Source organism: Achromobacter insolitus (genome assembly GCF_002209555.1).
Taxonomy (GTDB): domain Bacteria; phylum Pseudomonadota; class Gammaproteobacteria; order Burkholderiales; family Burkholderiaceae_B; genus Achromobacter; species Achromobacter insolitus.
In genome coordinates this window covers 1-57,671 of record NZ_NJIF01000012.1, presented here as the reverse complement: position 1 = coordinate 57,671, position 57,671 = coordinate 1, and the positions used below count along the sequence as shown (strand labels likewise).

Sequence of the window (57,671 nt, the reverse complement as noted above, 5' to 3'; positions counted from 1 at the left end):
CTCTTCCAGCACCAGGTCGAAACGATAGGAAGGCGGCGTGACGATGAAGTCATCGCCTTCGGTCTGGAAATCCAGGCCCAGGCTGCCGAAGATTTTGGCGACTTCGGCTTGCGTGACAGGCACGCCCAGCACGCGATGGCAGCGCGCGAGGCGCATGCGCACGGGTTCGCGCTTGGGCAGGTTGATGATCTGGTCGTCCAGCGGACCGGCTTGTCCGCCGCAGATGTCGATGATCAGGCGCGTGATGAATTCGATGTGCTCGGGGATGGTCGCGTAATCCACGCCCCGCTCGCCCCGGTGGCTGGCTTCCGAGCTGAATTTGTAGCGGCGCGCGCGGCCGGCGAGCGACTGCGGCCACCAGAACGCGGCTTCCAGATAGATGTTGCGGGTGTCCAGCGTGACGGCGGTCGCTTCGCCGCCCATGATGCCGGCCAGGCTTTCCACCTGATCGCCGGCCACGACCACGCCGACCTTCGAGTCCAGCGCAACGGTCTGGCCGTTCAGCAGTTCGAGCGTTTCGCCTTCGCGGGCCCAGCGCACGCTGAGGTCGCCGCGGATCTTGTCCAGATCGAACACGTGCGACGGGCGGCCGAGTTCCAGCATGACGTAGTTGGAGATGTCCACCAACGCAGATACCGAACGTTGGCCCGCGCGCTCCAGCCGCGTCTTCATCCATTCGGGCGTGGCGGCACGGGCATTGACGCCACGAATCACGCGGCCGCCAAAACGGCCACACAGATCAGGCGCTTCGACCTTCACCGGCAGGCGTTCGTCCAGCGTAACGGGCACGGCGACGGCGGTGGGCACCGAAAGCGGCGCGCCCGTCAGGGCAGCCACTTCGCGCGCCACGCCCAGAATGGACAGGCAGTCGGCGCGGTTGGGCGTCATCTTCAGGGTGAAGAGCGTGTCGTCCAGGTCCAGCGCTTCACGGATCGATTGCCCGGGCTTCATGTCAGCCGGCAGTTCCAGGAGGCCGGCATGGTCTTGCGACAGGCCCAGTTCGCGAGCCGAGCACAGCATGCCCGACGACTGCACGCCGCGCATCTTGGCCACGCCGATCTTCATGCCGCCAGGCAGCTCGGCGCCGACGCGCGCGAGCGGCACTTTCAGGCCAGCCGCGGCATTGGGCGCGCCGCACACGATCTGCAGCAGTTCGCCAGAACCGTCGTCCACTTTGCAGACGCGCAGCTTGTCGGCGTCGGGATGCGACGCGATGTCGACGATGTGACCCACGACCACGCCGCTAAAAGCAGGCGCGGCGGGCACGGTGTCTTCGACTTCCAGGCCGGCCATGGTAAGCCGGTGTGCAAGTTCATCGGTGGCGATCGCGGGATTGACCAGCGTACGCAGCCAGGATTCGGGAAATTGCATGATCAGCCGTCTGTTATTCGTTGAACTGGCGCAGGAAGCGCAAATCGCCTTCGTAGAACTGGCGCAGATCGTTGACGCCGTAGCGCAACATGGTCAGGCGCTCAAGTCCGGAACCGAAGGCAAAGCCGATGTAGCGCTCGGGATCAAGGCCGAAGTTGCGCACCACCTGCGGGTGCACCTGGCCCGAGCCGGAAATCTCCAGCCAGCGACCGCGGTTCGGACCCGAGGTGAACATCATGTCGATTTCGGCGGAAGGTTCCGTGAACGGGAAAAACGACGGGCGGAAACGCACGGCCAGGTCGTCGGTCTCGAAGAAGCAGCGCAGGAAATCGGTGTACACGCCCTTCAGGTCAGCAAACGAGATGTCCTCGGCGATCCAGAGCCCCTCCACCTGGTGGAACATGGGCGAGTGCGTGGCGTCGCTGTCGACGCGGTAGGTGCGCCCGGGCGCGATGACCTTGATGGGCGGCTTGTGCATGCGCGCATAGCGCACCTGCATGGGGCTGGTGTGCGTGCGCAGCAGCAAAGGCAGGCCGTCCGCGTCGTTCATGTCGACGTAGAAGGTGTCCTGCATGGAACGCGCCGGATGATCCAGCGGGTTGTTCAAAGCGGTGAAATTGGTCCAGTCGTTTTCCACTTCGGGGCCGTCGGCCACGTCGAAGCCTATGGAACGGAAGATCTCTTCCACACGTTCCCAGGTCCGGGTCACCGGATGGATGCCGCCCGGCGCGCGACCGCGGCCCGGGAGGGTGACGTCAATGGTTTCGGATGCCAGGCGGGCGTCCAGTTCGGCCTGAGCCAGCGCGGCGCGGCGCAGGTTCAGAAGCTCTTCGACCTTTTGCTTGGCCTGATTGATCCGGGCGCCCATCTCGCGCTTCTGCTCGGGTTCGAGCTTGCCCAGGGCTTTCAGCAGCACCGTCAGCGCGCCTTCCTTGCCCAGGAACCGAGCCTTTGCATTTTCCAGCGCGGCGGCGTCGGAGGCCGCGGCGAAGCGTTCTTGCGCCTGGGAGACCAGGTCGTCAACCGTTTGAGTCATGAAATCCAGCCTTCAAAACGCAAACGGGGCCATTACAGCCCCGTTTGCAGCGATGCGCGATGAGTTAAAGCGCGATCAGGCAGCCAAGGCAGCCTTGGCTTGCTGCACGATGGCGGCAAAGCCGGCCTTGTCGCGCACGGCCAGGTCGGCCAGAACCTTACGGTCGAGTTCGATCGAAGCCTTCTTCAGGCCAGCGATGAACACGCTGTAGCTGACGCCGTGTTCGCGGACGGCGGCGTTGATACGCGTGATCCACAGGGCACGGAACGTGCGCTTCTTGTTGCGGCGGTCGCGGTAGGCGTATTGGCCAGCGCGCATGACCGCTTGCTTGGCGATACGGAACACATTACCGCGGCGGCCACGGTAACCCTTGGCGGCGGCAATGACTTTCTTGTGACGTGCGCGGGCGGTTACGCCGCGTTTGACGCGAGGCATAGTAGATCTCCCTTAGATCAAGCGAAAGGCATCATGGCCTTGACGGAGGCCACGTTGGATTCATGGACCGCCGTGGAGCCGCGCAGTTGACGCTTGGCCTTGGTGGTCTTCTTGGTCAGAATGTGGCGCTTGAACGCCTGACCGCGCTTGATGGAGCCGCTGCCGCGAACCTTAAAGCGCTTGGAAGCGCTTTTCTTGGTTTTCATCTTGGGCATGTTGATTCCCTAAACTAAACACTCATTGTTGATTTACATGACGCCAGGTGCTTGACGCATGAAAGGCTGATGAAGCCGTTCAGGCGGCAAAACTTGAGGTACCTGTTGCCACTTCTGGGGGGTACTTCTGGGGTACTTCTGGGGGTGCTTCTACAGCACTTTCCGCCGGCATTGCTGCCACGCGGATTCTTTCCAGGGCGGGCCCAAATGACCCAGATCCGGGAAAGCCTTTGATTATATGGTGATTTCCCGCATTTTGTCGAGTCAAGCGGCGAGCAATGCCTGGCGTGCCACAGGCCGCTCAGGCGCCAGCCATCATACGCCCGACCTGCGGTACTGCACGGCCTGGGCAATATGCCGGGCACCCAGGGAGTCCTCCCCTTCCAGGTCGGCTATCGTGCGCGCCACCCGCAACGCGCGATGCATGGCGCGGGCCGAGCCAGCCAGGCGCCGCATGGCTTGCAGCAGCAACGCCTGCGCCTCGCCGTCCAGGCGGCAATGCTCGTCCAGCTCTGCCCCCGCCAAAGCGGCGTTGGCCTTGCCCTGGCGTGCCTGCTGCCGCTGGCGGCAACGCGCCACGCGCTCCCGGACCGGCTCCGACGGCTCGCCGGGTGGTTTGCCCATCCATTCGGGGTCGGATGGCGGCAACGCCACATGCAGGTCGATGCGGTCCAGCAAGGGACCGGAGATCTTGCCTGCGTAGCGCGCCACCTGATCCGGCGTGCAGGCGCAGGCCCGTCCGGGGTGGCCGCGCCACCCGCAAGGGCATGGGTTCATGGCCGCCACCAGCTGGAAACGGGCGGGAAACTGCGTTGACCTCAGGGCGCGAGCGATGACCACCCTGCCCGTCTCCAGGGGCTCACGCAGCGCTTCGAGCGTGCGCCGGCTGAATTCCGGCAGTTCGTCCAGGAACAGCACACCGTGATGAGCAAGACTGATCTCGCCCGGGCGGGGACGGCTGCCCCCTCCCACCAGCGCCGCCGCCGTGGCGGAATGGTGCGGCGCCCGGAACGGCGGTTGGCCCGGCGGGGCGTCGGAGAGGCCCGCCAGCGCCGCCACCGCCGCCACCTCGAGCGCCTGGCTGCGCGCAAGCGGCGGCAACAACCCTGGCAATCGGGCCGCCAGCATGCTCTTGCCGGCGCCCGGGGGGCCGATCATCAACAGGCTGTGACCGCCAGCCGCGGCCACTTCCAGCGCCCGCCTCGCGCCCGGCTGGCCCCGCACATCCGATAGACACGGCCCCGACGCCGCCACCGGCCAGGGCTCGGGCACGGCGTCCGGCAACAGGCACGCGCCGCTTGCATGCGCGGCGACATCGGCCAGACTGCGCGCGGACAGCACTCGCAGGCCCGGCACCCAGGCCGCCTGCTCGGCGCTACCCGCGGGCAGGATAAGCGTGGCGCCGGGAGCCTCGCGGGCCACGCTCAACGCGATGACCAAGGGCGCGGCAACAGGTACCAGCGCGCCGGTCAAGGACAGTTCTCCGGCCAGGACCAGGTCCGCAAGGGTCGGATCCTGAACGGGCGATTCCGGATCCTGGCCGGCGACCGGCGCCGCCAGCTGGCCGGAGGCAAGCAGCAGACCGAGGGCAATGGGCAGATCGAAACGCCCCGATTCCTTGGGTATGTCCGCGGGGGAAAGATTGACGGTGATCCTGCCTGGCGGGAACTCGAAGCCGCTATTGAGAATGGCCGCGCGCACCCTTTCGCGGCTTTCGCGCACTTCGGCATCCGGCAGGCCAACCACATTGAAGCTAGGCAGACCCGGGCCCAGGTGCGATTCCACCCGCACCGCATGGGCATCAAGGCCGCATAGGGCCCTGCTGGCAAGAACAGCTAGCGTCAAGACGGTCTCCGGGAAAAGGCTGGGTCCGCCAGTATCCGCAAAGACAGCGCCGGCGAGGCGACGACCGGGACAAAAGGGTCACTCGCGCCCCATCGCCTGATTGCCTGCGGCAAATGAAGACGGCCGCTGAACGCGGCCGTTTCCGGAGAGATTCCTGGCCGGCCGCGGCGGGCCGGCAACAGCCTTACTTGTCCAGCGCGGACAGGCGCGCCTCCAACTGCTGCACCTGTGCGGCCAGCTGATCCACCCGGGCGCGGGTGCGCGCCAGCAGATCGGCCTGGACATCGAATTCCTCGCGCGTGACCAGATCCAGCTTGGAGAATGCCTGCGTCATCATCGCGCGCACATTGCGCTCCACATCCGCGGCCGGACTGCGGGCGATCAGGTCCGAGATGTTCTTCTGGATGTCTTCCATCCACTGGGTGCGATTGTTCATGACTGCCTCACTGTGTTCTTGATGCCTCAAGTGTAGTGCGTCGGAGCCGCGGTATCCGGGCCAGCGGCGAAAAAAGGGTCGCCTCGCCACAAAAAAAGAGGGCGGGCCGCATGCGGTGACCGCCCTTCAAAGCACAGGAGAAAACCGGGCTGCCATGGCGGCAACCCCCTACCAACATCGTTACGGGCAACCCATTTGGATTGCCGACTGCGTGAACATGTCCGATGACTGCTTGCATTGCGCGGCCAACTGCGTCTTGTCGCTCACTGACCCCCACTGCGTCTTGGCTGCGTCGAGCTGCTCCTTTATCGCGGCGGCAGCCGGATTGCCACTGCCCAATTTGTCCATGCAGGCATTGACCTTGGCGGCATAGGCCTCGCATTCGGCCGGAACGGACGCCGAGGCGGCCCCGGACGGGGCGGCCGTGGAAGGAGAAGTCGCGGGTGGGACGGGAGTAGCCGGAGTCGGAGCCGGGGCAGCGGGCGCAGGCGCGGTGGCGGCTGGCGCTGCGGCCTTGTCTTCACTCTTGTTGCAGCCGGCCAGCGCGGCAAGCGACGCGGCCAGGGCCAGAATGCAGAAAGCCTTGCGGTGGATATTCATGACTGCCCCTTCCCGTTCTTGCTTTCCTGCGGCAGACCCGTGGTACCGGACTTCCGCCTGTGGCCCAAGCTGTTCAGGGACAGGCTTGAACTGGTATTGATTCTTCTGCACCCGCCTCTCGGCAACAAGCCGATGCGTGTAAACCCCGGTATCACGCGCGCCTTCCGATCAAGCCGACTCCGAGGGCTGCCGGCGCGCTCCGTGGCGCCCGGCCGTTTGCCCCGAAAGCCCGGCCAGCAAGGCTCTGCGGGCAGCCACTAGGCGGCGGCAATGGCCCAATCTCAGCGCACATGCCAACATAAACCGCAATAAATTCCGCATCAATTTGCTACAAATATCGAACGCAAAACATATCTTGTTGCATGCCCCACGGGCTTGCGCGCCGCACCAACTTGATGCCGCCCACCCGTGCATGAAGCACCAAATTGGTGCAAACAGGCACAACTCCAGAGCCCCCTCCCGCCCCGGTGGGCTTTGCACGACATGGCACGGAATTTGCTTGATAGACGAAGCCAACGTGCAACCATGAGAGGAAATGCCATGAAACTCATCATCGCCATAATCAAGCCCTTCAAGCTCGACGAAGTGCGGGTGGCTCTATCCGGGATCGGCGTCCAGGGTCTGACTGTCACCGAAGTCAAGGGATTTGGCCGCCAGAAAGGCCATACCGAGCTCTACCGCGGCGCCGAGTACGCCGTTGATTTCCTGCCCAAGCTGAGGGTCGAGGCCGCCGTGCCCGACCACCTCGTCGATCAGGTCATTGAAGCGATCGAACAGGCAGCCCGCACCGGCAAGATCGGCGACGGCAAGATCTTCGCCGCCCCGCTCGAACAAGTGATCCGTATCAGAACAGGTGAAGCCGGCGAAGCTGCGCTGTAAATAAATAAAGACTCAATGGAGCCTGAAAATGGATAAAGCAGATATCTCCTGGTTGCTCGTCTCTACCCTGCTTGTATTGATGATGGCCGTACCCGGTCTGGCGATGTTCTACGGCGGCCTGGTACGCAGCAAGAACGTGCTGTCCGTGCTGCTGCAAGTGCTGTGCACGTTTGTGCTGGGCCTGGTGCTCTGGTTCATCTACGGTTATTCCCTCGCATTCACCGAGGGCAATGCCTTCTTCGGCGGCCTGTCGCGCGCCTTCTTCTCCGGCATGTTCACGCCGTCCGACGGCAAGTACGCCATGTCGAACTCGCTGACCGAACTGCTGTTCGCCTCGTTCCAGGCAACGTTCGCCGGCATCACGTGCGCGCTGATCGTGGGCAGCTTCGCTGAACGTGCCCGCTTCTCGGCCGTGCTGGTCTTCACCGTGATCTGGTTCACGTTCGCCTACGTGCCGATCGCGCATATGGTGTGGTTCGCGTCCGAAACGGCGCCGGGCCTGCTCAATGCCAAGGGTGCGCTGGACTTCGCGGGCGGCACCGTTGTGCACATCAACGCTGGCGTGGCCGGCCTAGTGGGCGCATACGTCGTCGGCAAGCGCGTGGGTTACGGCCGCGAAGCCATGCAACCGCACAATCTGCCGATGACCTTCGTGGGTGCGGCGCTGCTGTGGGTGGGCTGGTTCGGGTTCAACGCGGGCTCAGCGCTGGCCGCCAATGAAAATGCCACGCTGGCCTTCTTCAACACGATGATCGCGACCGCGGGCGCCGTGCTGTCCTGGTTGTTTACCGAATGGGCCGTCAAGGGCAAGCCCTCGATGCTGGGCGCTGCCTCGGGCGCTGTCGCCGGCCTGGTTGGCATTACGCCGGCCGCCGGCCTGGTTGGGCCCGTGGGCGCGCTGATCATTGGGGTCGTCGCCGGCATCGTCTGCGTCTGGGGCGTGAATGGCCTGAAGCGCCTGCTGCGTGCCGATGACGCGCTGGACGTGTTTGGCGTGCACGGCGTGGGCGGCATTGTCGGCGCCCTGCTGACCGGCGTGTTCAATGCGCAGATCCTCGGCGGCCCCGGCCTGGCCGAGCCCGGCATGATCGGCCACCAGTTGTGGGTCCAGCTGGAAGGCGTGCTGCTGACCATCGTCTGGTCCGGCGTGGTGGCCTGGATCGCCTACAAGATCGCCAATGCCCTGTGCGGCATGCGCGTGCCGGAAGATCAGGAGCGCGAAGGCCTGGACGTCACCAGCCACGGCGAATCGGCATACCACAGCTAAGCCCATCCCCGAGGCGCCGCTGGCGCCTCGGGGATGGCGGCGAGTGGTTGCGATACAGGAAAAAAAGCCCGAGACCTTTGCGGTCTCGGGCTTTTTCATTTCACGGCCCAGGCGTAGCCCAGTTGCGCTTCAGCCAGGACCCAACTCGTCCAGGTCCACCGGCAAGGCGCGATTCAGCGCGCTGGCGACTTTCACGCGCAAAGCGTTGGAGTGCGCGCGCCGGACTTCACGCTTGACGTCCAGCAGTTGTTGCGGATGCATGGAAAACTCGGTCAGGCCCAACCCCAGCAGCAGCCGGGTCATGCGCGAATCTCCGGCCATCTCGCCACAAACGGCGACGGGCTTGCCGGCTCGTTCACCTGCATTGATGGTGTGCGCAACCAGGCGCAGCACTGCCGGATGCAGCGGATCGTACAAGGCGGCCACGTCATGGTCGCCGCGATCGATCGCCAACGTGTACTGGATCAGATCGTTGGTGCCGATGGAAAGAAAATCCAGCGCCTGCGCAAAGGGTTCGATGGCGATGGCAATGGCGGGCACCTCGACCATGGCCCCCACTTCCATGTGGGGCGCATAGGCCTGCCCCCGGGCATCGAGCTCTCGGCGGGCGGATTCGATGGCCGCCTTGGTCGCCACGACCTCATGCATGTGGGCGATCATTGGAATCAGCAGGCGCACCGGCCCGTGCGCCGAAGCCCGCAGGATGGCGCGCAACTGCGTCGCGAACATCTCGGGGCGCGCCAGGCAATAGCGGATGGCGCGCTGTCCAAGCGCGGGATTGGTGGCCACGGTAGCCTCGCCGTCCAGCGTCTTGTCCGAACCGATGTCCAGCGTGCGGATCGTGACGGGCCGCCCCGCCATCACCTTGACCACCGACGAATAGGCCTCGTACTGCTCCTCCTCGCCCGGCAGGTCCGGGCGGCCCATGAAAAGGAATTCGCTGCGGAACAAGCCGATGCCGTGCGCGCCCGAAGCCAGCGCCAGGGCAGCCTCTTCGGGCAATTCGATATTGGCGTGCAGGACGACGTCTATGCCATCCAGGGTGACTGAGGGCTCGTCGCGCAGCAGGCTCAGCTCGGCGCGCTCATCGGCATAAGCCGACTGGCGGCGACGGTATTCGTCGAGGATGCGGCTGGACGGATTCACGATCACGGCGCCGGCCGCGCCGTCGATGATCAGCATGTCGCCGTCGCGGACCAATTCGCGCACATTACCCATGGCCACCACGGCGGGCACGCCCATGCTGCGCGCCACGATGGCGGTATGCGACGTCGGGCCGCCCAGGTCCGTCACGAAGGCGGCGAAGCGGCCGCCCCGCAGGCGCAGCATGTCAGCGGGGGAAATGTCATGAGCCACGACCACCAGCGCTTCGTCGCCGCCCATGTGGCTCATGTCGGGCAAGATCGCGGAAGTCCCGGCCAGCACGTGCAGCACACGCTCGATGACCTGGCGCACGTCGGCTCCGCGTTCGCGCAGGTACTCGTCCTCCATGGCGTCGAACTGCTGGCCGAGGATCTGCCCCTGGGTCGTCAAGGCCCATTCGGCGTTGTAATGGCGTTCGGCAATCAGCGCCAGCGTCTGCTCGGCGAGCAGCGGATCGCCCAACAGCAGGCTGTGCACGTTGAGCATGGCGCCAAGCTCGCGCGGCGCATCGGCCGGCAAAGTATCGGCCAGCTGCAGCAGTTCCTGCTGCGCCGAGGCCAGCGCATCGGTCAGCCGGCTGCTTTCCGCGGCCACGTCCTCGGGCGAGATGCGGTAGTGCGCGACCTCCAGTGCCGCCGCACCCATGACGACCGCCCGGCCGATGGCGTATCCCTTGGCGACGCCTTTGCCGTACAGACACACAACGGGGCTGGCAGAGCCAGCCCCGTTGTGCACGTGATCAAGGGTCGTAGACGAGCCGGCCTGAACAGCGCTCAGGCCGGCGGATTCGGAAGAAATTCTATTCCTGCTCACCGAATTTGCTGTCGAACAGTGATTCAATTTCAGAAAGAGCCTGCTCGGCATCGTTGCCCGAGGCTTCCAGCTTTACCGTCACGCCCAGCCCGGCCGCCAGCATCATGACGCCCATGATGCTCTTGGCGTTCACGCGCTGCGCGCCGCGCGAGATGAAAATCTCGCTGGAAAACTTGCTGGCCAGCTGCGTCAGCTTGGCAGCCGCCCGGGCATGCAGGCCCAGTTTATTGCTGATGACGATGTCTGTATTAGGCATAGGAAATATTGTGGCTGCGGCATGACGCCGCAGTGTTGATTGCAGCAAAACGTCGAACCGTCCATCGGCCAGAATCGATAGCCGACATAATAGGGCAAACTGCCGCCCGTCAGTCTACACGCAAGACGCCCTGAAGCCCCCCGGCCAATGCCTTCTCGCGAGTTTCGGCCAGAGGCAGATTGCGATAAGTCAGGGCCCGCAGCAGCATCGGGGTATTCAAACCGGCCAGCACACAGCACTGGACGCCCTGCGCCTGGGCATCGGCGACGGCTCGCTTGGAAATATTGGCGGGGGTGGCGCCGATCAGGTCGGTCAGCACCAGCACGCCCGCGCCATGATCCTGCTCCAGGATGTCCTTCAGGACGCGCGGCGCCAAGTCGTCCGGCCGGTCTTCAGGCAGGATGTCGTGGATGGCCAGCATGCCGTCCAGATTGCCCATGACGTGGCTGGCGCAATCGCGTATCGCCGCGCCCAGGGGCGCGTGCACGACGATGACAATACCCGTGGTCATGACAGGAATCCTGGGTGGGTCAGGCAGCAACGGCGGGAGTCGCCACGGCTTTTTCCAATGCCTGGACGAACATGCCCGCGACATCGAACCCGGTTTGCTCTGCGATTTCCACGAAACAGGTGGGGCTGGTCACGTTGACTTCGGTGACGTAATCACCGATGACATCCAGGCCGACCAGCAGCAAGCCACGGGCTGCGAGTTTGGGAGCCACGGCCTCGGCGATCTCGCGGTCGCGCGCGGAGAGTTCCTGCGCCACCCCGCGGCCGCCCGCCGCCAGGTTGCCACGCGTCTCGCCAGCCAGCGGGATGCGGGCCAGGGAATACGGCACCGGCTCGCCACCGATCAGCAGGATGCGCTTGTCTCCCTTGACGATATCGGGAATGTAGCGCTGCGCCATGATGGTGCGCGCGCCATTGTCCGTCAGCGTTTCCAGGATGGCGTTCAGGTTGGGATCCTTGGGCTGCAGGCGGAACACGCCCGTGCCGCCCATGCCGTCCAGCGGTTTCACGATGACATCGTGGTAGGCATCATGGAACGCCTTCAGGCGAGCCATGCTGCGGGTCACCAGCGTGGGCGCGGTGAACTCGCTGATTTCGGTAATAGCCAGCTTTTCCGGATGATTCCGGATCGCGGCGCCGCTGTTGAAGACGCGGGCGCCTTGGGCTTCGGCGTATTCGAGCAGATGCGTGGAATACACGTATTCCATGTCGAACGGCGGATCCTTGCGCATGACCACCGCGCCGAATTCCGCCAGCGGCAGATCCTGGGCAGCGGACTCGCGCCACCAGTCGTGGCCGTGCAGATCGGCGTCCGCGACCAGTTCGATGGGCGTGGCCGCGGCCTTGACCGTGCCTTCCTCGATATAGAGATCGCCCTGCATGGCCACACTGAGCGTATGGCCGCGCGCCACGAGGGCGCGCATCATGGCGACAGAGCTGTCCTTGTACGCCTTGAGCAGCGGCAAGGGATCCAAAACGAACAAAACGTGCATCGCGACACCCTGAACGGACGCCGCCTTCCCTCGCGGGAAGGCGGCTTGATGACATCGTAGCGCAGAGCCGCCCAATTAGCGAACCCGCCAGCGCAATCGCGGGCGGGTAGCAAGAGCGGCGCAGCCTCCCTGGGGAGGCTACGGCAGGAACTCAGGCAGCCGATTCAGGCTTGCCCGCAGGCACAGCCTTCTTCTTCGGCGCCAGCACCATGACCATCTGACGGCCTTCGAGCTTCGGCATGGCTTCGACCTGGGCAAGTTCCAGCAGATCGTCGCGCACACGTTCAAGCACCCGCATACCGAGTTCCTGGTGAGCCATTTCGCGGCCACGGAAACGCAGCGTCACCTTGGCCTTGTCGCCTTCCTCGAGGAAGCGGCGCAGGTTGCGCAGCTTGACCTGGTAGTCGCCCTCGTCGGTGGCCGGTCGGAATTTGACTTCCTTGACCTGGATGACCTTCTGCTTGGAACGAGCTTCCGCTTGGCGCTTCTGCTCTTGGTACTTGAATTTGCCGTAGTCCATCAAACGGCAGACCGGCGGTTCGGCGTTCGGCGCGATTTCCACCAGATCCACGTCGTTTTGCTCGGAAAGACGGAAGGCGTCGGCGATCTTGACGATACCAAGCTGTTCTCCGTCCAGACCTATCAGGCGCACCTCGGGGACGCGGATTTCACCGTTGATGCGATTGGCTTTTTCAGTGGCGATGTTGAAAGCTCCTAGAAATGTTAAGCAGCGCTGCCATCAGGTTGATTGACGTCGCGACGGGTGGAAACGTCCTCGGACAAGCGCGCGACGAATTCGTCGTATGCGATGGCTCCGAGGTCCAATCCGCCCAGTCCACGTACGGCTACGGTGCCATTTTGCTTTTCCTTGTCGCCGACGACGAGGATGTACGGCACCTTTTGCAGGCTGTGCTCCCGAATTTTACGAGTGATTTTTTCACCACGCAAATCGGACTCTACTCTAAAGCCTTGTTTTTTCAGGCTTTGCGTGATTTCAGCCGCATAATCGGCCGAAGGTTCGGAAATGCAGCATACGACAGCCTGCACCGGAGCCAGCCAGGGAGGCATGGCGCCGGCGTGGTTTTCGATCAGCATGCCGATAAAACGCTCCAGCGAACCGAGGATCGCGCGGTGCAGCATGACTGGCGGACGACGCTGGTCATTCTGGTCCACATACTCGGCGCCCAGACGCACGGGCATGGAGAAGTCGACCTGGATCGTACCGCATTGCCAGTGGCGTCCGATGGCGTCCTTCAGGGTGTATTCCACTTTGGGACCGTAGAACGCGCCCTCGCCCGGCGAAATCTCGAATTCGCAGCCCGTGCGGCGCAGGCTTTCCATGAGGGCGGCTTCGGCCGTATCCCAGACCTCGTCCGTGCCGATGCGCTTTTCAGGGCGCGTGGCAACCTTGTACAGCACCTCGGTGAAGCCGAAGTCGCGGTAAACCTTCTGCAGCAACGCCGTGAAGTCGGCGCATTCGTCCTGCAGCTGTTCTTCGGTACAGAAAATGTGGCCGTCATCCTGCGTAAAGCCGCGCACGCGCATCATGCCGTGCAGCGAACCCGAGGGTTCGTTGCGATGGCACTGGCCGAATTCGCCGTAGCGCAGGGGCAGTTCGCGATAGGAATGCAGGCCCGCATTGAAAATCTGCACGTGGCCCGGGCAGTTCATGGGCTTCAGGCCGTAGACGCGGTTTTCGGACTCGGTCGTGAACATGTTTTCACGGTAGTTGTCCCAGTGGCCGGTCTTTTTCCAGAGCGAAATGTCGAGGATCTGCGGCGCCTTCACTTCCTGGTAGCCGTTGTCGCGGTAGACGGAGCGCATGTACTGCTCCACCTGCTGCCACAGCGCCCAACCCTTGGGGTGCCAGAAAATCAGCCCGGGGGCTTCGTCCTGGAAGTGGAACAGGTCCAGCTCGCGGCCGATCTTGCGATGGTCGCGGCGTTCGGCCTCTTCCAGCATGTGCAGGTACGCTTCCTGCTCGTCCTTGGTCGCCCAGGCCGTGCCGTAGATGCGCTGGAGCATCTCGTTCTTGCTGTCGCCGCGCCAGTAGGCGCCGGCCACCTTCATGAGCTTGAAGACCTTCAGCTTGCCCGTGGACGGCACGTGGGGGCCGCGGCACAGATCGATGAAGTCGCCTTCGCGGTAGAGGCTGAGCGGTTCGTTCGACGGAATCGAGGCGATGATCTCGGCCTTGTACTTTTCACCGATGCTCTTGAAGAACTCGACGGCGTCGTCGCGGGACCATTCCTCGCGCGTGACGACTTCGTCCTTCTTGGCCAGTTCGGCCATCTTCTTTTCGATGGCGGCCAGATCTTCGGGCGTGAAAGGACGCTTGTACGAGAAATCGTAGTAGAAGCCGTTGTCGATCACGGGGCCGATGGTGACCTGGGCGTCCGGAAACAGCTCCTTGACGGCATAGGCCAGCAAGTGCGCCGTGGAGTGCCGGATCAGGTCCAGGCCGTCGGCGTCCTTGGCGGTCACGATGGCCAGGCGAGCGTCGCCCTCGATGCGGAAGCTGGTGTCGACCAGCTTGGACTCCGAGCCCTCAAATGTCACGCGGCCGCCCAAGGCGGCTTTCGCCAGGCCCGTGCCGATCGATTGCGCCACTTCGGCAACCGTTACCGGCCCCGGATATTGGCGCTGCGAACCATCGGGCAATGTGATCTGTACCATCGGGAGTGCTTCCTGGGGGGTTCTGGGAACGAAAAACAAAAATACGGAAACGAAAAACGCGGCCTGAGAGCCGCGTTTCCTGGATTGTCTTGCTGAGTCCTACCGCTGACCTGACACGGTGAAACCCGACGCACGAAAAATTAACGCGACATAGGGCGAAAGTTCCGGGTCGTAGTTCGTGCCAACGGGAAAAACATGATATCTGGACCTGAGGTGCTTGCCGTAGCGGCAAGGATCAACAAACAGCAAAGCGTCAACGGACAGCAAACTGCGCAACAGAAGCTGCGCTTATCTTTCACGATTGTAGCACTATTTGCGCCTTTTCCGTGGCAAAAGCGCCACAGCCTGCTCCGCCACCGCGTCTGGCGGCGGAGTCCGCCGGGTCGGCGGTGCAACGGTCTGATTTTGAGGCAATTCATCCCCCTCAAGACAGATGAAAACGTAATCTGCACTCACAAATCTAGGACTACACGTAGCCTGCGCAAACGGTCGCGGGCGTTTTCCCTTTTCTGTTTGCGGAGTATCGATGAAAACCTATTCAATGCCCCTGACCCAGGCGCACCTGCTGTCGCCACGCGAAGCCCACACCCCGACAGAACGCACGAACACGCGCCGCCATCTGCTGCTGTCGCGACCGCCCCGCGTGATCAAGGTAGCCATCCTGGACGACCACCCCGTGGTTGCCCTCGGAGTAGGCGCCTATTTGGACAGCCGCCCAGGTTTCCAGGTGGTGCACAGGGAAACCTCGGCGCGTTCCCTGCTGGAAAAACTGTCCCACGCGCCCTGCGAAGTCGCCCTGGTCGATTTTTACCTTCCCCAGGAACCTTGGGATGGCGTGAACTATCTGCGGCGGCTTCGCCGCTACCACCCCTCGATGGCGCTCATCACGTTTTCAGCGGGCAACCGCCAGGAAACCCAGTATGCCGCCTTCCGCGGCGGAGCAAATGGCTACTTCGCCAAGGAATGCGGCATGGTCCTGCTGCCGGAAATGATCCGCGGCGTCGTGAATGGCAACGAGGGCTTCCTGATGGTCCAGGACGGCAAGATACTTCCCCAGCAGCCGACCCACCCGCATTCGACGCTCACGGCCTCTGAAATGGAAATCCTGCGCCACATCAGCCTTGGGCTGTCCGTCACGCAGATTTCGGCGCGACTGATGCGCAGCAAGAAAACCATCAGCACTCACAAGCGCCGGGCGATGCAAAAGCTGCATTTGTCCGACGACCTGTCTCTTGCGCTTTATCTGCGCGAGAAGTTCGCCCAATGAAGGCCGTGCCGGGCCCGGCCGGCGCCCGCCGGTTCAGATGATCCGGGAATAACTGGCCGCGGTACCCGGCGCCTGCAGGTAACCATCAAACACCATGGCGACGGCCCGCACGAAGTACCAGCCCAGGCCAGTTACCTGCAGCTCGCCCGAGCGCAGATTGACCAGACCCAGTTCGGCCAGGTTGGCCATCTGCAGCAGCTCTCGACCGAAGCTGTCCGCGAACCGCAAGCCGTGGCGCGCTTCGATCCGGGCAAAGTCCACGCGCCCCTGGCACATGATGTCCATGATGATCTCGCGCCGCACAAGATCGTCGGCGCTCAGCGCGAGCCCTCGTTCGACGGCAAAGCGCCCCGCTTCGATCGCCGCATAGTACTCATCCAGGACCTTGGCGTTCTGACTGTAGGTATTACCGATGCGGCCAATCGCCGACACGCCCAGGGCGATCAGGTCGCGGTCGGGCTGCGTGCTGTATCCCTGGAAATTGCGATGCAATTCCCCTTTCTGCTTGGCGATCGCCAGCGCATCGGTCTCCAGCGCAAAATGGTCCATGCCGATGTAGGCGTAGCCCTGCTTGAGGAATCCGTCGATGGCCGCGCTGAGCAAGCCGACACGCGTTTCCCTGTCCGGCAGATCCGCCTCATTGATGCGGCGTTGCGGCTTGAAGCGCGCGGGCAGATGAGCGTAGGCATACAGTGCGATACGGTCAGGCCGCAACGCGATAACCTGGGAAATCGTGCGGGCAAAGGACTCCGTGGTCTGCAGGGGCAGGCCATAGATGAGATCCATGTTGACAGAGGCATAGCCCAGCGCCCGGGCGCTCTCCATCAGCGCGCGCACATCCTCGAACGACTGCTGCCGGTGCACCGCCGCCTGCACCCGGGGGTCGAAATCCTGCACTCCAAAACTCAGGCGGTTAAAACCCAATTCCCGCATATGGGCAAGACGCGCGGGAGTCGCCGTGCGCGGATCCACCTCAATCGAAATTTCCGCATCCGGTTCGAAGCGGAAAGCGCGACGCAGGTTCGCCATCAGGCGGGACAATTCCTCGTCTGACAGGAAGGTCGGCGTGCCGCCGCCAAAGTGCAGTTGCGACACGGGCACACCCTCGCCCAGTTCCGCCACATGAAGTTCGATCTCGGCCCCCAGCGCATCCAGATAGCGCGCCGCGCGATCGTGGTGACGGGTCACCACCTTGTTACAGGCACAGTAGTAACAGACGGATTCGCAGAACGGGATATGCACGTAGAGCGACATGGGCTCCGCCTGCGACGCAGCCCGGCGCTGCTGCAGCGCCAGCCGGTAGTCCTGCTGGCCAAAGCCGCCGTGATATCGGTCCGCCGTGGGATACGAGGTATAGCGGGGTCCATTCTTGTCGAGTCGCGCCAGCAACTGGGGCGGAAACAAGGGGCCGGCAGCGGAAGGCGCGCGGAATTCTGTCTGTGATGGGCGTAGGGCGGCTTGCATACCTGGAATTATTCGCCTGTGCCGGCGACCGGGGCTTGATCTTGCGCAAACGATGCGCTCTTGCTGCCTGGGGCGGGACCGCCGTTCCCGCCGTTCCCGCCGTTCCCGCCGAAAGCGCCGGACGGCGCGGGCGCCCCGCCCCCGTAAAATGCGCCCATCAACGTTGCACAACAAAGGAAACCATCATGGGCACTGAACTGGACGGCCGCCTGCTTGCCATGCGCCAGGCGCTGGCGATCGCCATCGCCCTATCGACCCGTAGCAGTCCCCAGGCCACCGAGATGGCGCTGGAGCTGCTCAATGATCTGAAGGCGGGGATGGACAACGCGCCCTCGGACAGTCCGTTCGAGAAGCCGGAATGGGTGTTGGGTGCGCATGACGAACTGGATGGCATCGCGCGGCTGGTACGGGCCTTCACGCAGCTGCCCGAACCAGGCGGCGAGGCACAATAATGGCGCACTCTAGGGCCCCGACGTCGCGAAAGACTCGTCACAGCGGGCTGTAGGTGGCGTCGCGCGCCAATGCAGACCTGGAAACTCCCTGCCGAGCGCGGCGAATCCCGGGGCGCGCCCATTCAGCTGCAGCTCCAGTACGCCACACGCCTTGACCAGGCCAGCTGGCACCCAGGGGCTGAAGCGCAGCTGCCCGTCTATCAGCACCAATGGTTGCTCCGGCAGACGTAGCGCCAACGCGCCGGCCTCGGCAGGAGGCCCCGATATCAGTCTGACCGGCCCGCCCAGCGAGGCCTTGGCACGTTCGTGCAAGACCTCGGCCAACGCCTGCGAATCGAAGTAGCGCCAGTCCGCCGCCTTGCGCGCAAGGCCTGCCCCGCCTGGCGACATCAGCCAAACCCGTGCCATCAGCAAGCCCTGCAGCAGCAGGAAGGCCAGCACGGCATCGCGCGGCCGCACGCGCTCCCAGGCTCCGGCGCGCGCCAGTTCCATCATCGCCGGCACGACGAACAAGAGATAAGGCGTGCCCCAATGCAGTTGGATATGCGAACCACTGACCAGCGTCATGGCGCTGACGAACGCCAACGGCGTGAAGCCGAACGACAGCAGGATCGCACGGCCCGCGGCGCACGGACGAGGCTCGGCCGCCACGGTGGGAGCACCATCGCGACGGCGCATCTGCCACCACAAGATCCCCAGCAGCACCCACGCCGGCAACGCGCGATTCAGCAATTGGTCTGCCCACCACCGCCCCACTTCAGCGCCCCTTCCGCCCAGGGGCAGGCCGGCGGCCAGCGATGACGACATGGCGTAGTGCAGCGGCTCGAAATCGTTGTAGGCCAGCCAGCAGAGGTGGGGAGCGAACACCGCCAGCGCGGTCAGCGCGGCGATTTGCAGGCCGAACCGGTGCGTGGGGTCGCGCCAGCCGCGCTGGCTGACCCAGAAGACCAGTACGGCGGCGCCCGCCACCGCGCTCTGATACTTGGACAAGGCGCCCAGCCCCAGGCATGCGCCCACCAGAATCCACCACCCCATGCGGCGCGTGGTCCAGGCCTTCCAGCACGCCGCGGCACAACCCACCGCCAGCGGAATCAACACGATCTCGTGGTTGTAGAAATGCAGGCGCCCGTTATAGAAAGTGATGCACAAGCCTGCCAATAGGGCCACCCGCGCATAGCCGCTGCCGCGCATGGCTCGCAGCCACCGCCAGAGCAGCGCGAAGGCCCCCAGCGTGCACAACGCGCCAAGCAGGTAGCTCGTCCAGGCCGACCATCCCAGCAGCCGCACGGCGGGCCATAACAGCCAGGTCGGCAACGGCGGATGCTTGTAATAGCCCCATTCCAGGCTGCGCACCCAGGTCAGTTGCTCGATGTTGTCCGTTGGCGGCGCCAAGGCCGTCCGGTCCAATAGCAATAACCAGGCCAAAGCGAACACCGCCATGCCCATGCCAATCCGTGTGGCCTCGGACCAACATCCCCGCATCCCTACCTTCAACTCTTGTCTCCTTGCCCGTCGTCGAGCGGGAGCGAGTATGGGATGGACCATACGGGCAACAGCGGGGATTCTGTGCGGGAATTGTCTGGAAACTGTAAAGCCGGCGGCGCCTGCCTAGCTGGCCTGACCACCTTAAAGAAAGAGGTGAAATCCCTGTGATCGTTTTCCCTCGAAATGTGAAATTCTCCTTCTAATTCAACGGCGGCATGCCTATATTTGTGGCCTGACCACTTGGCCCAGAGTTCCTGCCTCACCCGCCGATGAACACCCTCCAAGCCACCGCCGTCACACGCCTGTACCGCGTCATTGCCGACCGGATTTCCGGCCGTATCCGGGCCGGCGAATTCCCCCGCGGCGCACGCCTTCCGTCCGAACGGGAGTTGGCCGAGCAACTGCAGGTCAGCCGCGCCTCGATACGCGAGGCCCTGATCGCGCTGGAAATCGAAGGCTATGTCGATGTACGCGTGGGCACCGGCGTGTTCGTCACGGCGGCCCGGGAAGCGGCCGCCGCCGGCTACCCTGCGGCCGGACAAGACGGCATCGGCCCGTTCGACCTGCTGGAAGCGCGCATGCTCATCGAACCCGAATGCGCCGGCATGGCCGCGCAGCATGGATCGCCCGCCCAGATTGCCGCCATCCGCGATGCCCATGAAGGCATGTCCCTGGGCAACTCGCCCGGGCGCCACGACCGCGACTTCCATAACGCCATCGCCGCGGCTTGCGGCAATGCGGCGGTAGCAGCCTCGGTGGCGCACCTGTGGGAATTGACGCAGGCCAGCCCGGTATACAGCCGCATGGAGGATTACTTCGTCGACACCGAGGTCTGGGCGGTCGCCCATGCCGAGCACCAACGCATCCTGACGGCCATCCAGGCGCGCGATCCCATCCGCGCGCGGCACGCCATGCATGCACACCTGCTGGGCATCCTGGCGCGTTTGCGCGAGGACTTTGGCGACGACAACGGCGCGCCGCAATGGTGCGCGGCGCGCTGAAGAGCACCTGTACGAAGCATTGTTGTAGCGGCTCCACCCGTAGTACCCCTGAAAACACAGGTGGCATGAGGTTTGCTTGCCAGTCCACGGCATCCGCGACGCGGACACCTGTCAGACTCTTTCCAGCCCGGAGGCTCGCAGTGAAATCGAAGAAATGGTTCTCCCTAAGCATCGGCGCACTGGTCCTCGCGGCCGCGCTGCCCGCCACGCAGGCCCTCGCCCAGACCAAGGGCGGAACGCTGAACATGATCGTCCAGCCCGAACCGCCGGTGATCGTCACGGCCATCAACCAGCAAGGCCCCACGCAGTTCGTCGCCGGCAAGATCTACGAGAGCCTGCTGACCTACTCGACCGACCTGAAGCCCCAGCCCGGGCTGGCCAAGTCCTGGGATGCCTCCGCCGACGGACTGACCTACACCTTCCATCTGCAGGACAACGTCAAGTGGCACGACGGCAAGCCATTCACCTCCGAAGACGTGGTGTTCTCGCTGGCCGACATGTTGCCCAAGACCCACGCGCGGGCCCGCGTGATCCTGAATAAGTTCGTGGAATCGGTGCAGGCGCCCGACGCGAAGACCGTCGTGGTCAAGCTGAAGACCCCCTTCCCCGCATTCATGCTGATGTTCGAGCCGGGCTTTGCTCCCATGATGCCCAAGCATCTGTATGCGGGCACCGACTACATGACCAATCCGGCCAACCAGAAGCCCGTGGGCACCGGCCCCTTCATGTTCAAGGAATGGAAGCGGGGCGAGTACATCAAGTTGACCCGCAACCCCGACTACTGGAAGCCAGGCAAACCGTATCTGGACGAATTGGTGTTCAACATCATTCCCGATTCGGCCTCGCGCGCAGTCGCCTTCGAGCGCGGCAGCGTGGACGTGCTGCGCGGCGGCGACGTGGACAACGTCGACATCAAGCGCCTGCGGTCCCTGCCCAAGGTCGAATACACCACGGCGGGCTGGGAGATGTTCTCGCCCCAGGCCTACCTGATCTTCAACATGCGCAAGCCGCCCTTCGACAACCTGAAGGTGCGCCAGGCAGTCATGGCGGCCATCAACCGCAACATGGTGGTCAACAATATCTTCTTCGGCCTGGGCAAAGTATCCACCAGCCCGTTCGTCACCACCGAGATGTTCTATGACAAGAACATGCCTCCGTTGACGTACGACATGAAGAAGGCACGCGCGCTGATCAAGGAGTCCGGCATCAAGCCCGAGGACTACACCATCCGCCAGTTGAGCTTCCCCTACGGCTCCACTTGGGACCGCCTGGGCGAATACACCAAGCAGGCGTTGGAGCAATTGGGCTTCAAGGTCAACCTGGAAGCCACCGACGCGGGCGGCTGGGCCAGCCGCACGGGCAACTGGGACTTCGACATGACGACCACCTTCACCTACCAGTACGGCGATCCCGCGCTGGGCGTGCAGCGGCTCTATATCTCGTCGAACATCGTCAAGGGCTCGCCTTTCGCCAACGTGCAGGGCTACAGCAACCCCGAGACCGACAAGCAATGGGAAGCCGCGGCATCCGAGGTGGACCCCGCCAAGCGCCAGGCGCTCTACACCAAGCTGCAAACCACGCTGGTCAACGAGATCGCCAACGGCTTTCTGGTCGACATGGAATTTCCCACGCTCTACCGCGGCAATGTGAAGAACCTGGTCAAGACCGCCATCGGCTTGAACGAGACCTTCGACGACGTGTACATCGAGAAGTAAGCGCCGCAGGACGCCGCCGCGGCATGCCTGCCGCGGCGGCGGACGCTGGCCGGGCAACGGCTGCGCCAAGCAGGCCGCGCCTGACCCGAGAGGACCCAGAGCATGAAATTCCTGTCTTTTCTCGCTTCACGCATCGGCAAGGCCCTGGTGGTCGTGCTGGGTGTGGTGATCATCAATTTCTTTCTGATCCGACTGGCCCCCGGCGACCCCGCCGCCGTGCTGGCGGGCCAGGCCGGCGCGGGCGATGCCGCCTACGTCGAACAGCTGCGCGTGGCCTTCGGCCTGGACAAGCCGATCCTGACCCAGCTGATGCTGTACCTGAAGGGCGTCGTCCAGCTGGATCTGGGTTTTTCGTACCGCAACCATGTGCCGGTGCTGGACCTGATCCTCGAACGCCTGCCCGCCACCTTTCTGCTGATGTCCTGCGCCTTCGTGTTTTCCATCGTGCTGGGCGTTTTCCTGGGCGTCGTCGCCGCCAAGGCGCGATACCGCAACAAGCGCCGCTGGATCGACAGCTCGGTCATGACGGGCGCTCTGGTTCTATACGCCACGCCGCTGTTCTGGCTTTCGCTGATGGGCATCCTGCTGTTCTCGGTCGTGCTGGGATGGCTGCCGGCCTTCGGCATGGAGACCGTGGGCGCCAATCTGAGCGGCTGGGCGCGCGCGCTCGATATCGCCCAGCACCTGATCCTGCCCACTGTGACGCTGGGCTGCTTTTTCATGGCGGTGTACGTACGACTGACGCGCGCCTCCATGCTGGAAGTGATAGGCATGGATTTCGTCAAGACGGCGCGCGCCAAGGGCGTCAGTCCCGGCCGCGTGATCCGCGCCCACGTTTTGCGCAATGCCCTGCTGCCGGTCATTACATTCGCCGGCATCCAGTTGGGACAGATGGCGGGCGGCGCCGTGCTGACCGAAACCGTGTTCGCCTGGCCCGGCATCGGCCGGCTGATGTTCGACGCCCTGCTGCAGCGCGACTACCAGTTGCTGCTGGGAATCTTCCTGGTCACCTCCATCATGGTGGTGGTCTTCAACCTGCTGACCGACGTGCTGTATCGACTGATCGATCCGCGCATCGGCGCGGGCGCGCAGCAAGGAGCCGCCGCATGAAGTCATTTGCCCGGCGCTACATGCGCAACTATGGAGCAGTGGCCGGACTGGCGATCATGCTGGTCGTGGTCGTCGTGGCGCTCGCCGCCCCGCTGCTGTATGAAGAGTCCCCCTGGATGATGGTGGCCGACCCGCTGATCCCTCCATTCACCAATGCCGACTACCCGTTCGGCACCGACATGCTGGGCCGCGACATCACGGCCGGGCTGGTCTGGGGCGCTCGGGTCTCGCTGATGGTGGGCCTGCTATCGACAGCCGTGGCGCTGGTCTTCGGTATCGTGGTCGGCTCGGTGGCGGGTTACTGCGGCGGCCGGGTGGACGACGCGCTGATGCGCTTCACCGAGTTCTTCCAGACCATTCCGCAACTAGCCATGGCCGTGGTGCTGGTGGCGATCCTGAGCCCGTCCGTCTATTCCATCATGGGCGCCATCGCAGTCGTGTCGTGGCCGCCGGCTGCGCGCCTGGTCCGCTCTGAATTCATGACGCTCAAGCAGCGCGAGTTCGTGCAGGCCGCCATCGTCATCGGGCAGACGCCGGCGCGCATCGTCAGCACCCAGATCCTGCCCAACGCCATGTCGCCCATCATCGTCTCGGCATCTTTCATGGTCGCCACCGCCATCCTGACGGAGTCGTCGCTGTCCTTCCTGGGCCTGGGCGACCGCAACCTGATGAGCTGGGGCTTCATGATCGGCGCGGCGCGCACCATGATCCGCGAGGCCTGGTGGATGAGCGTCTGGCCCGGCGTGGCCATCCTGCTGACCGTGCTGGCCATCAACCTTATCGGTGAAGGCCTGAACGACGCCCTCAACCCGCAGCTGCGCAAGCGCGGCGAATAGGAGGACGGCATGAGTGCATCCCCCCCTCTGCTATCAATCCAGAACCTGAGCATTGCCCTGCCCAAGGGCGGCGACCGCCCCTATGCCGTCCAGGACGTGTCCTATGACATCCGCGCGGGCGAGATCCTCTGCATCGTGGGTGAATCCGGCTCGGGCAAATCCATGAGCGCCAATGCCATCATGGGGCTCCTGCCGGACTATTTGACGCCGCAACAGGGCCGCATCGTATTCCGCGGCCAGGACTTGCTGCAGGAGGACGAGGCCACCTTGCAGGCCATGCGCGGCAAGGACATGGCGATGATCTTCCAGGAGCCCCTGTCGGCGCTCAATCCGTTGATGACGGTCGGCGAGCAGATCAGCGAAGTCATGCGCGTGCACAACGCTTACCCGGGCGCCCAGCGCATGGCCCGCACGCTGGAGTTGCTGGCCTTCGTGGGCCTGCCCGACCCCGCCACGCTCTACCACGTGTACCCATTCCGCCTGTCCGGCGGACAGCGCCAACGCGTGATGATCGCCATGGCCTTGGCGCTCGAGCCCGCGCTCTTGATTGCCGACGAGCCCACCACCGCGCTGGACGTCACTACCCAGGCGCAGATCCTGGCGTTGATTGCCCGTATCCAGAAAGAGAAAGGCATGGGCGTGATGTTCGTCACCCACGACTTCGGCGTGGTGGCCGAGATCGCCCACCGGGTCGCCGTCATGGAGAAAGGCATCCTGGTCGAACAAGGGCCGGCCGAGGAAGTGCTGAACCGCCCCCGTCACCCGTACACGCAACGCCTGATTGCCGCCGTACCACACCGCCGCAGCGAAGACCGGACGCCCGCCGCCGACGATTCCCCCGTGCTGGAAGTGCGGGACCTGCGGAAGACCTACGTAGTGGGCCGCGGTTGGCTGGGCGGCAGGCGCGAGGTACGCGCCGTGGACGGCGTCAGCTTCAGCGTGCGGCGCGGCGAGACGCTAGGCATCGTGGGTGAGTCGGGCTCGGGCAAGTCCACGATCGGCAAGTGCCTGCTCAAGCTGGTGGGCATCAATGGTGGCCAATTGATCTTCAATGGCCAGGACATCGCGGCCATGCCGGAGTCACGCTTCCGCCCGCTGCGCCACGACATCCAGATGATCTTCCAGGACCCGTTCGCATCGCTCAACCCGCGCCATACCGTGGGCCGCATCATCAGCGACGGCCCCGTCGCCAACGGCGTGCCACGCGCCCAGGCCGAAGCGCGCGTGCGCGAGCTGCTATCGCTGGTCGGACTGGACCCATCTGCCTTCGACCGCTATCCCAACCAGTTCTCGGGCGGGCAACGCCAGCGCATCGGCATTGCCCGCGCGCTGGCGCTGGAACCCAAAGTGCTCGTGGCCGACGAATCCGTGTCGGCGCTGGACGTGTCGGTCCAAGCGCAAGTGCTCAAGCTGTTGCACGATTTGCAGCAACGCTTGAAGATTGCGCTGGTCTTCATTACCCACGATTTGCGCGTGGCAGCCCAGATCTGCAATTCCGTTTTGGTCATGCATCGCGGCAAGGTGGTCGAGTACGGCTCGCCCGCGCAGATCTTCGATAACCCGCAACACGCCTACACGCGGCAACTGATCGCCGCGGTTCCCGGCCAGCATTGGGATCCTACCCAGGCTCAAGCGGCCTGAAGTGTCCAAGAATATTCATACCAACCAAGGAGTACGCCCCATGCAACGCCCTGCCGCCATACCGACCGTGCAGATCGACAATGAGCTGGTCACCGTCACCGAATGGCGCTTTCCGCCCGGCGGCGAAACCGGATGGCACCGCCACGGCATGAATTACGTGGTCGTCCCGCAGACCACCGGCCCGCTCCTGCTGGATACGCCGGACGGCGAGATCACCAGCCAGCTCACCACCGGCGTGGCCTACTACCGCCCGGTCGGCGTTGAGCACAACGTGATCAATCCCAGCGACACCGAATTCGTGTTCGTGGAAATCGAGCTCAAGCGCGCATAACGCCGGCGGGGGGGCAGCAATGAAGGCGTATTTCTCGGAAGAACAGCTGCTGCATTCGCCGCGGCAATTCATGCGGCTGGGCCGGATCAGCGCCCCGACCGACCTGCCCTCGCGCGCGGAAAGCCTGCAAAGCGCCCTTGCGGCGCGCGGCATCAGCGTGGAGGCACCCGCCGATTATGGCCGCAAGCCGCTACAAGGCGTCCACAGCGAGCACTACCTGGACTACCTGGAAACGGCGTATGCCCGCTGGCAGGCCCTGCGTTCACCCACCGCGGATCCAGGTCCGGAAGTGCTGCCCAACCTCTCGCCTTACTACAACGGCCAGGTCGAACAGGCCGGCCGCGGCCCCTGCCCGTCGCCGTCCATCGTGGCGCAAACGGGCTATTACCTCAGCGATCTGTCCTGTCCCATCGGGCCACAGACGTGGCGTTCGGCGTTGCGGTCGACCCATAGCGCAGTGGCGGCCGCCGATCATGTCGCCAGCACCGGGGGCATGGCCTATGCCTTGTGCCGGCCGTCGGGCCACCATGCCCATCGCGATCGCGCGGGTGGCTTCTGCTATCTGAACAGCAGCGCAGCGGCTGCCAGCCGGCTGTTGCAAACCTGGTCCAGGGTCGCAGTGCTGGATGTGGACGCCCACCATGGCGACGGCACGCAAAACATCTTTTATCTACGCGCCGACGTCATGACGGTGTCGCTGCACGCAGACCCCACTGGCTACTACCCTTTCTATACCGGCTATGCGCATGAACGCGGCCACGGCGCGGGCGAAGGCTGCAACCTGAACCTGCCTTTGCCGCACGGTTCCGGCAACGACGTCTTCCTGCGGGCGCTGGACACGGCGCTCGCTGCCTTGGCCGGCTATGCGCCGCAGGCGCTGGTCCTGGCCCTGGGCTTCGACACCTACAAGGACGATCCCATCAGCGTGCTCAAACTGGACATAGACGCCTATCGCGACATCGGCGCGCGCATCGCCGGGCTGGGCTTGCCAACCGTAATCGTGCAGGAAGGCGGCTACATGGTCGAGGCGATCGGTCCCGCGTTGGATGCGTTCCTGCAGGGCGTGGGCAAGGCTGCGGCGTAAAGCCAGGACGCCGACATGAGTTCCGCGCAAATCGCCTTGCCCTCCCCGACCGCCGCGCGCCAGGCCGGCATCCTGCTGTTCTTCGCCGCGCTGGTGGCCTTTGCCACCTTCGACGCGGGTTCCAAGCACATGCTGGCACGCTACCCCGCCCCGTTCCTGAACATCATGCGCTACTCGGCAGTGGCCGTGCTGGCGGTGGTATTGCTGTGGCGACACCGGGGCGGCCCGCGCCTGCGCGATGCGCCCGAAAAACCGCTGCTGGTGCTGCGCGGACTGCTGCTGGCCACCGTGGGCACCTGTTTCATGACGGCACTGATCTGGATGCCTCTGTCGGAAGCCACGGCCATCTACTTCACCTCGCCCCTGATCATGGTGGCGCTGTCGCCCTGGTTGTTGGGGGAGCGAGTGCGGATGGCGCAGTGGACAGCGGTGGCGGCCGGCTTCGGCGGCATGCTGCTGATCGTACGGCCCGGCTCGAACCTGCCCTGGCTGGGCACGCTGCTGATGGCGGTGTCCGCCGTCAGCTATGCCGTGTTCCAGGTCCTGACGCGCAAGCTCTCCGGGCGGGTGCCGGGCCCGGTCCAGTATGCCTATACCGCCTTCATCTGCTTGATCGTCACGGGGCTGCCAGCGCCATTTTTCCTGCCGGACCCATGGCCCGATTGGTCGGACATGCTGTTCATCACGGGCCTGGGCGCCTGTAGCGGACTGGCGCAGATCTTGTTGATTTCGGCTTTTCAGCGCGTATCCGCCGCCACCCTCGCCCCTCTGAACTACTTTCAGCTGTTGCTGGCGGTGGTGTTCAGCACATTCTGGTTCCAGCGGCCGCCGGACGGACTGGCATTGGCGGGCATGGCCCTGATCATTGCGTCGGGCGTGTTCCTGGCACTGCGCCGGGCCTGATAACCACCCCCGACACGGCGCCGCCTAGCTGGTTTCGCGTTGCACCAACGTAAAGCCCAGGTCCACATGGCGTTCGGCGACGGGCTCGCCAGCCAGATGCCGCATCAGCAGGCGCGCAGCCGATACGCCGATCTGGTAGCGCGGCGTGGCGATCGTCGACAGCGGCGGCGTAGTCCAAGCCGTGCCCGCCACGTCGTGAAAACCCACGATGGCCATGCTTGCGGGCACGGGCACGCCCAGTCGTCCGCACTGGAACACCGCCCCCTGGGCCAGGTCGTCGTTGCAAAAGAAAAGTGCATCGCAATCGGGATGGCGCGCCCGCAGCTCTTCAAGAAGCGACGCTCCCAGGCCGATGGATGACTTCTCCGGCGTCATGATCTCCAGCGCTGGGTCATACAGGCCCGCGTCGCGTAAGGCCTGACGGCAGCCTTCGCAGCGGCGCAGCGAACGTGGGTCCAGCTGCGCGCCGACGATGCCGATGCGGCGGTAGCCCCGCTCCACCAGATGGCGGCCGGCGGCATAGCCGGAATCGAACTGCGAAAAACCCACGCTCATGTGCTCGCCGCCATCCAGCGTCTCGATCGTATGCACGGTAGGGATGCCCTGCGTCTGCAGCAATTCCCAGACGCCCGGATTGTGGTCGATGCCGGTCAGGATCAGGCCGTCCGGCGCATGCTGCAGATATTTGCGCAGCAAGGATTCTTCTTCGTCCGGCGAGTAGCCGGTAACGCCGATCAGCATGTGATAGCCGTGGCGGTCCAGCTCTTCCTTGATCCCCGCGATGATGTCCACGAACACCACGTTGCTCAAGGACGGGATCAGCGCCACGATGGTCTGCGAGCGCGCCGATGCCAGCGCGCTGGCGGCATGGTTGGGCACGTAACCGAGTTCCTGGCACACCCGCGCGATGCGCTGGCGCAGTTCTTCCGCCACCTTGTCCGGCGTGCGCAGCGCGCGCGATACCGTGATGGCGCTGACGCCCACGCGGCGCGCGACGTCCTGCATGGTGACACGGCCGGCGCGTGAACTGCGGGGTTTACGGATGGACATTGGCCCTCGGCATCGGTTGGTGAGCGCGTAGTCTGACGCAAAAAACAGGGGGTTGCCAAACGCAAAATGTTAGCGCTAACATTTCTCAAAGCATAAACCTAAAAATTCCGGAAAACGGATAGGAGACAAACATGCATGCTTCCCCACCCGGGCGGCCCGGCGGGTCGTCGCTGGCCCGCGCCGCCGATTGGTGCTTCGCGTTGCAGACCTGGTTGATGGTGGCCTGTCTGGCCGTCATGGTGGTGCTGCTGTTCGGCAACGTCGCCCTGCGCTACCTGTTCAATTCCGGTATCAATGTCTCCGACGAAATCTCGCGGCTGGCCTTCGTCTGGATGATCTTCCTGGGCTCGGTGATCGCGCTGCGCTCACATCAGCATATCGGCGTCTCCATGCTGGTCGAACGCTTCGGCCCCGCCGCCCGCCGCGTCTCGCATGTGTTTTGCCAGCTGCTGACCCTGTGGGTCTTGTGGCTGATGGCCGAAGGCAGCTGGACGCAGACCATCATCGGCCTGGATACCGTGCTGCCCGTCACCGGCATGTCGCTGGCGGTATTCAACGCCGCGGCGCTCTATGCCGCTGCCGCCATGGCCATTCTGACCCTGGTCGACCTGGTGCGCGTCCTTGCGGGCGGGCCCTTGCCGGCGGAATCCAGTCCTGAAGACCCGCTGGTCTGACGGCGCCGCCTCCAATCCCCCTCCCCCCGCCTGGACGTCCTCAATGATCCTGACCGTCTTCCTGCTTGTGCTGCTGGGGCTGATCGCCCTGGGCATGCCTATCGCCTTCGCGTTGTTGCTCAGCGCGATCGCCATGATGTTCCAGCTCGACTTTTTCGATACCCAGATCCTGGCGCAGAACATGCTGTCTGGCGCCAACAGCTTTACCCTCATGGCGGTGCCCCTGTTCATGCTGGCAGGCGAGCTGATGAACGCCGGCGGCATTTCACGCCGAATCGTCGCGCTGGCCAGCACGTTCGTGGGACACATCCAGGGCGGCCTGGGCTATGTGGCCATCTTCGCCAGCGTGCTGCTGGCCGCGCTATCCGGCTCCGCCGTCGCCGACGCCGCCGCGCTGGGCTCCCTGCTCATCCCCATGCTGCGCGAGAAAGGCTATGACGCAGGCCAGGCCTCCGGGCTGATCGCCGCGGGCGGCATCATCGCGCCCATTATCCCGCCATCGATTTCGTTCATTATTTTCGGTGTCGCCACCAACGTGTCGATCACCAAGCTGTTCTTCGCCGGCATCGCGCCCGGGCTGATGATGGGGCTGACACTGGTCGCGGTATGGACGTGGGTGGCGCGCAAGCACGGCAGCATCAAGCCCTCGCCGCGTGAACCCTGGAGCAAGCGCTGGAAGGCGCTGCGCGAGTCACTCTGGGCGCTGATGCTGCCCGTGATCATCATCGGCGGCTTGCGCGGCGGCATCTTCACGCCGACCGAGGCGGCCGTGGTCGCCGCCGTCTACGCCCTCTTGGTCAGTTTGTTCGTCTACCGCGAAATCAGCGTGCGCGACCTGGCGCCGCTCTTCATCAACGCCGCCAGCACCACTGCCATCGTCATGTTCCTGGTGGCGGCCGCCATGGTTTCGTCCTACATGATCACGCTGGCCGACATGCCACAGGACCTGATTGCGCTGCTGGAACCAGTCCTGGACCAACCCAAGCTGCTGATGTTCGCGCTGCTGGTGCTGCTGACGCTGGTGGGCACGGTGATGGACCTGACTCCCACCATCCTGATCCTGGCGCCGGTGCTGATGCCGGTCGTCACCAAGGCGGGCATCGACCCCGTCTACTTCGGCGTGATGTTCGTCATGGTCGGCTGCGTGGGCCTGCTGACACCGCCTGTGGGCACCGTGCTCAATGTGGTCTGCGGCGTTGCCCGCATCAATATGGAAACCATCTGCAGAGGCGTGTGGCGCTATGTCGTCGCCTACACGCTGCTGCTGGTCCTGCTGGTGATCTTCCCCGAGCTGATCACCGTACCCGCACGCTGGATGCATTAAAAAAACCCCAAGGAGGAGCACCATGATCACCCGTTTCAAGACCCGCATACTCATCCTGGCAACGGCGCTGTCCTGCGCCGTTGCTGGCGTCGCGTCCGCCGCCGACGTCAAACCGCGCCTGATCCGTTTCGGCTATGGCCTGAACGAGGAAAGCGTCCAGGGACGCGCCGCGCGCTACCTGGCGCAGGAACTCGAGAAAGTCAGTGGCGGCAAGCTCAAGATGAAGACCTTCGGCTCGGCCAACCTGGGCTCGGACGAACAGATGCAAGGCGCGCTGGTCGGCGGCGTGCAGGAAATGATGGTGGGATCCACCGCGCCGCTGGCCGGCATGGTCAAGGAGTTCGGCGTATTCGACCTGCCTTTCCTGTTCAACAGCGAAAAGGAAGCCGACGCGGTGCTGGATGGCCCGCTTGGCCAGGACATGCTGAAGAAGCTGGAAGCCAAAGGCCTCGTCGGCCTGGTCTATTGGGAAAACGGCTTTCGCAACATGACCAACTCCAAGCGTCCCATTGCGCGCGCGGAAGACCTGCAAGGCATCAAGCTGCGCGTCATGCAGAACCAGATCGCGCTGGGCGTCTTCAACACGCTGGGAGCGAATGCCGTGCCGATGCCGTTCTCCGAGCTGTTCACCGCCCTGGAGACGCGCACGGTGGACGGCCAGGAGAACCCTATCACCACCATCCAGAGCAGCAAGTTCTATGAAGTGCAGCCTTACCTGACCATCACCCGGCACGTGTACACGCCCTGGGTGGTGATGGCGTCCAAGAAATGGTGGGACACCCTGTCTGCGGACGAACAGAAGCTGATCCGCCAGGCGGCCGCCTCGTCACGCGACTTTGAACGCCAGGACAGCCGCGCCGACTCGCAGAAGGCCATGACCACGCTTGAAAAAGCCGGCATGAAGATCAACACCGTCTCGCCCGAAGAAGTGGCTCGCATGCGTCAGAAGGTACAGCCCGTGGTCGACAAGTACACGCAAGAACTCGGGCCCGACCTGGTCAAGCAGCTCAACGACGAGATCCAGAAGGCGCGCAACTAGCCATAGCGGCCCGGACACGCGCCGGGCCGCCACGCAACCGCTGTAAACGAGAATCCCATGTCACAGACTCCCCGCAAGCTGCGCAGCCAGAAATGGTTCGATGACCCGGCTCATGCCGACATGACGGCCATTTATGTAGAGCGCTATCTCAACTACGGCCTGACGCGCCAGGAATTGCAGTCGGGACGGCCGATCATCGGCATCGCCCAGACGGGCAGCGACCTGGCGCCTTGCAACCGGCACCATCTGGCGCTGGCCGAGCGCGTCAAGGCAGGCATCCGCGACGCGGGCGGCATCCCCATGGAGTTTCCCGTGCACCCGCTGGCCGAACAAGGCCGGCGCCCCACTGCCGCGCTGGATCGCAACCTGGCCTATCTCGGGCTAGTGGAGATCCTGCACGGCTATCCGCTGGACGGCGTTGTACTGACGACGGGTTGCGACAAGACCACGCCGGCCTGCCTCATGGCCGCCGCCACGGTCGACATTCCCGCGATCGTGCTGTCCGGCGGGCCCATGCTGGACGGCTGGCATGACGGCCAGCGCGTCGGCTCCGGCACGGTCATCTGGCATGCGCGCAACCTGATGGCCGCGGGCAAGCTGGACTATGAAGGTTTCATGACCCTGGCCACCGCCTCGTCGCCGTCCATCGGTCACTGCAACACCATGGGCACGGCGCTGTCGATGAACTCGTTGGCCGAGGCGCTAGGCATGTCATTGCCCACCTGCGCCAGTATTCCCGCCCCATACCGGGAACGCGGCCAGATGGCCTACGCCACCGGCTTGCGCATCTGCGACATGGTGCGCGAGGACCTGCGCCCGTCGCACATCCTCACGCGGCAGGCTTTCGAGAATGCCATCGTCGTGGCCTCGGCGCTGGGAGCTTCCACCAATTGCCCGCCGCACCTCATCGCCATGGCTCGCCACGCCGGCATCGACTTGAGCCTGGACGACTGGCAACGGCTGGGCGAAGACGTCCCGTTGCTGGTCAATTGCGTGCCGGCGGGCGAACATCTGGGCGAAGGCTTCCACCGCGCGGGCGGCGTCCCCGCGGTGCTGCACGAGCTGGCGACCGCCGGCCGGCTGCATACCGCGTGCGCTACCGTCTCGGGCAAAACCATCGGCGAGATCGCCGCCACGGCCAAAACGAATAACCGGGACGTTATCCGCAGTTGCGACGCGCCGCTCAAGCACCGCGCGGGATTCATCGTGCTGTCGGGCAACTTCTTCGATAGCGCGATCATCAAGATGTCGGTCGTGGGCGAGGCCTTCCGCCGCGCGTACCTGTCGGAACCGGGCTCGGAGAACGCCTTCGAAGCGCGCGCCATCGTCTTCGATGGCCCCGAGGACTACCACGCACGCATCGAGGACCCCGCCCTGAATATCGACGAACATTGCATACTCGTGATCCGCGGTGCCGGCACCGTGGGCTACCCGGGCAGCGCGGAAGTGGTCAACATGGCTCCGCCTTCGCATCTGCTCAAACGGGGCATCGACTCGCTGCCCTGTCTGGGCGACGGCCGCCAAAGCGGCACCTCGGCCAGTCCTTCCATCCTGAACATGTCTCCGGAAGCCGCGGTGGGCGGCGGCCTGGCGCTCTTGCGCACGGGCGACCGCATCCGCATCGACTTGAATCAGCGCACGGTGATAGCCCTGGTGGACGAAACCGAAATGGAACGCCGCAAGCTGGAGCCACCCTACCAGGCGCCGGAATCCCAAACGCCCTGGCAAGAGCTGTACCGGCAACTGGTCGGCCAGCTTTCAACCGGCGGCTGCCTGGAACCCGCCACGTTGTACTTGAAGGTCGTGGAAACGCGGGGCGATCCCCGGCATTCGCACTAGCGCCCGCCTATTGCCGGACCTGCCCGCCGCCTGAATCTGGTTCCTGCGGCGCCGGCCGCGTCACGACGTAGGCGGCGCTTGCCAGGAAAAAAACGGCAACGGCGGCGGCCAGCATCCACGACGGATGCGCGCCCCACCAGAACAACACATACCCCACCGCCATGCCCAGGCAAGCATAAGTTTTGCCCTTGCGCGACACGGCCCTCTGGTCGCGCCACGCGCGCAGCGCGGGGCCGTAGGTCGGGCTGTCCAGCAGCCACTTCTCCAGCCGCGGCGAGGAGCGCGAAAAGCAGGCCACCGCCAGGATCAGGAATATGGTCGTCGGCATGACGGGCAGAAACGCGCCGATCACACCCAACGCCAGCATCAGGCAACCCAGGCAGAGCCAAAGTACTCTCATCATGATGGGCAGCAGGATATCCCAGGAAATCGGCTCGCTTCAAACGGGCCGCGCAATTCCCTTTCTGCCGGGACAACGTTCCACGATGGCCATGGGCCAATGGGCGATCAGGATCCGACCAACCGAGGAAGCGAGAAATATAGAAGAATAATTTGGAATATATATTCACAAATTGGAATTATTGAATAAAAATCGAGCGTGCGCGGAGCCCCGCGCTTCCGTCGCAAGGACAGGCCATGCGCAACGCAAGCGATTTACTGGAAGACTCTTACCGCCGGACCGACCGGGCCATGCTGCCCCTGCTCTGGCTGCTGTTTGTCGTCGGACTATGCATGGCGCCGCAATACGGGCGATGGAGCGCCGCCATCGGCGTCGGCCTGGCCGGCGCGGGCATCCCGTCGCTGTTGATACTCTGGCGGCCCGGCCGGCTCAGCACGCGCCTTGCCGTGGCCTGTGGCCTGATGGTGCTGGCCGCCCTCCACATCCATCTGATGTCCGGCATGGCCGAAATACATTTCGGCATCTTCGTGCTGCTCTCCCTGCTTCTGGCTTATCGGGATTGGCGGACGATCCTGTGCGCGGCCGTAGTCATCGCGCTGCATCACCTGTCCTTCAATTTCCTCCAACAGTGGGGCTACGGGACGATCTGCTTCACGGAACCCAGCCTGCCCATGGTGCTGCTGCATGCGGCTTATGTCGTGGTGCAGGCCGTCGCCCTGGGTTGGCTGGCATGGGAGATGGAACGGGCGGCGGTCGCGGCCGAGGAACTGGCCCGCCTCAGTGCGCACATCGGCCGCGAGGCCGGCGTGTTCGACCTGCGCTTCGGAGGCCTCAGCATGGATAGCAGCCTGGGGCGCAGCTTCAAGGCCACGATGGACGCCGTGCACCGGACCATGAGTGGAGTCCGTAGTACGGCAACCGCTCTGTCGGCCGCATCGCGCGACATCATGCAAGACAACCAGCAACTGGAAGAACGGACACGGACGCAGGCCGGCTCCCTGGAGCGTACCGTGGCATCGATGCGAGACCTGGCGGCAAACGTGCACGACAACGCCACCAATGCGCTGCACGCCCAGGAATTGACCGACGACGCGCGGCGCGTCGCCGATACGGGCAGCTCGGCGGTCGCTGGCGTGGCAGCCGTAATGGGCGAGATCCAGCAGGAAGCCCGAAAGATTTCCGAAATCACCGGTTTGATCGACAGCATCGCGTTCCAGACCAACATCCTGGCCTTGAACGCAGCGGTAGAAGCGGCCCGCGCCGGGGAAAGCGGGCGTGGGTTCGCGGTGGTGGCCACCGAGGTACGCGCGTTGGCCCAGCGTAGCGCAAGCGCTGCGCGCGAGATTCGCGGTCTGATCGAAGGCTCGCTGGAAAAAACCGATAGCGGCTCTCGCCAAGCCGACCACGCGGCCAGCGTGATACGTGAAGTGGTGACCAGCATCGAGCGCGTCGCCGGCATCGTCAGCCAGATCGGCAATGCGGGACGCGCCCAGACTACGGACATCGACGAAGTCAACCAGGCCGTGACCAAGATGGAAGAGCTGACGCGGCAGAATGCGGCCCGCGTCGCGCAGGCCTCCGGCGCATCGGCGGCGCTGCAGACGCAAGCGGCGCAGTTGCTCCAGGCGGTAAACGTGTTTCGCCTGCAGGATGAAAGACAGCCGGGCCTGCCTTCCGCCCCACGCGATATCCCCCCGGGACGCGTCGCGCCGCTGGCGTTGGCAGGTGGCTGATCCAGACCCTTTCCGGCCGGCCGTGAAACGGGGGCAGTGCTAGCGCAACTTTTGCTGGTACAGCTCCTGCGCGCCCTCCAAAGAGGCGCGCATGCCGTAAATGGTGCCGCCGCTGCCGCGGCTGAACCACAGCTCGTACTGCCACATTCCGTCCACGAAGACGCGGGAAATCGTCCAGCCCGATGGGCCCTGCCAGTAATAGTTATCCCGTTGTGTCCATTCCACGTCGGTCATCTTCCGTCCCCTCTCGGCCAGAACCGGGGCCGAATGTGCTTCGCTCGCAATATACTGTATATTTATACAGTATATTGCCTGGGGAGGTGGATTTCAACGCCGCCGTGCTTCACACCTGGCGCCCGGCGTTCGGCACTCGCTACGCCATCTGCATGTCGCGCCGCGCCTGCTTGTCCGCGTACATCAGCTGATCTGCCTCCTTGAGCACAGTGTGCAGCGCGCTCACGGCCGGATCCGCACTCACGATCCCGAAGCTCGCTCCGGGATAATAAAAACTGCAGTCATCCAAGGTGTACGTCCCGCTCAGCAACGGCGCGAGCCGCGCGCGCAAAGCATCAACCGCATCCTTCGGCTCATCGGATGGCGGCGCCGCTCCCAGCCCGATCACAACGAACTCATCGCCGCCCCATCGACCCAAGGTGTCATCTGCGCGCAAGCCATCCGACAGGCGCCGCCCGACTTCGATCAAGAATTTGTCGCCGATGTCGTGGCCATAGGTGTCGTTAATGGCCTTGAAACCGTCCAGATCGATAAACGCCACCAGAACCGAGCGTTGCGATCGCTTCGCCAATGAGAAATATCGCTCCAGTTCGGCCATCACCGCTCGCCGGTTAGGCAGGCCGGTCAACGCGTCGTGGTTGGCGGCATGGCGTTCGTCCCGGCGGCGGCTCACCATTTGTCCGACGACGTGGCCGGAAAGCAGGAGCAGGACCAGGCCGACCATGGCCACCAGTCCCGCCGCCATGAAATGTTGCCTGCGCATCGGCGCCAGGAAATCCAGCGACGCCAGCGTAATCAACTGGTATTGGGTATTGGACAACGGCTGGCGCCGCACCAGGTACGGTCTGCCATCGATAAGCCATTGATCTGCATGGCGAGAACCGGAAATGGCACGCACCTCCATGGGTTCGCCCGGATCTTCATCGCCATCGGAGGGCAACACCGTGCCTGGGGGCAATAGCGCCGCCACATTACGCAACATGAAGGGGGCGGACGACGTCGTGGTAACTCTTCCCTGGCGATTCACGACCAGCGCGACGTGGCGTCCAGCCAGATACAACGCCACATCCGGCGCATCGAATTTAACTGTTACCGAGCCCTGCGGCACGTCGTTTGAATCTTCGATACGGCTGGCGACGAAATATGAGGGGCTCTTGTTAAGCCGGGCAATACCAAAATAACTTCCGGTGCCTCTGCTCAAGGCGTCGGCAAGATAGGCGCGGCCCGAGTAAATCATGCCCACGATACTATCGGGTTCCGCCCAGTTGCTGGCCGTCACCGTGTCGTCGGACATATTGTTCATGTAAATGCGGGCGTATCGCAGATCGTTCGCGAGTTCATTCATGAAGTCGCCCACTCTGCGCACCAAGGGATCGCGTGTAAAAAGGGCCGCGCGTTGCTCCCGGGTCAATTCGCCCGCGCCAGGCGGATCCATGCGGTATCGAATGGCGAGCTGGATCACCTGGCCCTGCCGCGCCACCATGTTCGCCACGCTGACCATTTCGATAAATAGCCGATCCATGACGCGCGCGGTAATCTTGGCTTCGTATTCGGCGCTGGCGGCCAGGCCGTCAAGCCGCGACACCTCTATCCCTTGAGACATCCATCGCGCAACACCGGCCACCAATGCGAACCAGCCCACCACTATCCCGAGCGTCACCCAACGCACGATAGACCGCGTCTGCCATCCACGTCGATCTTGCCGCGGCATTACGTCGCTCACACCGTCCCCTGATCGAAACCAGCCGCCATATTTCCATTTCACGCGGTTTATTTCAACTTAATTCTGGTGATTTGCCGACCCGCAATTGCCTCGCTTACATGGATTCCTTGCCGCGCGCGTGATGCGCGCGTCCATTATCTTTCTCGGCCAGGTAGCTGACTTAAGTATCCGTCCAGTACTTGGCGCCGCAGGACTTCGCGGCGCAAACGACGTGACTGCACCCATAGCGCGACACAAAAAAATGGAAAAGCCATTGCCGCCAATAGGAAGAGCTCATCCAGCTCGTAATGTTCGTACTCGGCCAAGAATCCGCGAACATGCTCGTAAGCATCAACGGCTCTCAATATCTGGTACGCGGCCAACAGGTATGCAAGCGCGATACACGCGGCTGCTCCCCCATTGCGCCAAGCCCCACGCACCCACGCCGTCATGCGCCACCAAAACATTCCGCCCCAAGCCCCTAAAACGAATGCGTTTATAACTGCGGATAAATAATCCAGGCGCAGCCAGACCACGGTCCAACCTTCCAGGCCTTCGATACGCGCGGTGCGGTCGCTTAAAGGTCTGGACGCCGCGTCGTCGCAGCGACGCAAACGAAAAGCAAAAAGCCGCGAAAGTCTAAGACTTACGCGGCTTTTCAGGTAGTGCTTGGCACTACTTTGCAGGAATTTGGTAGGCGGTATTGGAATCGAACCAACGACCTCCACGATGTCAACGTGGCGCTCTAACCAGCTGAGCTAACCGCCTGCAAAGAAGAAGAATTATATAGTGCTTTTTTAAACTATGCAAATCGTCTTAGAAGATTTTTTGCATTTTTTATTTCGCTTCGAAGTTTTCGGTGCTGGGATTCAGGTACCTGGGAGTCTTAGCTTTGCCTAAGCGCCGTGCTGATGCACTTTGCTTTTTGCAAGCCTTAATCCCACGGGCTTCCATCCCACAAGCTTCAATACCACAAAGCCTTTAATACTGAAAACTTCTTCGCGTACCGCGTTGGAAGAGTTCTTGACGCTGCCTCTAAGCTTTACCGCTTTTAAGCTTTGCCGATCTGCTTCAACCGCAACACACTCGCGACCACACTACTACTTAATTTCCCTTCAACTTCGCGTCTGCCGCTTGCGCTGCAGCAACGAAGAACGAGATTCTATCAGAACTTTTAATTCCTTGCTCAAGCTCGACGCCGCTACTCACATCGACCGCCCAAGGCCGGACCGACTGCACTGCCTGACCGACGTTTTCGGCGGTCAAGCCGCCCGACAGGATCAGGGGCCGCGAGACCGGATCGGCCCTCACTTCGTCGAGCAGGGAGTAGTCGAAACCGTGGCCGCTGCCACCGTAGCCGGCGCTATAACTGTCGAACAGCCAGCCAGCGGCCTCGCCATAGGCGCGGCATGTGGAGGCCAGGGCTTCCGCGGTTTCCAGGCCGGGCGCGCCAGCACGGAAGGCGCGTAAAAAGCGGTGGCCATAGCGGGCGCAGTCCTGCGGCGTTTCATCGCCATGGAACTGCAGCAGCTCCGGCTTGACCTGGTCCAGCACAGCCCGCACCTCGGCCTCTTCCGGGTTCACGAACAAGGCCACCACATCGACAAACGCAGGCACCATACGCCGCAACTGGGCAGCGCGCATGGGCGTCAGGCAACGCTTGCTCTTGGCGTAAAACACAAAGCCGATCGCATCGACGCCAGCCGCAACGGCGGCGTCGATGTCCTGTTCACGGGTCAACCCACAGATCTTGATGCGTGTGCGCATGACACTCTTCATTTGCCTGGCCGCCCTCTGCGGCCGGTGGAATCAGTATATCCGCCAACCAGAACGCGACTACGCGGTGGGCTGGCCCAAAGTGGCCACGAGATTGTCGAAGCTGCCCTCGGCCAGGCGGAACCATGGGGTTTCCTTGTCGCGAAACGCCGACATGCTTTCGTACAATTTCTTGAACATGGGATCCTTGGCGCTCATTTCCGTGTAGGCGGCCAGAGATGCCTCGTAGCTGGCCTGCAGGACCGGCTTGGGAAACGCCTTCAACTGTGCGCCCCGAGATACGAGGCGGCGTAGCGCGTCCGGATTCCCGGCATCGTACTTGGCGATCATATTGGCGCATGCCATGCGGCACGCCAGCGCCAGCGCGGACTGATATTGCTTGGGCAGTTCGTCGTAGGCATCCTGGTTCACATACAAAGACAATTGCAGCGTGCCCGCCCACCAGCCCGGAAAGTAATAGTTCCGGGCCACTTTGTAGAGCGCCAGGTTTTCATCGTCATACGGACCTATCCACGCCACGGCGTCCACGACGCCCTGCTCCAACGCGGCATAGGTTTCGGCCACCGGCACCTCGACCGGTGTAGCGCCCATTCGCCCCAATACATGGCGAGCGAAACCGCCGGCCTTCACCTTGAGCCCGCGCAGATCGTCCACGGTCTTGATCTCTCCGCGAAACCAGCCGCCCATCTGCGCGCCGGTATAGCCGCAAGGAAAATTGAGGATGTTGTACTTGTCGAACAGCACACGCGTGAGCGCCAAACCTTCGCCTTGCGTCATCCATGCATTCATCTGCCGCGTGTTCAAGCCAAACGGCACGCCGGCGTCAAAGCACAGCGCGGGGTCGATATCGAAGTAACGCGTCGACGCCGTATGGCCGCATTCAACCACGCGGTGCTGCACGGCCTCCAGCACCTGGCCGGGCTGCACCAGATCGCCGGCCGGAAAGATCTCGATGCTGAAGCGCCCATCCGTGACTTCGCTCACATAACGCGCCACGTCCTCGGCGCCGGCGAACAAAGTCGGTGACTCATTGGGGAAGCTGGACGCCAGGCGCCACGCTATCTTGGGTGGAGCACTCACCACCTCCGGCGCTTGCGGCGCGGCCGCTGCCGGGGCCTGCGGCGCGATAGGCGGCGTCTCAGGCGTACCGACCGGAGATTCCGGCGAATTCGGATTGGCGTTTTCTTCGGCTACCGGAGCTTCCTGCGCGAGCGCCGGAGCGACCAGGGCGGCGCCGCCGAGGGCGGTATGCTTCAAAAACGCGCGGCGTTGCATGGCAAAGGCCTCCATCGGATGAGGACCGGCGCGCCGTTGCCGGCGGCATCCCTAATAGGTTTGAGTAAACGGCGACAACAACTGCGATCCCCCATCGAGTTCAGCCAGTCCGAACACTTCCGGATAATCGATGGCGGACAGGTACAACCCATCCGGCGCGAATGTCGGCGCGCCGCGCTTACGGTCTCGCCAGGATAGCAACTGTCCCATCCAGTCCACCGATTCGCGTCCTTGCCCGATCTGCAATAGCGCGCCCATGATGTTGCGCACCATGTGATGCAGGAACGCGTTCGCCTTCAGCGTGAAGACAAGGAAGGGCCCGCGCTCATCGATGTCCAGCCGGTATAGATGCCGCACCGGATGCTTGGCCTGGCATTGCGACGAGCGGAAGCTGGAAAAATCATGCTCGCCCAACAGGACATTCGCGGCGGCACGCATGGCTTCGACGTCCAGCGGCTGAAAACACCAGCCTGCGCGGCCCGCCCACAACGCGGGCCGTACCCGGCCGCGCCACAGCAAATAGACGTAGGTCCGGGCGCGCGCCGAGAATCGTGCATGGAATTCGTCCGATACCGGCTGCGCCCACTGAACCGAAATACTGGAGGGAAGGAAGGCGTTCACGCCACGGACCCAGGACTCCATCCGTCTATCCAGCGAGGTGTCCAGGTGGACGACCTGCATCGCGCCATGCACGCCAGTATCCGTACGGCCGGCGCAAATCGTCGCCACCGGCCCCTCTACCCCACAAAAACTCGCCAGGGCGGCCTCCAGCGTATCCTGCACCGTCTGCCGATGCGGCTGTGTCTGCCAACCCTGCCAGGCGGAGCCGTCATACGCCAGCCCCAATGCAACTCTAGACATGTATCAAACCCGTGGCCCGCCGACACGGCGCGGTTCGTCCGTGGGCGGTTCGTCCAGGTCGAGATTGATGCTACCGAGCTTGCGGTTCAGCGCCGCCGTATCCAGCGCTGGCTCGTTGAATTCATAGGTTTCCTCATCATCGTCTCCGCGCCGGGCGCCAGCTCTGCGCAGCAGCCATGCGATGGCAAACGCAATCAGCGCCAGCACGGCGGTAACGATAACGAGTAGATTATCGGCCAGCCAGGCGGGCATGTCCGAGGCGGGATCCTTTTCGGCGGACGCACCGGCAGCCTGGCCCGGCGAGGACGCGGCTGAAGCGCCCTCGGCAGGCGACGCGGCCGAGGGCGAAGCCCCCCCAGCTGCTGCACCCGTTGATCCAGTCGCTCCAGTTGCGCCCGTCGTGCCTGGCGCGCCCGGGGCACCTCCTGCACCCGCAGTTCCTGCCACGCCCGCGGCGCCTGCTGCTCCCGTGACACCTGCCGCGCCCGTGGTGCCTGCCGCACCCGGGGCACCTGCCGCACCCGTGGCGCCTGCCGCACCCGGGGCACCTGCCGTACCCGTGGCGCCTGCCGTACCCGTGGCGCCTGCCGTACCCGTGGCGCCTGCCGTACCCGGAGCGCCTGCCGTACCCGCAGCACCGGCCGTACCTGCAGCCCCCGCCGCGCCGGCGGCACCCGCCGCGCCCGCTGTTCCTGCCGGGCCCGTGCCACCCGAAGCGCCCGCCGCGCCTTGCGTGCCCGTGGTACTGGCCGAATCCGGGGCGCCAGCCGTGCCGGAAGACCCTGCGGCGCCCGAAGCGCCTCGCTGGGCCACCGCCTTGTTCAAATCGTCCACATTGCTTTGCAGCTGGCTCACGCGTCCCTGGACGTCCGCCATCGCGCGCTCGGCAGACGTTCGGGCATCCGCTGCCGCCTCCGCTTGCGCGGACGCGCCATCCTGCGCCTGCCCCGATGAGAGCCGCACGCGATCCTGCGGCTGCGAGGCGCTTGCCACGCCGGCGTCAACGGGCGGTGCGACAGTGCCCGACGCTCCGCCCTGCCCCTGGACCACGGACGGGTTCGCGCCCGCCGCCGCCCCGAGGCGCGCGCGGTACTTGGCGAATGCCTCAGCATGTTCATTGAAGATGCGGCGCGCTTCCGCCGGGTCCACCGCACGCACGGTGGCTGCGTCAGGGATTGTCAGGCGCTGCCCCGCTTTAACCAGATTCATATTGTTCTGGATGAACGCCTCGGGATTGGCGCGCCACAAGGCCACCAGCATCTGATACACCGATGCGTTGGGTACGGCATTGCGTTGGGCGATGGCGAAAAGGTTGTCGCCGGACTTCACGTTCACCGAACGCGAACCGGCCGAGCGGCCGGGCGTGCCGACCGCTGCCGGCGTCACGTCCGCGCTGGTGCCGCGCAACGGCACCAGGATGCTGACCTGCACCTGGCGCTGCCCCGAGCTGGAACTGATGTCCAGCAACAGATCCACCGCGCCGCTTGTCGGTGGCTGCGAGGCCCGCACCCGCAGATTCTTGCGCGACGCGTCCATGCCGTCTTCGACGCGGACCACCATGCTGGCCAAAGGCACCGGCGGCTTCAGGCCCGCGCGCTGCCAGGCGGCTTCGTCCGCCACCGTCACTTTGAGCGAAGCGATCTCGTCAGGCGTCAGTTCCTGCAGTCCCACCACCGCCTGCAGCGGCGCGCCCGGCACGGAAACCACCCGCGAATGTCCCACGCGCATGGCCAAGGCGGAACTGCATACGCTTGAGCCAATCGCCAGCGCAATCGCCCATTGAAGGGCTTTTAAACGGCGGGCATGCTTCACTTGGCGCGAACGCTGGGTCATAAGCTGGAATTCCGTTCTTGTAGTCGACTTGCGGGCTGGAGCCGGCTCACGCCATATAGGTGAGAACAGGCATCAATTCACGGGAAAAGTGTAATGGATCATGCGCATTTCACAAACCTGAAAGGCCCCGGACGCGCCTGCTGCGCGCGCCTTTCCGCCGACACGGGGCCCACGCCGCGCAAACGGCAAGGGCACCCGAAGGTGCCCTTGATTGCCTAGCGTGCCTGATCAGGCGGCGCCGGACGCCGCCCGCTCTGGCCTCAGGCTTCGGCCAGAGCGATGCGCAGCATGCGGCGCAGCGGCTCGGCGGCGCCCCACAGCAGTTGGTCGCCCACAGTGAATGCACCCAGGTACTGCGAGCCCATCGACAGCTTGCGCAGACGGCCGACCGGAATATCCAGCGTGCCGGTGACGGCGACCGGAGTCAGCGCGGAAACCGTGGCTTCCTTGGTGTTGGGCACGACCTTGGCCCATTGCGTGCCTTCGGCGATCAGGGATTCGATCTCGTCCAGCGGCACATCGCGCTTGAGCTTGATGGTCAGCGCCTGGCTGTGGCAACGCATCGCGCCGATGCGCACGCACAGGCCGTCGATCGGGGTGGCAGGCGTGCCAAAGGCAGCGCCGCGGCCCAGGATCTTGTTGGTCTCGACTTCGCCCTTCCACTCTTCCTTGGACATGCCGTTGCCCAGATCCTTGTCGATCCAAGGGATCAGGTTGCCGCCCAGCGGCACGCCGAAGTGCTCGTGAGGCAGGGCGGAATCCTTTTGCTTGGCCAGCACGCCGCGATCGATTTCCAGAATGGCCGACGCGGGATCATCCAGCAGCGACTTGACCGACTGGTTGATTTCGCCGAACTGGGTCAGCAGTTCGCGCATGTGCTGTGCGCCGCCGCCGGAAGCGGCCTGATACGTCATGGAGGTCATCCACTCGACCAGGTCGTTGTTGAACAGGCCGGCCAGCCCCATCAGCATGCAGCTGACGGTGCAGTTGCCGCCGATGAAGTTGCGCACGCCGCGCTTGAGGGCTGCGTCGATGACCGGACGGTTGACCGGATCCAGCACGATGATGGCGTCGTCGGCCATGCGCAGGGTGCTTGCGGCGTCGATCCAGATGCCGTTCCAGCCCGCGCCGCGCAACTTCGGGTAGACCTCGGACGTGTAGTCGCCGCCTTGCGCCGTCACGATGATCGGCAGTTTTTTCAGAGCGTCAATGTTGTAGGCATCTTGCAGCGGACCAGCGCCATTTGCCCAAGTGGGCGCGGCGCCGCCAGCGTTGCTGGTGGAGAAAAACACCGGTTCGATCAGTGCGAAGTCGTTCTCGTCGCGCATGCGTTGCATGAGCACCGAGCCGACCATACCGCGCCAGCCGACAAGGCCTACTGCTTGATTCATTTCAATCGCTCTTTAAAGGTGTGGAGACCAGGGTCCAAGGGAAAAAGCCGTGCAATTCAACAATTTATCAGAATGCACGGGCGGATGTTGCGGCGCAGCTATAAAAAATAGGGGCCGCAAGGGGTGCAAAATGCTTTCGAGGCGCTGCTGCAACAATGGACAAGGGGTGGCCCGGCCGGGCCACCCCTTGAGTAGGCAGACAGAACCCGAAAACGTCAGGCAAGCGCCTTCAGGACCGCGTCGCCCATCTGGGCCGTGCCGACCTTGGTCGTGCCCGGCTCGAAGATGTCCGCGGTGCGCAGCCCGTCGGCCAGCACGCGCCGCACGGCGGCCTCGATGCGGTCGGCTTGCGGCGCCAGGTTCAGCGAATAACGCAGCAGCATGGCGGCGGACAGGATGGTCGCCAGCGGATTCGCGATGCCCTGGCCTGCGATGTCGGGCGCGGAACCATGGCTGGGTTCGTACAGCCCTTGGCCGCCCGCATTCAGCGAAGCCGAAGGCAGCATGCCGATCGAGCCCGTCAGCATGGCAGCTTCGTCGGACAGGATGTCGCCAAACAGGTTGCCGGTCACAATGACGTCGAATTGACGCGGATTGCGCACCAGCTGCATGGCGGCATTATCGACATACATGTGCGACAGTTCCACGTCGGGGTATTCGCGCGCAACTTCGATGACGATGTCGCGCCAGAACTGCGAGGTCTCCAGCACGTTGGCTTTGTCCACGCTGCACAGCTTCTTGTTGCGCTTGCGGGCCGATTCGAAACCGATGCGCGCAATGCGGCGCACTTCGGATTCGGCGTAGCGCATGGTGTCGTAGCCCTCGCGCTCGCCGGCGAAAGCGCCGTCAGGCGACGAACGCACGCCACGCGGGGTACCAAAATAGATGTCGCCCGTCAGTTCGCGGATGATCAGGATATCCAGGCCGGAGACGATCTCGGGCTTCAGCGACGATGCGCTGGCCAGTTCCGGATACAGAATGGCCGGACGCAGGTTGGCAAACAGGCCCAGCGCCTTGCGCAAGCCCAGGATGGCCTGTTCCGGACGGAATTCGCGCGGCAGGCTGTCGTACTTCCAGTCGCCGACGGCGCCGAACAGCACGGCGTCCGATTCCTTGGCCAGGTTCAGCGTGGCCGGCGGCAGCGGATGCTCGAACGCGTCGAACGCGGCGCCGCCCACGGGCGCTTGCTTGATGTCGAAGGAAACATCCAGCGCCTTCAGGACACGCACGGCCTGTTCGACGATTTCGGGGCCAATGCCGTCACCCGGCAAGACTGCAATGTTGTGAGTCATACGAAAACGATCCTGTAGTCAGAAATGGGGCGTCAGGCGATGGGGCGGCTTTCCAGCCAGGGATGGCGAGCCAGGCGTTCCGCCTCGAAGGCGCGGATCTTATCCGACTGGCGCAGGGTCAGCCCGATATCGTCGAAGCCGTTGAGCAGACAGTACTTGCGGAAGGGCTCGATGTCGAAGCCCATTTCGCGCCCGTCGGCCGCCACCACGACCTGGCGGTCGAGATCGACGCGCAGCTTGTAGCCGGGAAAGGCCTTGACTTCGTCGAACAGGCGGGCGACTTCCAGCTCGGACAGGACGATGGGCAACAGTCCGTTCTTGAAGCTGTTGTTGAAGAAAATGTCGGCGTATGACGGCGCGATGATGGCGCGGAAGCCAAACTGAGTCAGCGCCCAGGGCGCGTGCTCGCGGCTGGACCCGCAGCCGAAGTTCTTGCGCGCCAGCAGCACCGAAGCGCCTTGGTAGCGCGGCTGGTTCAGCACGAAATCCGGATTCAGCGGACGCTTGCTGTTGTCCATGCCGGGTTCGCCGTGGTCCAGGTAGCGCAGTTCGTCGAAGAGATTCGGGCCGAAGCCGGTGCGCTTGATGGACTTGAGGAATTGCTTGGGGATGATGAGGTCCGTGTCGACGTTTTCGCGATCGAGCGGAGCCACCAGGCCTTCGTGAGTGGTAAATGCTTGCATGATGTCGATACTCGGTGCTTGACGCTTAACGGAAAGTGCGGACGTCGACGAAATGGCCGGCGACGGCTGCGGCGGCGGCCATGGCGGGGCTGACCAGATGGGTGCGCCCGCCCTGCCCCTGCCGACCTTCGAAGTTGCGATTCGAGGTGGACGCGCAACGCTCGCCCGGTTCGAGGCGGTCGGCGTTCATGGCCAGGCACATGGAGCAGCCCGGCTCGCGCCATTCAAAGCCCGCTTCGATGAAGATCTTGTCCAGCCCTTCACGCTCGGCCTGTTGCTTGACCAGGCCCGAGCCCGGCACCACCATGGCCTGGCGCACATTGGATGCCACGCGCTTGCCGCGCGCGACGGCGGCAGCTGCGCGCAGGTCTTCGATGCGTGAATTGGTGCACGAGCCGATGAACACGCGATCCACGCGAATATCCGTCAGCGGCGTGTTGGGCTTCAAACCCATGTACTGCAGGGCGCGTTCCATGCCGCTGCGACGGACATCGTCCTTTTCGCGATCGGGGTCCGGCACGCGGGAATCCACCGGCAACACCATTTCGGGGGACGTGCCCCAAGTCACTTGCGGCTTGATATCGCGGGCATTGACTTCAACCACGGCATCGAACTTGGCGCCCTCGTCCGTGTGCAGGGTACGCCAGTAGCCCACTGCCTGATCCCAGAGCACGCCCGTGGGCGCGAAGGGACGGCCGCGGAAATATTCGATGGTCTTGTCGTCCACCGCCACCATGCCGGAACGGGCGCCGGCTTCAATAGCCATGTTGCAAACCGTCATGCGGCCTTCCACGGACAGGGCGCGGATCGTGCTGCCGGCAAACTCGATGGCGTAGCCCGTGCCGCCGGCGGTGCCGATGATGCCGATAATGTGCAGGACCACGTCCTTGGCCGTACAGCCGAAAGGCATCTCGCCTTCGACCTTGATCAGCATACTCTTGGCTTTCTTCATGAGCAGCGTCTGGGTCGCCAGCACGTGTTCGACTTCAGAAGTGCCGATACCGAAGGCCAGCGCGCCCAGCGCGCCGTGCGTGCTGGTGTGGGAGTCGCCACAGACGACAGTCATGCCAGGCAGGGTCGCGCCCTGCTCCGGGCCGATCACGTGCACGATGCCCTGGCGCAGGTCATTCATGCGGAACTCGGTGATGCCGTATTTCTCGCAGTTGGCGTCCAGCGTATCTACCTGCAGGCGGGAAATCGGATCATCGATGCCCTGGGCGCGATTCAGCGTCGGCACGTTGTGATCCGCGACCGCCAGGTTGGCGCTGGTGCGCCACGGCTTGCGGCCGGCCATTGCCAGTCCCTCGAACGCCTGCGGGCTGGTGACTTCATGCACCAGGTGGCGGTCGATATAGAGCAGACAGGTGCCGTCTGATTCCTGGTGGACGACGTGGGCGTCCCAGAGTTTGTCGTAAAGAGTTTGGGCCATGGATGCGCTCTGCAAATAGACAATCCGGCTCGTGCCGCGCGCGGAGGAAAAGCCGATCCGCTGCGCCGGCCACTGCGGCATGAACGCATTATGCACACGGTCTCAACCTAGTACAACCGCACCTTACATACTAGTACTAACACTACCATGCTGGGCTATCGCAAGACGTCAATCCGCCCCGTTTCCGGCATTCAAATTTTCTGTCGCTAAACAGTTACAGATACAAATTCGGCCATTTAAAACAGATACAAAATTATCAAACCGATATAATCATTGTTCGTCACGGCCACCCAATATGCGAAATAAAGCGCAATAAACCGCATTTATCCAGCATTAAACCAGATCACAAATCTGGAATATAGCGAAATTAGTGCAAATTCAAGCTAATTAAGAGATGATGCGCGAAGAACCCCAAATTGCCGAATGGAAAACTTCGTCAACAATTAACAAATATTGACTCGTCAAATCTGACATTTCCACACAATATGGCGGCCACATATTCCTAAACTCGACTCGCGAATAATCACTATGGCTTCGTTTTTGCTCAAAAGCACGACTTCGGTTCTTGCCCTGGCATTCGTTCCTGCGGCATTTGCACAGTCATCGGCTCCCACAGCCGGGCAACCTGCGGTCACGCTGAACCAGATCGTCGAGCAGACCCTGCTCAGCAACCCTGAAATCCAGGCCAAGTACCACGATTTCCAAGCTTCGCTGGAAGGCCAGGCCGTCGCTCGCGGCGCGTTTTTCCCGCAGATCAACGCGCAAGGTTATGTGGGCCGCGAATACCGCAACAACGTGCCCGGCGTCGGGTCGCAGAACTGGAGCCGCCCTGGCTATAGCGTGGAATTGCGCCAGCTGATTTTCGACGGCTTCCGTACGAGCAACGACGTCAAGCAAGCGGGTTTCGACAAACTCGCGCGCTTCTACGATCTGCTGGCCACCAGCGACACCACCGCGTTCAATGCGGTGCAGGCCTATATCGACCTGCAGCGTTACCGCGACATGGAATTGCTGGCCCGCCAGAACTACACCCTGCACGAAGAAACGCTCAAACAGATCAACGAGCGTGCCGAATCCGGCGTGGGCCGCCGCGTCGACCTGGAACAGGCCGGCGGGCGTCTGGCTCTGGCCCAGACCAATCTGATGACCGAGACCGCCAACCTGCTGGACGTGCAGCAGCGTTTCCAACGCGTGACGGGTGCTCTGCCTCCCGATTCGATGCAGCCCACTCCCGACGTCACCAGCAAGCTGCCGGTCAAGCCGGCCGACTTCAACGAATCCCTGCGCCGCAATCCCAGCTTCCTGTCCAAGCAGGCCGGACTGCAGGCCGCGCAGGCCGGCGTCGCTTCGTCCAAGGGCGCTTTCTCGCCCAAGTTCGAGTTCGTGGCTTCCACCGGACGCGACCAGAACGACCCCACGCCGCAAAACCGCGACATCCAGAGCTCCAGCGTCCAGGTCGTCATGAGCTACAACCTGTACCGCGGCGGCGCCGACTCCGCCCGGGTGCGCCAGACCTCCGCGCAGTCCTACGCCGCGCGCGACATCCGCGACTACACCTGCCGCAACGTGCAGCAGGACCTGGCCGTCGCCTGGAACAACGTCGCCAGCCTGAGCCAGAAGCTGCCGTTCCTGCGCGACCACGAAGTGGCCACGACGAAGGTGCGCGAAGCCTATCGCCAACAGTTCCAGATCGGCCAGCGTTCGCTGCTGGACTTGCTGGACACCGAGAATGAACTGTTCGAATCGCGCCGCGCCTTGACCAACGCGCTGTATGACCTGCAGCTCGCGCAATACCGCTGGCTGTCGTTGTCTCACACCTTGCTGCCGGCGCTTTCGCTGCAGCCCGCCCGCAACGAAATGCCCGAGGAAAACGGCAAGCTCGAAGTGTCCGACGAAGTGATCAAGCTCTGCAATTCGACGGTCCCCGACTCGGCCCGCCTGGCGCCGGTGCGCGTGCAATACAACGAGGGCAATCTGCCGCCCACGTTCATCCCGGTAAACTCGCCCAAGGCCAAACCCTAGGTGACGCAAGCGCAAGGAGACCATATGCAGAAACAGGGCAACGACTTCTCACAACTGGACGCGGACTTTGTCCGCGTCCTGGAAGACTTGATCGACGCGCTGATCGCCAATGGCACCTTGCGTATGACCGACCTGCCTATACAGGCTCAACAAAAGCTGACCCAGCGCAAGCAACAGCGCGCGCGCCTCTCCGAACACCTGGACCTGCTGGATGACGAAGATGGACAAGTTATCTGAAATGGCGGCCCGGGAGTGGCGCGCTGATGCGCGCGCGGCGCATGACGATCCGCTGCTGGACTGCCTGGTGGAAATCACCCGGTTGCACGGCGTGACGGCAACGGCCCAGGCCCTGTCGGCCGGCCTGCCGCTGGAAGAACACCGTCTCACCCCGGCCCTGCTGCCGCGCGCCGCCGCGCGCGCGCAGCTGTCCGCGCGCGTGGTGCGGCGCACGCTGGAGGGCATTTCTCAGGATCTGCTGCCCGCGATCCTGCTGCTCCACGGCGAACGCGCCTGCCTGTTGCTGAAGAAAGACGGCGACACCTATGTCGTCAGCCATCCCGAACTTGGCGGCAGCTCAATGGAGATGAGCGCAGCCGAGTTGTCGGCGCAATACACCGGCTTGGTGTGTTTTGTGCGCCCGCAGTTCCGCTTCGACGCGCGCGCGCCCGAAGTCGCCAAGGTGCGCGAGCGCCATTGGTTCTGGGCCGCCATCATGGAAAACCGGCGCCTGTACCGCGATGCCCTGATCGCCGCCCTGTTGATCAACCTGTTCGCCATGGCGATGCCGTTGTTCACCATGAACGTGTATGACCGCGTCGTGCCGAACAACGCCGTCGAGACGCTCTGGGTGCTAGCCATCGGCATCACGCTGGTCGTGATTTTCAACATGATCCTGAGCACCGCGCGGTCCCATGTGGTGGACAGCGCCAGCAAGCGGGTCGACGTGCGCCTGTCGGCGCAGATCATGGAGCGCGTGCTGGACCTGCGCCTGGAAGGCCGGCCGGTATCGGTGGGCTCCTTCGCCGCCAACCTGCGCTCATTCGAATCCATCCGCGACTTCATCGCATCGGCCACCATCACCACACTGGTCGACCTGCCCTTCATCCTGCTGTTCCTGCTGGCACTGGCCTGGATCTCGCCCTGGATGGTGCTGCCTCCCCTGGTCGCCATCGTACTGATCCTGCTGGTGTCGCTTGCGGCGCAGGCCCGCATGGAATCCCTGACCATGGCCTCGTTCCAGGCTTCGTCGCAGCGCAATGCGACGCTGGTCGAGGCGCTGACCGGCCTGGAATCCGTCAAGACGCTCAATGCCCAGGGCTCCATCCAGCGCAACTGGGAACGCGCCACCGAATACATTGCCCTGACCGGGGGCAAGCTGAAGCTGATTTCGTCTTCGACGGTCGGGTTCGTGCAGGCCGTCCAGCAACTGGTGTCCATCTCGGTCGTGATCATCGGCGTCTACCAGGCACAGGAGTCCGCCATTTCCATGGGCGGCATCATCGCAGCCTCCATGATCGCGGGCCGCTGCCTGGCGCCGCTGGGCCAGGTCGCCGGCCTGCTGATGCAATACCAGAACGCGCGCACCTCGCTGGGGTCGATCGACAATTACATGAAGCTGCCGGTGGAACGCCCGGCGGAAGCCGAATTCCTCCACCGCCCGGTGTTTCATGGCGGCATCGAGTTCCGCGACGTGACCTTCTCCTATCCCGGCAGCAAGCAGCCGGTGCTCAAGAAGGTGTCCTTCAAGCTGAAGCCGGGCGAAAAGGTCGGCATCATCGGCCGTATCGGCTCCGGCAAGACCACCCTGGAAAAGCTGGCGCTGGCGCTGTACCAACCCACCGAGGGCGCGGTCCTGCTGGACGGCGTCGACGTCCGGCAGATCGACCCGGCCGACGTGCGCCGCGCCATCGGCCATGTGCCGCAGGATCCTTTGCTGTTCTATGGCAGCCTGAAACACAACCTCGCGATGGGCGCGCCCTATGCCGACGACGCCAGCATCCTGGCGGCCGCCAACCTGGCGGGCGTGACCGATTTTGCCAATTTGCACCCTGACGGTTTCGACATGGTGATCGGCGAGCGCGGTGAATCCCTGTCCGGCGGCCAGCGCCAGTCGGTGGCTGTGGCCCGGGCCTTGATCAACGATCCGCCCATATTGCTGCTGGACGAACCCAGCAGCAATATGGACCACCAGAGTGAAGCGCAACTGCGCAAACGCCTGGGTGAAGCCAGCGCCACCAAGACGATCCTGCTGGTCACGCACCGCACTGCCCTCCTGGACCTGGTCGATCGCCTGATCGTGATCGACAACGGCCACATCGTGGCCGACGGTCCCAAGGAACAAGTGGTCGAAGCACTGCGTCAAGGACGCGTCGGACGGGGAAGCTGAGGAAACCATGCTGAACAATCCTGGCGCAACCCGGCACGGTGTGTTTGGAAGCCTGTGGCGCAAGCTGCGCGGCGTCTTCGTGTTCTTCTTCGACCGCCTGCTCGACGGAACCGAAAAGGGCAAGCCCCAACAACGCTCCGACTATGTCGGCAACGCGGAATGGGTCATTCATGAATCACAGGCGCGCGGCTCTCGCATCCTGCTGTGGGTCAGCTTGCTGGCCACCGGCGGGCTGCTGCTGTGGGCCGGCACCGGCAGCATCGACGAAGTCGTGCGTGGCGAAGGCAAGGTCGTGCCCTCTCGCCAGGTCCAGATCATCCAGAGCCTCGATGGCGGCATCGTCGAGGAAATCCTGGTGCGTCCGGGACAGGAAGTCGAAGCGGGGGAAATCCTGCTGAAGATCGACTCCACGCGATTCGCCTCGTCGCTGGGCGAGAACAACGCGGAATACCTGTCCCTGCTGGCCAAGGCGGCCCGCCTGCAGGCACTGGCCACCGGCGAACCCTTCGTCGCGCCGGAAGAAGCCCTGGCACAGGCGCCCGGGCTAGTGGAAATGGAGCGCAATGCGTGGCAGGCCCGCACGACCGAACTGAATGCCACGGTCAACGTCGCGCGCGAACAGCTCAAGCAACGCCAGGAAGACCTGCGCGAAACGATCGCCAAGCGCGACCAGGCCGCCGCCAGTTGCGGCCTGACCTCGCGCGAACTGCAGGTGACCCGGCCGCTGCTCAAGAGCGGCGCGGTATCCGAGGTGGACCTGCTGCGCCTGCAACGCGACGTAGCCCGCTATTGCGGTGAGCAAAAAGGCGCCGAGGCACAGATCGACCGCTTCCAGGCCTCTATCAAAGAGGCGGAAAGCAAGCTGCAGGAAGCCGAGCTGAACATCCGCAACCAGGCCCGCAACGAACTTTCGGAAACGAACACGAAACTGGCGACGCTGCGCCAGGGCAAGCTGGCGCTGGCCGATCGGGTCAAGCTGGCCGAGGTCCGCGCGCCTGTCCGGGGCACCGTCAAAACCTTGTTCAACAACACCGTTGGCGGCGTGGTGCAGCCCGGCAAGGACATCATCGAGATCGTGCCGAAGGACGACACGCTACTCCTCGAAGTGCGCATCCTGCCGCGCGACATCGGTTTCCTGCATGCCGACCAGAAGGCGGAAGTGAAATTTACCGCCTACGACTTCGCCATCTACGGCGGCCTGGAAGGCAAGGTGGAACAGATCGGCGCGGACACCGTGACCGATGAGAAAGGCAATTCCTACTATGTTGTGCGGGTCCGTACCGACCGCAGCACGGTAGGCGACAAACTGTTGCCCATCATCCCCGGGATGGTGGCGGAGGTTCATATCCTGACTGGCAAGCGCACGGTGCTGCAGTACCTGCTCAAGCCGATACTGCGCGCCAAGGCGAATGCCTTTACCGAACGTTAAAGGAGGGCTGCAAGGCTTTATGAAACCCGTTCCTGTCCTGTTGATTACGCACGACGACCTGTTGTGGCAGCATTGGCGCGGCCTGAACCCGGCGCGCTGGCTGGCGGCCCGCGGGCGCGGCCTGGCCGACCTGCAGCGCTGGCGCGAACAGGGCCGCACGCTGGCGGTACTGGATGCGGACCTGCCTCGGCTGCCGTCCTGGCAGGATCCCATCTGGCCCACGACCTTGGCCGACCTGCAGCTGGTCGTCGCCAGCCCCAGCCCGAACGACGAGCAAGGCACCCGGGTGCTGGGTGCCGGCGCGCATGGCTACTGCCACGGATATGCCTCGGCGGCTTCGCTGTCGCAGGCGCTGGAGGTCGTCGCCTCCGGCGGCATCTGGATGGGCCGCTCCCTGGTATCGCGGCTGCTTAAATTGGTTGCGGAACGCGCCCAGGACACGCCCTCGTGGGATGGCGGCGTGCTGACCGACCGCGAAATCACCGTGGCCCGCTACGCCTCCAGCGGCCAGGCCAATGCGCAGATCGCCGAAGCGCTGGGCATTACCGAACGCACGGTCAAGGCCCACCTGTCAGCCGTCTTCGAAAAGCTGGGTGTAACCGACCGCCTGCAGCTCGCCCTGCTCGTCCACGGCATTTCCGCTCCCGCCGACGCCAAAATCAAAATTACTTCCTGATACTGTCCTTGAGGACAATATCCCGCGCCGGCGGCGCAATCTAGTATCTGGCCATCTTGGATAACTCCCTGAAACGGAACCAACATGGCCAACACTTCTCCCGCAGTCGTCAACGAAATCTCCGGTCGCGCGTGGATACGCAATAGCGACGGCTCTCTGACCGAACTGCATCAAGGTAGCAAGGTCCCCGCAGGCAGCGACGTCGTCACTGCGTCGGGCGCCACGGTTTCGCTTCAGGTTGAGAACGGCATGCCGATCGTCATCGGCGAAGGCCGCGAAGTCGCGGTCAATGGCGAAATGACGGGCCCCCTGGCCGACCCCTCCGAAGCCGCGGTGGCCCCGCCCTCCGGCACCGACTCCGACCGCCTCCTGGCCGCGCTGCGTGACGGCCGCGACCCGTTCGATGAATTGGATCCCACTGCCGCCATCGTGGCGGGCGGCGGCGATGCCGGCGGCAGCAGCTTCGTGCGCCTGGCCCGCATTCTGGAAACCACCACTCCGCTGGATCTCTCCTACCCGAACCCCAGTCGCGGCGAAGATGTGCTGCCCCGCCTGTCGGGTACCGGCGCCTCCGGCGAAGAAGACGATGCGGTCACGCCGACAACCGTCAACAACGCGCCCAATGCGCTGGATGACGCCGCCCGCGGCGACCAGAACAGCCTGGTGCGCGGCAACCTGCTCACGAACGACTCGGATCCCGATGGCGATCCGCTGGCGATCGTCTCGGTCAGCGGCCGTCCGATGACGTCGGCCGGCGTCACGGTCAACGGCAGCAATGGCGGCACCTTCACGGTGCTCCCCGACGGCAGCTATGTCTTCACGCCGGGCAACGAGTACGGCCATCTGGCCGTGGGCGAAACGGCCACCAGCACCATCTCGTACACCATCACGGATCCCAGCGGCGCCACTTCCACAGCCACTGTGGTCGTGACCATCACCGGCACCAACGACGGTCCCGTTTCGACCGCCATTTCCGACACGGCGGGCGTGGACGCCCAGACCGGCGTGAGCTACGACGTCTCCACCCATTTCTCGGATCCGGATACCAGCGACAAGCTCACCTTTACCGCGACGGGCCTGCCGCCCGGCCTGACCATCGATCCGAACACCGGTATCATCACCGGCACCATCGATCATTCCGCCTCGCAGGGCGGCAACAACGGCGTCTACACCGTCACGGTCACCGCAACCGACCCGTCCGGCGCCACGACCTCCCAGGAATTCAACTGGGACGTCACCAACCCCGCCCCGACGGCGGCCGACGATAACGGCACCACGGACGAGGACACCACGCTCAACGTCGACGCCCAGAACGGCGTTCTGGCCAACGACGTCGACCCGGACGGCGACAAACTGACGGTCTCGGAAGTCAACGGCGCCAGCGGCAATGTGGGCACGGCGACCGCCGGTTCCAACGGTGGCACGTTCACCTTGAACGCCGACGGCTCGTACTCGTTCAACCCCGGCAACGCCTTCCAGCACCTGGCTGCCGGCCAGACGGCAACCAGCTCGATCACCTATACCGTTACGGACAGTGAAGGCGGCACCAGCTCCGCCACGCTGACGGTCGAGATTACCGGCACCAATGACGCTCCCACGGCAGTCGCCCTGCAGAACCAGGACAACATGGATGGGGATGTCGTCAACTACAACCTGTCCGGCTTCTTCAGCGACATCGACGACGGCGACTCCCTGGTCTACTCCGTCGACCATGTTCCTGGCGGCCTGAAGTTCGACCCCACCACCGGCACGTTCACCGGCCAGTTCGCCAACTGGGCGTCCGACCACACCAATACGGGCGTCAAGGGCGAATACCTCATCACGGTGACCGCCACCGACAAGTCGGGTGCAACCGTCTCCCAGACTTTCCTCTGGACTGTGGGCAACCCCGCTCCGGTCGCCGCCAATGACCAAGGCACGACCAGCGAAGACAATGTCCTGGTCGTCGACCACCGTACCGAAGGCGTGCTGGGCAACGACAGCGACCCCGATGGCGACGCCCTCCATGTCTCGCAAGTCAATGGCATCGATGCCGATGTCGGCAAGCCCGTCGCCGGCTCCAATGGCGGCACCTTCACGCTCAACGCCGACGGCACGTACACGTTCAATCCGGGCACCGCATTCCAGTACTTGAACGACGGCCAGACCGCGACCACGTCGATCACCTACACCGTTGCCGACGCCCAGGGCGCGACGAGCACCGCCACGCTGACCATCACCATTACGGGCCAGACAGACGCTCCGCCGGTCATCACTCCCGAGGATAGCGACGGCAACGTCTCGAGCGCGCACAACAGCGTGGTCGAAGCCTCCGGCGACACCATCACCGGTTCCGTGACCGTCTCCGCCGAAGCCGGCATCGCCAGCGTCACCGTCGGCGGCAAGGACGTCACCGGCGCCAGCGCCGCCAACCCGGTCGTCATCACCACCGACAAGGGCATCCTGACCGTCACCGGTTACGACGCATCCACCGGCAAGATTACCTACTCCTACCAAGAAACGGGCGGCGCCGACGACCACACGGCCGGCGACGACTCGGTCCACGATCTCTTCGAAGTGGTCGTCACCGACTTCGCGGGCCAGACCCATCGCGACAATCTGGATATCCAGATCCTCGACACGGCGCCCGTGGCCACCGACGACGCAGCCTCCGTCACGGAAGACGCCACCGCTCCGGTCACCGGCAACGTGCTGACCAACGACACGCTCGGCGCCGACGCCAGCACGGTTGTCATCAACACCGGCGACGCCAAGTACGGCAAGCTCGTGGACAACGGCGACGGCACCTGGTCGTATCAGCTCAACAACACCCTGCCGGCGGTCCAGGCGCTGAACGACGGTCAGACCCTGACCGAGACCA

General features: G+C 63.8%; 50 protein-coding genes and 1 tRNA gene (1 of these 51 running past the window's edge). 23 read left to right on the top strand and 28 right to left on the bottom strand.

The features are described from left to right. The 7 genes from pheT to CEY08_RS26430 form a co-directional block, all read right to left on the bottom strand. Positions 1-1,371: the 5' portion of a phenylalanine--tRNA ligase subunit beta gene (gene pheT / locus CEY08_RS26460; RefSeq protein ID WP_076812469.1), read on the bottom strand. Its footprint begins 1,047 nt before the window's first position; the window shows 1,371 of its 2,418 coding nt (coding positions 1-1,371); it begins with the start codon at positions 1,369-1,371; its stop codon lies off the left edge, out of view. A 13-nt stretch (positions 1,372-1,384) separates the two neighbouring features. Then, the gene (gene pheS / locus CEY08_RS26455) at positions 1,385-2,407 is read right to left on the bottom strand and encodes a phenylalanine--tRNA ligase subunit alpha (protein WP_042792970.1); all 1,023 of its coding nucleotides are present in this window, start codon (positions 2,405-2,407) and stop codon (positions 1,385-1,387) included. A 75-nt stretch (positions 2,408-2,482) separates the two neighbouring features. After that, complete coding sequence (gene rplT, locus CEY08_RS26450) at positions 2,483-2,842, bottom strand: 50S ribosomal protein L20 (RefSeq protein ID WP_006218741.1); 360 nt, start codon at positions 2,840-2,842, stop codon at positions 2,483-2,485. 17 nt (positions 2,843-2,859) lie between these two features. Then, the gene (rpmI, locus tag CEY08_RS26445) at positions 2,860-3,057 is read right to left on the bottom strand and encodes a 50S ribosomal protein L35 (RefSeq protein WP_006218740.1); all 198 of its coding nucleotides are present in this window, start codon (positions 3,055-3,057) and stop codon (positions 2,860-2,862) included. A gap of 315 nt (positions 3,058-3,372) precedes the next feature. Continuing rightward, positions 3,373-4,902 carry a YifB family Mg chelatase-like AAA ATPase gene (locus tag CEY08_RS26440; RefSeq protein WP_063640476.1) on the bottom strand — a complete coding sequence of 510 codons (1,530 nt, stop codon included), beginning with the start codon at positions 4,900-4,902 and terminating at the stop codon, positions 3,373-3,375. 184 nt (positions 4,903-5,086) lie between these two features. After that, positions 5,087-5,338, bottom strand: a complete 252-nt coding sequence (locus CEY08_RS26435; protein ID WP_042792968.1) for an accessory factor UbiK family protein — start codon at positions 5,336-5,338, stop codon at positions 5,087-5,089. Between the two features lie 180 nt (positions 5,339-5,518). Next, a complete protein-coding gene (locus CEY08_RS26430) occupies positions 5,519-5,938 on the bottom strand; it encodes a DUF5339 family protein (RefSeq protein ID WP_076812466.1) in 420 nt (139 codons plus the stop codon). A gap of 540 nt (positions 5,939-6,478) precedes the next feature. Here CEY08_RS26430 and CEY08_RS26425 point away from each other — a divergent pair. Continuing rightward, a complete protein-coding gene (locus tag CEY08_RS26425; protein ID WP_006218735.1) occupies positions 6,479-6,817 on the top strand; it encodes a P-II family nitrogen regulator in 339 nt (112 codons plus the stop codon). Positions 6,818-6,845: 28 nt separating this feature from the next. Further along, positions 6,846-8,084 (top strand): ammonium transporter, encoded by a 1,239-nt coding sequence (gene amt / locus CEY08_RS26420; RefSeq protein WP_042792967.1) that lies wholly within the window; start codon positions 6,846-6,848, stop codon positions 8,082-8,084. A gap of 129 nt (positions 8,085-8,213) precedes the next feature. On the opposite strand, the gene ptsP is transcribed toward amt, so the two are convergent. From ptsP to thrS, 6 genes are all read right to left on the bottom strand, one after another. After that, the gene (ptsP, locus tag CEY08_RS26415; RefSeq protein ID WP_042796925.1) at positions 8,214-9,923 is read right to left on the bottom strand and encodes a phosphoenolpyruvate--protein phosphotransferase; all 1,710 of its coding nucleotides are present in this window, start codon (positions 9,921-9,923) and stop codon (positions 8,214-8,216) included. A 103-nt stretch (positions 9,924-10,026) separates the two neighbouring features. Next, positions 10,027-10,296 carry an HPr family phosphocarrier protein gene (locus tag CEY08_RS26410; RefSeq protein WP_042792966.1) on the bottom strand — a complete coding sequence of 90 codons (270 nt, stop codon included), beginning with the start codon at positions 10,294-10,296 and terminating at the stop codon, positions 10,027-10,029. Positions 10,297-10,405: 109 nt separating this feature from the next. Beyond that, complete coding sequence (locus tag CEY08_RS26405) at positions 10,406-10,807, bottom strand: PTS sugar transporter subunit IIA (protein WP_042792964.1); 402 nt, start codon at positions 10,805-10,807, stop codon at positions 10,406-10,408. 19 nt (positions 10,808-10,826) lie between these two features. Then, positions 10,827-11,798, bottom strand: coding sequence for a glutathione synthase (gene gshB / locus CEY08_RS26400; protein WP_042792962.1), 972 nt, complete (start codon positions 11,796-11,798; stop codon positions 10,827-10,829). A gap of 151 nt (positions 11,799-11,949) precedes the next feature. After that, entirely contained in the window at positions 11,950-12,501 is a 552-nt protein-coding gene (gene infC, locus CEY08_RS26395; protein ID WP_076812461.1) for a translation initiation factor IF-3, read from the bottom strand. A 20-nt stretch (positions 12,502-12,521) separates the two neighbouring features. Continuing rightward, positions 12,522-14,474, bottom strand: coding sequence for a threonine--tRNA ligase (gene thrS, locus CEY08_RS26390; RefSeq protein WP_042792961.1), 1,953 nt, complete (start codon positions 14,472-14,474; stop codon positions 12,522-12,524). Between the two features lie 526 nt (positions 14,475-15,000). Here thrS and CEY08_RS26385 point away from each other — a divergent pair. Then, complete coding sequence (locus CEY08_RS26385) at positions 15,001-15,741, top strand: response regulator (protein WP_232033744.1); 741 nt, start codon at positions 15,001-15,003, stop codon at positions 15,739-15,741. Between the two features lie 33 nt (positions 15,742-15,774). On the opposite strand, the gene hemN is transcribed toward CEY08_RS26385, so the two are convergent. Further along, a complete protein-coding gene (gene hemN, locus CEY08_RS26380) occupies positions 15,775-17,205 on the bottom strand; it encodes an oxygen-independent coproporphyrinogen III oxidase (RefSeq protein WP_084738521.1) in 1,431 nt (476 codons plus the stop codon). 185 nt (positions 17,206-17,390) lie between these two features. On the opposite strand from hemN, the gene CEY08_RS26375 reads away from it, so the two are divergent. After that, a complete protein-coding gene (locus CEY08_RS26375) occupies positions 17,391-17,657 on the top strand; it encodes a hypothetical protein (RefSeq protein WP_076812458.1) in 267 nt (88 codons plus the stop codon). 9 nt (positions 17,658-17,666) lie between these two features. Here CEY08_RS26375 and CEY08_RS26370 read toward each other — a convergent pair whose 3' ends face one another. Next, positions 17,667-19,097, bottom strand: a complete 1,431-nt coding sequence (locus CEY08_RS26370) for an ArnT family glycosyltransferase (protein ID WP_232033745.1) — start codon at positions 19,095-19,097, stop codon at positions 17,667-17,669. A 314-nt stretch (positions 19,098-19,411) separates the two neighbouring features. Between CEY08_RS26370 and CEY08_RS26365 the strand changes: the two genes are divergently transcribed. The 8 genes from CEY08_RS26365 to CEY08_RS26330 all read left to right on the top strand — a co-directional run bounded on the left by CEY08_RS26365 (position 19,412) and on the right by CEY08_RS26330 (position 27,763). Beyond that, positions 19,412-20,143 carry a FadR/GntR family transcriptional regulator gene (locus CEY08_RS26365; RefSeq protein ID WP_076812451.1) on the top strand — a complete coding sequence of 244 codons (732 nt, stop codon included), beginning with the start codon at positions 19,412-19,414 and terminating at the stop codon, positions 20,141-20,143. A 140-nt stretch (positions 20,144-20,283) separates the two neighbouring features. Beyond that, entirely contained in the window at positions 20,284-21,858 is a 1,575-nt protein-coding gene (locus CEY08_RS26360; protein ID WP_088607840.1) for an ABC transporter substrate-binding protein, read from the top strand. A gap of 102 nt (positions 21,859-21,960) precedes the next feature. Further along, entirely contained in the window at positions 21,961-22,968 is a 1,008-nt protein-coding gene (locus CEY08_RS26355; RefSeq protein WP_042792954.1) for an ABC transporter permease, read from the top strand. After that, entirely contained in the window at positions 22,965-23,804 is an 840-nt protein-coding gene (locus CEY08_RS26350; protein ID WP_042792953.1) for an ABC transporter permease, read from the top strand. The genes CEY08_RS26355 and CEY08_RS26350 overlap by 4 nt, the downstream gene beginning before the upstream one ends. A 9-nt stretch (positions 23,805-23,813) precedes the next feature. Beyond that, complete coding sequence (locus CEY08_RS26345; protein ID WP_088607839.1) at positions 23,814-25,445, top strand: ABC transporter ATP-binding protein; 1,632 nt, start codon at positions 23,814-23,816, stop codon at positions 25,443-25,445. A 40-nt stretch (positions 25,446-25,485) separates the two neighbouring features. Beyond that, complete coding sequence (locus CEY08_RS26340) at positions 25,486-25,776, top strand: cupin domain-containing protein (RefSeq protein ID WP_042792950.1); 291 nt, start codon at positions 25,486-25,488, stop codon at positions 25,774-25,776. 19 nt (positions 25,777-25,795) lie between these two features. Further along, the gene (locus CEY08_RS26335; RefSeq protein WP_076812444.1) at positions 25,796-26,860 is read left to right on the top strand and encodes a histone deacetylase family protein; all 1,065 of its coding nucleotides are present in this window, start codon (positions 25,796-25,798) and stop codon (positions 26,858-26,860) included. 15 nt (positions 26,861-26,875) lie between these two features. Continuing rightward, positions 26,876-27,763: a DMT family transporter gene (locus CEY08_RS26330; RefSeq protein WP_063640485.1), complete on the top strand. Its 888-nt coding sequence runs from the start codon at positions 26,876-26,878 to the stop codon at positions 27,761-27,763. Between the two features lie 24 nt (positions 27,764-27,787). On the opposite strand, the gene gntR is transcribed toward CEY08_RS26330, so the two are convergent. Continuing rightward, on the bottom strand, positions 27,788-28,813 hold the full coding sequence (gene gntR, locus CEY08_RS26325; RefSeq protein ID WP_042792947.1) for an HTH-type transcriptional regulator GntR: 1,026 nt from the start codon (positions 28,811-28,813) through the stop codon (positions 27,788-27,790). A gap of 131 nt (positions 28,814-28,944) precedes the next feature. Here gntR and CEY08_RS26320 point away from each other — a divergent pair, with 131 nt between their 5' ends. The 4 genes from CEY08_RS26320 to CEY08_RS26305 are packed head-to-tail and all read left to right on the top strand — an operon-like array spanning position 28,945 to position 33,689. Further along, positions 28,945-29,487 carry a TRAP transporter small permease gene (locus CEY08_RS26320; RefSeq protein ID WP_063640487.1) on the top strand — a complete coding sequence of 181 codons (543 nt, stop codon included), beginning with the start codon at positions 28,945-28,947 and terminating at the stop codon, positions 29,485-29,487. Between the two features lie 43 nt (positions 29,488-29,530). Continuing rightward, the gene (locus CEY08_RS26315; RefSeq protein WP_042792945.1) at positions 29,531-30,811 is read left to right on the top strand and encodes a TRAP transporter large permease; all 1,281 of its coding nucleotides are present in this window, start codon (positions 29,531-29,533) and stop codon (positions 30,809-30,811) included. Between the two features lie 22 nt (positions 30,812-30,833). Next, positions 30,834-31,850 (top strand): TRAP transporter substrate-binding protein, encoded by a 1,017-nt coding sequence (locus tag CEY08_RS26310; RefSeq protein WP_042792944.1) that lies wholly within the window; start codon positions 30,834-30,836, stop codon positions 31,848-31,850. Positions 31,851-31,907: 57 nt separating this feature from the next. Beyond that, on the top strand, positions 31,908-33,689 hold the full coding sequence (locus CEY08_RS26305; RefSeq protein ID WP_063640488.1) for an IlvD/Edd family dehydratase: 1,782 nt from the start codon (positions 31,908-31,910) through the stop codon (positions 33,687-33,689). 7 nt (positions 33,690-33,696) lie between these two features. Here CEY08_RS26305 and CEY08_RS26300 read toward each other — a convergent pair whose 3' ends face one another. Then, complete coding sequence (locus CEY08_RS26300; protein WP_076812441.1) at positions 33,697-34,092, bottom strand: YbaN family protein; 396 nt, start codon at positions 34,090-34,092, stop codon at positions 33,697-33,699. Between the two features lie 233 nt (positions 34,093-34,325). On the opposite strand from CEY08_RS26300, the gene CEY08_RS26295 reads away from it, so the two are divergent. Next, on the top strand, positions 34,326-35,822 hold the full coding sequence (locus tag CEY08_RS26295) for a methyl-accepting chemotaxis protein (protein ID WP_076812438.1): 1,497 nt from the start codon (positions 34,326-34,328) through the stop codon (positions 35,820-35,822). 39 nt (positions 35,823-35,861) lie between these two features. On the opposite strand, the gene CEY08_RS26290 is transcribed toward CEY08_RS26295, so the two are convergent. From CEY08_RS26290 to leuC, 11 genes are all read right to left on the bottom strand, one after another. Further along, positions 35,862-36,056 carry a hypothetical protein gene (locus CEY08_RS26290; protein ID WP_042792942.1) on the bottom strand — a complete coding sequence of 65 codons (195 nt, stop codon included), beginning with the start codon at positions 36,054-36,056 and terminating at the stop codon, positions 35,862-35,864. A gap of 139 nt (positions 36,057-36,195) precedes the next feature. Further along, positions 36,196-37,767 (bottom strand): GGDEF domain-containing protein, encoded by a 1,572-nt coding sequence (locus CEY08_RS26285; RefSeq protein ID WP_084738520.1) that lies wholly within the window; start codon positions 37,765-37,767, stop codon positions 36,196-36,198. A 682-nt stretch (positions 37,768-38,449) separates the two neighbouring features. After that, positions 38,450-38,526 (bottom strand) — tRNA-Val (locus CEY08_RS26280). Between the two features lie 336 nt (positions 38,527-38,862). Next, the gene (locus CEY08_RS26275; RefSeq protein WP_076812432.1) at positions 38,863-39,537 is read right to left on the bottom strand and encodes a phosphoribosylanthranilate isomerase; all 675 of its coding nucleotides are present in this window, start codon (positions 39,535-39,537) and stop codon (positions 38,863-38,865) included. A 57-nt stretch (positions 39,538-39,594) separates the two neighbouring features. Continuing rightward, on the bottom strand, positions 39,595-40,809 hold the full coding sequence (locus tag CEY08_RS26270) for a TRAP transporter substrate-binding protein (RefSeq protein WP_088607844.1): 1,215 nt from the start codon (positions 40,807-40,809) through the stop codon (positions 39,595-39,597). 51 nt (positions 40,810-40,860) lie between these two features. Then, positions 40,861-41,670, bottom strand: a complete 810-nt coding sequence (truA, locus tag CEY08_RS26265; protein ID WP_042792894.1) for a tRNA pseudouridine(38-40) synthase TruA — start codon at positions 41,668-41,670, stop codon at positions 40,861-40,863. A 3-nt stretch (positions 41,671-41,673) separates the two neighbouring features. Further along, on the bottom strand, positions 41,674-43,503 hold the full coding sequence (locus CEY08_RS26260; RefSeq protein ID WP_076812428.1) for a type IV pilus assembly protein FimV: 1,830 nt from the start codon (positions 43,501-43,503) through the stop codon (positions 41,674-41,676). A gap of 260 nt (positions 43,504-43,763) precedes the next feature. After that, positions 43,764-44,894, bottom strand: a complete 1,131-nt coding sequence (gene asd / locus CEY08_RS26255) for an aspartate-semialdehyde dehydrogenase (protein ID WP_042792893.1) — start codon at positions 44,892-44,894, stop codon at positions 43,764-43,766. Positions 44,895-45,109: 215 nt separating this feature from the next. Then, positions 45,110-46,186 carry a 3-isopropylmalate dehydrogenase gene (gene leuB, locus CEY08_RS26250; protein ID WP_042792892.1) on the bottom strand — a complete coding sequence of 359 codons (1,077 nt, stop codon included), beginning with the start codon at positions 46,184-46,186 and terminating at the stop codon, positions 45,110-45,112. Positions 46,187-46,218: 32 nt separating this feature from the next. Next, the gene (gene leuD, locus CEY08_RS26245; protein WP_042792891.1) at positions 46,219-46,869 is read right to left on the bottom strand and encodes a 3-isopropylmalate dehydratase small subunit; all 651 of its coding nucleotides are present in this window, start codon (positions 46,867-46,869) and stop codon (positions 46,219-46,221) included. A gap of 25 nt (positions 46,870-46,894) precedes the next feature. Further along, complete coding sequence (gene leuC / locus CEY08_RS26240) at positions 46,895-48,298, bottom strand: 3-isopropylmalate dehydratase large subunit (RefSeq protein ID WP_042796903.1); 1,404 nt, start codon at positions 48,296-48,298, stop codon at positions 46,895-46,897. Positions 48,299-48,826: 528 nt separating this feature from the next. Here leuC and CEY08_RS26235 point away from each other — a divergent pair. From CEY08_RS26235 to CEY08_RS26210, 6 genes are all read left to right on the top strand, one after another. Next, entirely contained in the window at positions 48,827-50,320 is a 1,494-nt protein-coding gene (locus tag CEY08_RS26235) for a TolC family outer membrane protein (RefSeq protein WP_042792890.1), read from the top strand. 24 nt (positions 50,321-50,344) lie between these two features. After that, the gene (locus CEY08_RS26230) at positions 50,345-50,557 is read left to right on the top strand and encodes a hypothetical protein (protein WP_042792889.1); all 213 of its coding nucleotides are present in this window, start codon (positions 50,345-50,347) and stop codon (positions 50,555-50,557) included. Further along, on the top strand, positions 50,541-52,706 hold the full coding sequence (locus CEY08_RS26225) for a type I secretion system permease/ATPase (RefSeq protein WP_076812425.1): 2,166 nt from the start codon (positions 50,541-50,543) through the stop codon (positions 52,704-52,706). The genes CEY08_RS26230 and CEY08_RS26225 overlap by 17 nt, the downstream gene beginning before the upstream one ends. A 7-nt stretch (positions 52,707-52,713) precedes the next feature. After that, on the top strand, positions 52,714-54,135 hold the full coding sequence (locus tag CEY08_RS26220) for an HlyD family type I secretion periplasmic adaptor subunit (protein ID WP_063640494.1): 1,422 nt from the start codon (positions 52,714-52,716) through the stop codon (positions 54,133-54,135). A gap of 19 nt (positions 54,136-54,154) precedes the next feature. Next, positions 54,155-54,811: a helix-turn-helix transcriptional regulator gene (locus tag CEY08_RS26215; RefSeq protein ID WP_042792886.1), complete on the top strand. Its 657-nt coding sequence runs from the start codon at positions 54,155-54,157 to the stop codon at positions 54,809-54,811. An 84-nt stretch (positions 54,812-54,895) separates the two neighbouring features. After that, positions 54,896-57,671, top strand: a 2,776-nt coding sequence (locus CEY08_RS26210) for a retention module-containing protein (protein WP_141099898.1), incomplete at its 3' end; no start/stop codon positions are given.

Coding starts and splice junctions, on each gene's coding strand:
- CEY08_RS26335 (WP_076812444.1), top strand. CDS start 25,796: ATGAAGGCGTATTTCTCGGAAGAACAGCTGCTGCATTCGCCGCGGCAA.
- hemN (WP_084738521.1), bottom strand. CDS start 17,205: ATGCAAGCCGCCCTACGCCCATCACAGACAGAATTCCGCGCGCCTTCC.
- CEY08_RS26300 (WP_076812441.1), bottom strand. CDS start 34,092: ATGATGAGAGTACTTTGGCTCTGCCTGGGTTGCCTGATGCTGGCGTTG.
- pheS (WP_042792970.1), bottom strand. CDS start 2,407: ATGACTCAAACGGTTGACGACCTGGTCTCCCAGGCGCAAGAACGCTTC.
- CEY08_RS26270 (WP_088607844.1), bottom strand. CDS start 40,809: ATGCAACGCCGCGCGTTTTTGAAGCATACCGCCCTCGGCGGCGCCGCC.
- CEY08_RS26220 (WP_063640494.1), top strand. CDS start 52,714: ATGCTGAACAATCCTGGCGCAACCCGGCACGGTGTGTTTGGAAGCCTG.
- CEY08_RS26425 (WP_006218735.1), top strand. CDS start 6,479: ATGAAACTCATCATCGCCATAATCAAGCCCTTCAAGCTCGACGAAGTG.
- leuB (WP_042792892.1), bottom strand. CDS start 46,186: ATGACTCACAACATTGCAGTCTTGCCGGGTGACGGCATTGGCCCCGAA.
- CEY08_RS26285 (WP_084738520.1), bottom strand. CDS start 37,767: ATGCCGCGGCAAGATCGACGTGGATGGCAGACGCGGTCTATCGTGCGT.
- rpmI (WP_006218740.1), bottom strand. CDS start 3,057: ATGCCCAAGATGAAAACCAAGAAAAGCGCTTCCAAGCGCTTTAAGGTT.
- leuC (WP_042796903.1), bottom strand. CDS start 48,298: ATGGCCCAAACTCTTTACGACAAACTCTGGGACGCCCACGTCGTCCAC.
- CEY08_RS26310 (WP_042792944.1), top strand. CDS start 30,834: ATGATCACCCGTTTCAAGACCCGCATACTCATCCTGGCAACGGCGCTG.
- CEY08_RS26405 (WP_042792964.1), bottom strand. CDS start 10,807: ATGACCACGGGTATTGTCATCGTCGTGCACGCGCCCCTGGGCGCGGCG.
- CEY08_RS26330 (WP_063640485.1), top strand. CDS start 26,876: ATGAGTTCCGCGCAAATCGCCTTGCCCTCCCCGACCGCCGCGCGCCAG.
- CEY08_RS26260 (WP_076812428.1), bottom strand. CDS start 43,503: ATGACCCAGCGTTCGCGCCAAGTGAAGCATGCCCGCCGTTTAAAAGCC.
- CEY08_RS26225 (WP_076812425.1), top strand. CDS start 50,541: ATGGACAAGTTATCTGAAATGGCGGCCCGGGAGTGGCGCGCTGATGCG.
- CEY08_RS26290 (WP_042792942.1), bottom strand. CDS start 36,056: ATGACCGACGTGGAATGGACACAACGGGATAACTATTACTGGCAGGGC.
- CEY08_RS26435 (WP_042792968.1), bottom strand. CDS start 5,338: ATGAACAATCGCACCCAGTGGATGGAAGACATCCAGAAGAACATCTCG.
- rplT (WP_006218741.1), bottom strand. CDS start 2,842: ATGCCTCGCGTCAAACGCGGCGTAACCGCCCGCGCACGTCACAAGAAA.
- truA (WP_042792894.1), bottom strand. CDS start 41,670: ATGTCTAGAGTTGCATTGGGGCTGGCGTATGACGGCTCCGCCTGGCAG.
- CEY08_RS26235 (WP_042792890.1), top strand. CDS start 48,827: ATGGCTTCGTTTTTGCTCAAAAGCACGACTTCGGTTCTTGCCCTGGCA.
- CEY08_RS26230 (WP_042792889.1), top strand. CDS start 50,345: ATGCAGAAACAGGGCAACGACTTCTCACAACTGGACGCGGACTTTGTC.
- CEY08_RS26370 (WP_232033745.1), bottom strand. CDS start 19,097: ATGGCGGTGTTCGCTTTGGCCTGGTTATTGCTATTGGACCGGACGGCC.
- leuD (WP_042792891.1), bottom strand. CDS start 46,869: ATGCAAGCATTTACCACTCACGAAGGCCTGGTGGCTCCGCTCGATCGC.
- CEY08_RS26410 (WP_042792966.1), bottom strand. CDS start 10,296: ATGCCTAATACAGACATCGTCATCAGCAATAAACTGGGCCTGCATGCC.
- CEY08_RS26365 (WP_076812451.1), top strand. CDS start 19,412: ATGAACACCCTCCAAGCCACCGCCGTCACACGCCTGTACCGCGTCATT.
- CEY08_RS26350 (WP_042792953.1), top strand. CDS start 22,965: ATGAAGTCATTTGCCCGGCGCTACATGCGCAACTATGGAGCAGTGGCC.
- CEY08_RS26345 (WP_088607839.1), top strand. CDS start 23,814: ATGAGTGCATCCCCCCCTCTGCTATCAATCCAGAACCTGAGCATTGCC.
- CEY08_RS26315 (WP_042792945.1), top strand. CDS start 29,531: ATGATCCTGACCGTCTTCCTGCTTGTGCTGCTGGGGCTGATCGCCCTG.
- CEY08_RS26275 (WP_076812432.1), bottom strand. CDS start 39,537: ATGAAGAGTGTCATGCGCACACGCATCAAGATCTGTGGGTTGACCCGT.
- thrS (WP_042792961.1), bottom strand. CDS start 14,474: ATGGTACAGATCACATTGCCCGATGGTTCGCAGCGCCAATATCCGGGG.
- gntR (WP_042792947.1), bottom strand. CDS start 28,813: ATGTCCATCCGTAAACCCCGCAGTTCACGCGCCGGCCGTGTCACCATG.
- CEY08_RS26295 (WP_076812438.1), top strand. CDS start 34,326: ATGCGCAACGCAAGCGATTTACTGGAAGACTCTTACCGCCGGACCGAC.
- amt (WP_042792967.1), top strand. CDS start 6,846: ATGGATAAAGCAGATATCTCCTGGTTGCTCGTCTCTACCCTGCTTGTA.
- CEY08_RS26305 (WP_063640488.1), top strand. CDS start 31,908: ATGTCACAGACTCCCCGCAAGCTGCGCAGCCAGAAATGGTTCGATGAC.
- CEY08_RS26320 (WP_063640487.1), top strand. CDS start 28,945: ATGCATGCTTCCCCACCCGGGCGGCCCGGCGGGTCGTCGCTGGCCCGC.
- gshB (WP_042792962.1), bottom strand. CDS start 11,798: ATGCACGTTTTGTTCGTTTTGGATCCCTTGCCGCTGCTCAAGGCGTAC.
- CEY08_RS26385 (WP_232033744.1), top strand. CDS start 15,001: ATGAAAACCTATTCAATGCCCCTGACCCAGGCGCACCTGCTGTCGCCA.
- CEY08_RS26430 (WP_076812466.1), bottom strand. CDS start 5,938: ATGAATATCCACCGCAAGGCTTTCTGCATTCTGGCCCTGGCCGCGTCG.
- CEY08_RS26355 (WP_042792954.1), top strand. CDS start 21,961: ATGAAATTCCTGTCTTTTCTCGCTTCACGCATCGGCAAGGCCCTGGTG.
- CEY08_RS26215 (WP_042792886.1), top strand. CDS start 54,155: ATGAAACCCGTTCCTGTCCTGTTGATTACGCACGACGACCTGTTGTGG.
- CEY08_RS26340 (WP_042792950.1), top strand. CDS start 25,486: ATGCAACGCCCTGCCGCCATACCGACCGTGCAGATCGACAATGAGCTG.
- CEY08_RS26375 (WP_076812458.1), top strand. CDS start 17,391: ATGGGCACTGAACTGGACGGCCGCCTGCTTGCCATGCGCCAGGCGCTG.
- asd (WP_042792893.1), bottom strand. CDS start 44,894: ATGAATCAAGCAGTAGGCCTTGTCGGCTGGCGCGGTATGGTCGGCTCG.